Source organism: Methanobacterium sp., assembly GCF_016217785.1.
Taxonomy (GTDB): Archaea; Methanobacteriota; Methanobacteria; order Methanobacteriales; family Methanobacteriaceae; genus Methanobacterium.
Window position 1 is genome coordinate 115,343 of sequence record NZ_JACRGA010000011.1, and the last position, 57,671, is coordinate 173,013.

Below are 57,671 nucleotides of genomic sequence, written 5' to 3' on the forward strand. Positions count from 1 at the left end.
CAACAAGTCATGATAGAAGGTAATAAAGGTAAAACACTCATGATAGATTCTGGAGATGCAATTTTAGCTGTCATTACAGACACAAATATAAATCTGGGATTAATACGCCTGGAGATGAAAAGAAGCTCAGATCGCATAGTTGAACTGATCAAAGGGTGATCAAATGCCAGAATATAGCAATTACAATGAATATCTAGAAAATATGGGGTTAATCCTAAAAGAAGGTGCCAGTATCCTATGTTTAAGCCCTGGATCTGAGATTAATAGACCTGGGCCTTTTTGCGAAGAAAGGAAGACCCTGGTTTCTGCCAATTCTGTGGGTGCCTTGAGATCGATTATCATTACTGGAAGTAAACAGTTTGGAATGGGAACAATTGGATCCATACTCAGAATAGCCGGGGGTGAGTTTTCAACTCTAAGAGCCACCCAAATGATGGAATCAGGGGAAATTGAAAAAGGAAATGTTCAAAGCTGGCTAGACCTGGTTAAATTCGATTTTAAAAACTGGGGTTATGGTATTTTAACCACAGAGAGTATTGAAGATGAAAAAATCGTGGTTAAACTTGATGAAAGTATGAGTTCTGCCGGGATACCCAACCTGGGTAAAGCAGTATGTTACTATGAAGGTGGACGAATTACAGGAGGTCTATCTAAGGTAACCGGTGAAAAATGGCAGTTTGTAGAAACAAACTGCTGGGGAGTTGGAGATGACTTCTGCAGATTCGAAATAACCAAGATTTAAATTTAAAATTAGATTAAATTCATATTTAACTAATTTTTTTAAACTTGCAACCCCTTTTTTTAAATTGCTTATTGAGATTACTTTTCCCACTGAGATTTAATTTGGGATTACTTTCCACTGAGATTTAATTTGGGATTACTTTCGCATTGCAATTTATCCTAAGGATTACTTCCTATTGAGATTTTATTCTGGGGAAAATCATTTCCCATTGGGATTATTTTATTTATTTTTAGGTTAAAATGTGAATCTTAGAATAACTACCTGTTTTAACCTCTAAATTTCACTTAGAACCAAGTATTATAATTTATAACAATTATTGTCACTAGAAAAAATATTTATCCGAAAAGTTTTAATAAAGTAGAATTTAAAGATACTATACGTCAAAGGAAGGATATTTTGTCTTCTATAATTTATAAAGCTTATTGAACACCTTTATCAAAAAAATAAGACATATATAACCATCAAATTGGAAAAGAATCTATTATTAGCTCATCACTTAAAAATAACGGTGTTTATTTATGGAAACTGTTAACATTCTCATCGAGGCCTTGCCCTACATCAAAAAATTCCACCAGAAAAAGATCATGATTAAATACGGTGGCCACGCCATGATCGACGCTGCTGCCAAAAGTTCCACAGCCAGGGACACTGTTCTCCTGAAGTACGTGGGAATGAAACCCATCGTAGTCCATGGGGGCGGTCCTGAAATCTCCCGTTCCATGAGCAAACTAGGCAAAGAACCCAAATTCATCGGAGGCCTGCGTGTGACAGACCAGGAAACCATGGACATTGTGAAAATGGTCCTGGTGGGTAAGATCAACACCGAAATCGTTGCCAACATCGGCCTCCACGGAGGTAAAGGAGTTGGACTCTCGGGTAAGGATAACCTGCTCCTGAAAGCCCGGAAACGCTCCCCTCAAGTAGTGGTGAACCAGGAAACTGGTGAAGAACAGATGGTAGACCTGGGACTTGTGGGGGAAATTGAATCCATCAACCCTGAAATCCTGGATGTCTTAACTGAAAACAACTACATACCAGTTATAAGCCCCATAGGAGTGGATGACCGGGCTGAAACCCTGAATTTAAACGCCGATACTGTCGCGGGTGAAGTTGGTGGTGAAGTAGGAGCAGAAAAACTCATCATACTCACCGATGTGCCTGGCATACTGCGCGACCCAACTAACAAGGAAAGTCTCATTAAAAAGGCCACCATAGCTGAAGTCATGGAACTTATTGAAGACGGAACTGTCCGTGATGGTATGCTGCCCAAGGTCCTTACCTGTATAAGCGCCCTGGAAAATGGGGTTAAATCAGCCCACATAATCGATGGTAGGGTTAAACACAGCATACTCCTGGAGATATTCACCAAAAAAGGTATTGGGACCATGATCACCAAATGAATTCCATTTAAAATTTCAATTTTTCTTTCTTAATATTTTTTTAATATTCTAAGGCTCATATAATTACTAAAATTAAAGGGCTTCATATAATTACTAAAAGCCCAAAAAAAATCCAGAATTAGATTTATCCAGAATTAGATTTATAGGAAGATATTATAATAAAAACGGGGAATTGCATGATTAAAATAGCCATAGTAACAGACGGCCCTTACGGTGAACGGGCCTATGCAACCATAAAGGAAGAATTTGACTGTGAATACATTGTAATGGAAGCCCCGATTTCCTCTTTTATGGACGAGATCGATCTTCCCCCTGAAACCATGGCCCGTCTGGAAAAGGCAGATATTGTTCTTACCTATGTATTACACCCGGATCTCGCCCTTGACCTGGTGGATGCCCTTCATGATAAGGTAGAGTGGATTATAGTTGGTGCCTGGAGAGGTGAAGGATTCAAAAACCAGCTGGAAAGTTATGGTAATGTTACCTGCCCTGAGAACATGTGCGACCTCACTGAAAATGGTAATCCCATCTTTGATGAATTCGTATCCAAGTTTGGCAGACCTGTGGTCAGGATTAACTGCCAGGGTGATAAGGTGGTTGATGTAGAGGTTCTTCGCTGCTCTCCCTGTGGCAGCACCAGGTTTGTGGCTGAGGAAATGGTGGGTGAAGACACCAAAAACTTGCCTATTAAAGCAGGTCTTAGGATACAGCATTACCCCTGCCGTGCGCCTAAAATGAGACTTTTTACCGATGATGAGTGTAAGAAGGAAATGGCTGCCAACTTCCACAAAGAAGCCTTTCAGGACGCATTAGCCTTTCAGGACGCATTGGACGAAAAGAAAAAAAAGAAATGATTATTCTGATCTGATCCCCTTCAATTCTATGCTAACTACTGCCACAAACTTCTAACCTTGCTGAATCTATTCCTGCATATCCGATTGTGAAATATTATTGATGAACACTGTCTTGATGAACACTGGTCTGGTATTATCACCAGTCCCCTGTTGGGGAAATTCAAGAATAGGAAAATATCCCGGTTTGTAAGCAGCAGAATGGAATAGTATTGCCCGGTGGTTGGCATCTTTTTTTTAAGCCAGTCCTTAACTGGAACCTTTTTTTCATTTTAAATTTTCATTTAAATTTTCTAATTCCAAAATGCTTATACTAATCCAAACCCCGCCTAAAAAAGGACGGGTATACTCCAAAATAAGGAATCATAGCAAGGGTGTATATATTTAATAGGCGAGTTCACCCAAGAAAAGTATGTGAGAACTATGTTAGAAGTAGCAATTATCGGAGCCAGTGGTTACACTGGAGGGGAACTTTTGCGGTTCCTTGATGTTCATGGTGAGGTGGAAGTGGTGGCTGCCACTTCCCGACAGTACGCAGACACACCCATACGAAAGGTGCATCCTCACCTTCATGATCTGGATCTGAAATTTACAGATAAATCCCCTTCGGATCTGGACGTGGATATGGTATTCACCGCCACCCCCCACGGTGCTTCCATGAGCATAGTCCCCCAACTGGTGGAAAAAGGAGTCAAAGTAGTTGACTTAAGTGGAGACTACCGTTTCGATGATATTGGTATTTATGAGAAATGGTACGGTCTCAAGCATGAGCAACCTCTTGATGCAGTTTACGGATTACCTGAAATGTACCGGGAGGAGATCAAAAAAGCTAATCTGGTTGCTAACCCTGGATGTTACCCCACCGGCGCCATCCTGGCAGGTATCCCCCTGGTAAAGGAAGGCCTGGCTGACATCCTGATTGCCGACTCTAAAAGTGGTGTGAGTGGTGCTGGGATTAAACCCACCCCTGCAACTCATTATCCTAATATCAGTGATAATATAGTGCCCTATGCAGTCACCACCCACCGTCACATGCCTGAGATCCAGGAGAAACTTGGTAAATTTGGTGATGTTCGTGTTTCATTCACCCCTCACCTGGTGCCAGTTATCAGAGGCATTATAACCACCTTACACTCATTCCCTAACAGGGAAGTTAGTTCAGAGGAGATTATGGAATTGTATAAAAAACAGTACCATGATGAAACCTTTGTGCGTGTCCTGGATGCTGGTGAAATCCCACGGTTAAGTTCAGTGCGAGGATCCAACTTCTGCCACGTAGGTTGTTTTGAAATTGATGAAAACGGTAGATTAGTTGTTGTTACTGCCATTGACAATCTGGTTAAAGGTGCTTCCGGTGCAGCTGTGGCCAACATGAATCTCATGTGTGGATTCCCAGAAACCATGTCACTGGAAGGTTGCGGTTTACATCCCTAAATAGTACAATTCCCTGAAAAAAAATAAATCTTAAGAATATATTTTTGTGAGGGAGAAATCACCCCTAAAACTTTATAAACTTTGATCCATATATTTTATGAGAAGAAGAGAAAAAAGTGAGAAATTCCATTAAAACTTAGTAAATCCGTTTATTCTCCAGACAAACAGAGATTATCATTATGATGAAGATACAGTCATTGACAATTGAGTTTTGAAAACTTACTAAGTCTGGGAAGACCTTCACTTTATTTAAATAAAACTCTTAATTATTTGAGTTTTGAGGTAAATTTATGAAAACCATGATCCTGTTTTACTCACGGACCAGGAAAACTTCTCTGGTAGCCAAGACACTGGCCCAGGAAGTTAACGCAGATTATTTGGAAATAACCGACCTGAATAATAGAGCAGGGGCCATGAATTATATTAAAGCTTCAGTGGATGCTTTCCGTGAGAATAAAACTTTAATAAAACCCGAATCAGTGGATCTCACTGATTATGATCTGATTTATCTGGGAAGTCCCACCTGGGCGGGTAAACCAGCACCAGCAATGATAACCCTCATTGATCAGTGCAACTTCCAGGGTAAAGACGTTATTCTCTTTGCCACCATGGGAGGGTCCGGAGGCCAGAAGGTAATTGAACGAATGCAAGAGAAAATAGAGCCCCGTGGAGGGCGTATGATCAAATCATTCCAGATTAAAACCGGTAACAAAAAAACAGAAGAACTCATCGAAGATGTTAAAACCATTGTCAAGGAGGAAGACCTCCCCATATACGGAATATGATCATAATTGAAATGACAATATTATTAAATGAATGTTTAACAATAGATGATGTGTAACAATCAGTTATACGACTGATCATACGGAGAATTTCATTGAGAAATATTCCTTATGTGAATTCCTTAAGTGAAATTTAATAAATTCCAAGGGTGAAGATAAAATCCCCTAAGGTTTTAAAATCTCCCTAAGATGACTTAAAATCTACTAAAGTGAAGTTAAATCAAGTGAAGTTAAATCTCTTAAGTACTTAAAATCTCCTAAGTATAACTTGATATATACGTAAAACGTGACGATAAAGACTGGTGATTAAATTGATAACATTTGAAAGGTTACTGGAATCATACAAACCACTCATCGCCATTCCAGTGGTGATCACCATCATTGCCCTGATACTAATAGCCACAATGGGCCTTAATCAGGGTATCGAGCTTAAAGGTGGGACGGTGGCAGTTGTACAACTGGAAAAACCAATTAGTCAGAACGAACTTCAATCACTTATTAGTACGGGTCTGCCCAATCAAACTGTGGATGTTAAATCTGTGAATAATAACCAGGCCACAATAGATATTGTAGGTGACACAGATGTGGTTAAATTATCATCTATACTAGAAGGAACTGGAACTATAACCAGTTATAAATCAGTGGGGGCTGTTTTAAGCTCAGAATCATTGACCCAAATTTATTATGCTCTGGCCTTTGCCTTCATCTTCATGAGCATAACGGTGTTCATCATCTTCCGTAATTTCGTACCCAGTATGGCAGTTATTCTCGCTGCCCTTTCGGATATAATCATTGCGGTGGGTGGGATGAGCCTCTTTGGCATACCACTTTCGATTGCTTCTGTGGGAGCACTGTTAATGCTTATAGGTTACAGTGTAGACACAGACATACTGTTAACCACCCGAATCCTTAAAAGAAAAGAAGGCACCGTAACTGAAAGAGCAATTGAAGCAATGAAAACCGGGTTAACCATGGCCGCCGCAGCCATCGGTTCCATGGCAGCATTATATCTGGTGGTTGTCTTTTTAATACCAGCTGCCCAGACACTGGCGGATATTGCAGCAGTGCTTATCATTGGACTGATAGCTGATGTTCTGGCCACGTGGCTCATGAACCTTGGAATACTGAGATGGTACACGGAGGCACGTAAATGAAGCTCAATGAATTCTTCAAAGACAAAAGAGTAATACTCTTGATCGTGCTGGTTATTGCAAGCATAGGCGCCATCTCCATCTTAGGAATACAACAGGGTTTAGACCTAAAAGGTGGGTCCACCATACAGTTACAACTGGAAAAACCAGTGGACACCGCAACCATGAACACTGTCACAGCGGTTCTGGATAAGCGGTTGAACATTTTCGGTGTTAAGGATGTTAAGGTGTACCCCAGTGGTAACCAGAATGTTATTATTGAGATCGCCGGAGTCCAACCAGAGGACGTGGCCAAGATCGTTGGAAGTAACGGTAAATTCGAGGCCAAGATCAACAACCAGACTGCCCTGGTAGGATCCGACATCACCCAGGTGAAAACTTACCAGGTTACAGGAACCGAATGGCAGGTTCCCTTCACTGTATCCCTGGAGGGTGCCAACCGATTTGCCCAGATTGCTAAAGGTCAGGCCGGAGTTCCGGTGGAAATGTACCTGGATGACCAGTTGATTACTTCTCCAGAGGTTGCCGATGAACTGGCCACTGGTCAGGCATCTACAGATGTGATGATCAGTGGAACGGAAGCCACCAAGGAAGAAGCACAAACACAGGCGAAAAGCATTCACACCCTCTTACAATCAGGTGCGTTACCAGTTAAGGTTAAAATCGTAGGAGTCAGCAGTGTTTCAGCAGAATTAGGTGATCAGTTCATAAATGGTGCTCTTATAGCTGGTGTTTTAGCCCTTCTGGTTATTTCGGCCATTATAATCATAAGGTACCGTAACCCCTTACTGGTTATCCCCATCATGTTAACCAGTATCGCTGAACTTATCCTGATACTGGGAACTGCGGCGGTGATTCACTGGAACATTGATCTGGCAGCTATAGCGGGTATATTGGCTGCCATTGGTACCGGGGTGGATGACCAGATCATCATCACCGACGAGGTGCTCAAGGGATTCAAGGACAAGAAAAAGAGGTCTGGTGTGCGTAAACAGATAAAAAGCGCATTCTTCATTATATTCGCTGCAGCCGGAACCCTTATCGCTGCCATGTTACCCCTGGCATATATCGGGTTCAGCAGGGGAGCCACAGGAATAGGTGTGCTTTCTGGATTTGCCTTCACCACAGTTCTGGGAGTTCTCATTGGAATATTCATAACCAGACCAGTGTACGCCAAATTTATTGAGCTAATGCTGGATACAAGAAAATAGGAACCCAACGTACTCCTATTTTTTCCCTATTTTTTTTGAATACCCCTATTTTTTAAAAATCACGTATTTTCCTATCTATTTTTTTAAACCTCTTTTTAATTCCAGGATTCTTCAAAATTTCAATAATTAACCATAATCCACACAATTACCTAAATTCTGATCCACCCCAGTTTCGTTAGATGTTTACAAGATGAATTTTTTTTATAATAGAAATTTATCAAAATGAATTTCATCTAAAGAATTTTAAATTACCTACTATGGAACTCTAATTATTTAGGACGGGATAGGGGTAAGGGATAATCTTATAAAATATTATCAGAATATATTTCTCCTAGAACTAAGAAAGGGTTAAACATGAAAACTCCCCGGGAATTAAAGGTAAAACCCATTAAAAATGGCACAGTTATCGACCATATCAGCGCTAACAAAGCCCTGAGAGTCCTTAAAATACTGGGGCTGCCCAGTCCGAAAATATCAGTGACTCTGGCCATGAATGTGCAGTCCAGTCAAATGGGAAGCAAGGACATTGTTAAGATCGAGGGAAGGGAACTGGCATCAAGGGAAGTGGATGAAATCGCACTCATAGCTCCCCATGCCACCATTAACATTATCCGAAATTATGAAATTGTTGGAAAGGGCAAAGTGAAACTATTAGGTGAGATTAAGAGCATTTTATCCTGTTCCAATCCCAACTGCATCACCAACACTGATGAACCCGTTACCACCCGTTTTGCTGTGCTGCAGAATGAACCCATGGTACTCCGCTGCCACTACTGTGAACGGATCATGGATCAGGCCGAAGTGGAAACCCAGTTCAGAGTATTCTAAATTTTCCAGATTTTTTTATTTATTTAAATCAAATTTATCATTCATAATCATCCCAATAAAAGGACGACTCCCGAATAAAGGATTATCCCAAATAAAAGGATTTATTTCAATTATATTTTCAAATCCATAACCAAAATACCCAATACCAAAAAAATCTTTAGTGTTGATGAATTTTAAAAAGGAAAAGGGGGAATTAAATGGTTTTAAAACGTGGAATTGTGGAAATAAACACCTTAGAGCGGGTAGAAATACAGGATATTACCCGGGAAGTTGAATCTGTCCTTAGAAATAGTGGTATTAGTGAGGGGCTTTTGAATGTTTACAGCCGCCATTCAACATCAGGAGTGGTTATAAATGAGAATGAATCGGGTTTAATCAGAGACTTTCAGTTAGCTCTTGGGAAACTGATCCCAGAGGGTGCGGGTTATCAGCACGACCGTATAGATAACAACGCCGATAGCCACATCCGCGGATTCATACTAGGCGGCAGCCAGACTATTCCTGTGGAAAATAGTAGGATGATGCTGGGAACCTGGCAGAGTATTTTCTTCGTGGAACTGGACGGACCACGGCAGAGGAAACTTACCGTGACTGTGATTGGGGAATAATAAATATCCTGGCCTGCTTGTTAAAAATTAAAAAATTTTAAGAAAAGAATTTTATAAAATAAGAATAAAAAATTATTGAAGAAATTAATGAAAAAAGAATTTAAATCTTATTAAAGATTTAAAGATTTATTCGGAATAAGAAGAGTTTATTTTAAAGATTTAAACTCCACTTCCACTGCCACCACAGGATACTCCAGTTCAAAGTTCCTGATGACTTGGGGGTTCATTTCACCGAAGAATCCCTCAACACATACCTCACCTGTTTCTTTTTTCACTCCTTTTAGTAGTGCGCATCTTCCCTTGATAAAGCTGGGATGGTCCAGGTCTTCAATCTCCATTTCCAGTCCAAGATTACTTATCAGAGCATCACTGGTTGATTTGATCTCGGTGAAGTTAGCCTGGGAATGGGTGGTCATGGCTGCCAGTTTTTTAACACCCACAGTTCGGGTTTCTCTTTCCCTGTCCAGGAAGACTGTTTCCCCTACTTCAAAGATCCTCTGGGGAAGTTCTTCATGCTTGTTATCCTCCAGGAATTCCAATAGACCATTAAGAAGACTCTGACGGATCATGGTCCTGTCCTGGCTTATGGGCTGGGCTACTTCCACCCGTTCGGTCTCAGGGAGTTTCATCTTCTGGTAATGATTCTCCTCGTTGGTTAACATGAGACTCATAACCTCCGCAAATCCCAGGCCGTTCATGATTTCCCGTGCATTCTGGTCAAAGTCCATATAAGGGTCTTCCCGGGCCACTGTGGCCACCTGTGGTAGTTCCGGTTCTATCTTGCGGAAGCAGTAACCAATGGCCACATTCTCTATTATATCCACTTCGTGGAGGATGTCCGCCCGGTAAGGTGGAATCAGCACTTTTACTGTATCCTCATCAACAACTGTGGCATCGAAGCGTACCTTTTTCAGGGATTCTGCCACTACTTCTGCTGTGAGCGGTATTCCAATTAACTTAACTGCATTTTTCACACTGACTGTTCTTTCTTTGGGTGTTAAATCGGGTCTGATGAGTGTTTCATCCTGGTAAATGTTCTCCATGGTCTGGATGGTTGCTCCTGATTCTGCGAAGCTGGTGGTGATAATGTTCAAGGTTCGCTCAACTGCCTGCTGGTCAGTGCCTGTGACATCCACAAAGAGGTTTTTAGTGTCAGTGGTGAGTTTTGTGAGCTCACCATTGATAATAGGTGGCATGGAAAGGATATTATCCTCGGAGTCCATTATCAGAGGGTAACGGTCGTACTTATCTATCAAGTGGGCGTAGGATTGTCCTTTCTTGTGTTCAGTTAGTATTTCCCGGAGGGTCATTTCTTCATCCATGTCCAGGGGTACGAAGGATGTTTCATCGGGAAGAGCAGCCAGGTACCTGAAGGGCCCCTTCAACACGTCCAGGTTGTGGATCCCAATGGCCACTTTTTTACGGTCACGTCCTATCACCCAGTGCAGGTCTTCCTGGAAGTCCATGATCTGGGGGAGTTTCTCATCAGTAAATTCGACATTACGAACCAGGCAACAGGCAGTGTAGGGCCTGATACCCTTAAGCCCAGGGTCTATGGTGATGCTGGTGCCGGCTGGTTCCAGGTGGTACTCTGGTATTCCCTCATCTATTTCCAGGAAACCCTTGAGTGCCCGGGCCACTCCCTCCACACTCAGGTAGTCTGGTCGGTTGGGGAAAAACTCCACCTTAACCTCTTCATCATCATAGTCCTCAATATCACTCCCAATCATAGGGAGAAGATCGATGAGTTCATCTTTGTCAATTTCTCGTTTTAACAATTCTTCCAGGTCAGTGTAGGTGAATTTTATAACAGGCATGACTATTTCCTCATATTTTTTTTATATTGACTTGTTTAATTCTAATTAAATGTGAATATAATCCCAGTAAAATGGTTAATAGTATGGAACTATTATGTATGGAATTATAATTTTGGATTTGTGAATCTTTATATGCCTAAAAGCATGAGGAAGAACAGTGATTCAACTGTAAAGTGCAGGGCACGGTGCTGTAACCAGGTCATCTCCAATCCTGCGACCTCATGGTAGAGGTCCACAACCAAGTGTATGGTTGCTGCTAAAAATCCTATTTCCAGGGATAAAAACAGCAGGGACAGGAGGATGAAGTGGAAAACTGCTTCCAGGAACTCGTGAACCATCCACATTCTAATGGTAGAGCCGACTATTTTCTGAATTATTCCGGCCAGTAAGACGTAAAAATCAAAGAACACCTTCCAGAATATCTGGTTATGTGCCTCATCACTTATGGCCAGGATAACCGCAATGTAAAACCACAGCATTTCCATAATACATTCACCGTTATTTTCCAACAGAGTTTTAGATTTATTATTTTTTTTATATCAACGTAATTTTATAACATGTAGCTATAATATAGCTATAAATTAAATTATATCCATTGGTTAATAAACTATAGAAATAACTTAACTCAAAAGCATATATATTAATTTGTATTAGCTATTAATATTGGCTGATTTTAGAGTTTACTACTGATTTACCATTATAGGAGACCTAAGATGAAGGAAGTTGAGGTTCCCAAGGACTACAATCACGAAAATGAAATAGACTGGCAAGCAACCTGGCAGAGAATGAAACTTTACCAGTTCAACCCGGATGAAGAGCGTCCTCGTTACATAATAGACACACCACCACCATACCCCACTGGATCCATCCATATTGGACACGTTCTAAACTGGTTATACATGGATTTATTAGCACGTTGGAAGCGTATGCAGGGATATTCGGTGTTGTTCCCCCAGGGATGGGACTGTCACGGTCTTCCCACCGAGGTTAAGGTGGAGGAAACCCAGGGGATTAAAAAGAACGATGTGCCCCGGGAGGAGTTCCGGAGGATGTGCATTGAACTCACCGGTGAAAACATCCAGGGTATGAAAACCCAGATGCAACGCATGGGCTACTCCCAGGACTGGAACCGGGAATACGTGACCATGACCCCGGAGTACAAGGAAAAGACCCAGCGTAGTTTCCTCCAGATGTACCATGATGGTCTTATCTACCGGGCGGTGCACCCGGTGAACTGGTGCCCCCGTTGTGAGACAGCCATTGCTTTCGCTGAAGTTGAGTACCAGGAAAATGAAACCTTCCTCAACTACCTTGAATTTCCATCTAGCACGGATGAACCTGGTGTGCCCATTGCCACCACCCGGCCAGAATTACTGGCCGCATGTGTAGCAGTAGTAGTACATCCGGAAGATGAACGCTACCAGCACCTCACCAGTAAGAAAGTACAGGTACCCCTGTTTGATCGGGAAGTGGAGATCATCACTGACCATGAAGTGGATCCTGAATTTGGTACCGGAGCAGTTATGATCTGTACCTTCGGGGATAAGACCGACGTGATGTGGGTTAACCGTTACAAACTGGACATCATTGAAGCCATAGATGAACAGGGAATAATGCAGGATGTCTGTGGTAAATACGCTGGGCTCTCACTGGCAGAATGTAAAGAAGCCATAGTGGAAGATCTGGATAAGGAAGGATTCCTCACCCGTAAAGAGAAAGTTAACCAGAATGTGGGCCAGTGCTGGAGATGCAAAACACCCATTGAAATCCTGGTAAAAAAACAGTGGTTCGTGGCAGTTAAAGAATTAAATGCTCATGTCGAGGAAGCTGCCGAGAACATGAACTGGATACCAGAACACATGAAAACCCGTCTTTTAAACTGGACCGGTAACATGGACTGGGACTGGTGCATAAGCAGGCAGAGGATATTCGCCACACCCATACCAGTATGGTACTGCAACAGTTGTGGGGAGGTATTGTTACCTTCTGAGGATGAGCTACCCATTGACCCCACCCAGACACAACCATCACAACCCTGCAAGTGCGGAGGCACTGATTTTGCAGGGGAAATTGACGTCTTAGACACCTGGATGGACAGTTCCATCACACCACTGGTGATTGCTGGCTGGCCATCACCGGAGTACCGGGACCTTTTCCCATCCAGCATCCGCCAGCAGGGACACGACATCATACGTACCTGGGCCTTTTACACCATCCTTCGTAGCCTTGCCATCACTGGAGACGCGCCTTTTAAGAACGTGGTGGTGAATGGAATGGTCTTTGGTGAGGATGGTCATAAGATGAGTAAATCCAGGGGAAACGTCATCGCCCCTGAGGAAGTGGTGGCAGAGTACGGTGCCGATGCCCTGCGTCTCTGGGCCGCCAACAGCGTACCTGGATCCGATGTGCCCTTCGCCTGGAAGGATGTTCAGCACGGTTACAAATTCCTGAGGAAGTTCTGGAATGCCTTCCGCTTCGTGAACATGCACCTCGCAGGTTACCAGGAAGAAAGTGCAGACAATGCGAAAAGTGCAGACAATATTAAATCCACCCTGAAACCACTGGACCAGTGGATACTGTCTGGTTTGAACCAGCTGGTGGGAGAGGTTACCCAGGCCATGGAGGAGTACAACTTCGCCCATGCCCGTAACCGTATCCAGGCCTACGTTTGGCATGATTTCTGTGATGATTACATTGAAGCAGTTAAATACCGACTGTACACTGAGGATGAGGGAGAATCAAAACAGGCCGCACTTTACACCCTGAACACGGTTATTAAAACCTCTTTAAAACTTCTGGCCCCCTTCACACCCCACTTCACCGAGGAGATCCATTACTACCTGGAAGGATATGGTAGTGAAGAAAATGATTTGAAAGAAAATGATTTAAAATATGGAACTCAAGGATTCAGGAGTATCCATCAGGAAACCTGGCCAGAAGTAGCAGAAGATCTTCTGGATCCAGTAGCTGATGAAATAGGCAGCATAGGAGTGGAAGTGATTAGCCAGTTAAGGCGCTTTAAAGCCAGCAGGAAGATGCCCCTGAACACACCCCTCAAAGCGGCCACCATTTATTCCAGTTCACCTGAAATTTACAATCAGCTGGTAACCCTCCAGGAAGATATTAAGGGCACCATGCGTATTGAAAAGTTGATGATAACCGAAGGGAAACCTGATGTGCGGGAGATAGTGGTGGAAGTCACTCCCCGTATGGATAAAATCGGTCCGGAGTTCAAGGGACAGGCCCCGGTAATAGTCAAGTACCTGCAGTCCAGTGACCCCCAGGAAATAACCAGTACCCTTGAAGAGGGGGGTTACCTTGATATTGAAGGATCCCGGATCACCAGTGATCATATCACTACCACCAAAGAGTTAGTGGGTCGCACCGGGGAGAAGGTGGAGTTAATTCTCATGGAAGAACTGGATCTGGTTACCGAACTGGTGATCTAACCCAAAACTAGTGATATAACCCCAGAACTAGTGATATAACACCAGATAAGAAGAACCGAAATATAAGGGAATTGGTGATAAAGGTGGAATTAAAGGTAGAAAAGGCCAGCAAAATAAAAGGAGTGGTGAAAGCCCCTCCATCTAAAAGTTACACCCATCGTGCTCTCTTAGTGGCTTGTCTGGCTGATGGTGAGTCTTACTTAAGGGATCCCCTCTACTCAGCCGATACCATGGCAACCTTAGAGGCCTGCCAGTCACTTGGATGTGATATTGAAATTCAGGATGATCTGTGCACAGTTCAGGGCACAGCCGGGGATATTAAAACACCAGGAGATGTTTTAGACCTTAAAAACAGTGGCACCACCCTACGTTTTCTCACCACCATGGCCAGCCTGGCCCCCGAGTGCACTGTACTCACTGGTGATGATTCCCTGCGGGGAAGACCCATGCAGGACTTATTAAACGCCCTCCATAAACTGGGAGTAAAGGCCTACTCCACCCGAAACAACGGCCTCCCACCCATGGTTATAAAAAATGGATTTCACGGGGGTGAAACTGAGATTAAGGGTGATGTCAGTTCACAGTACATCTCATCCATCCTGCTTTCAGCTCCCTATGCCCAGAATCCAGTGGATCTAAGGGTGGTGGGAGATTTCAAGAGCAGACCCTACGTGGAGATGACCCTGGATATCGCAGAAAAATTCGGAGTGCACTGCCAGCAGGGACCCGGAAACCAATTCCATCTTGATAAACAAACCTACCAGGCCAGGGATTACACCATCGAAGGAGACTACTCCTCTGCATCATATCTTTTAAGTGCTGCTGCTATTTTAGACGGGGAAGTAACTGTCCAGAATCTTTTCTCAGAGTCAAAGCAGGGTGATAAGATAATACTGGATATCCTCAGAGAGATGGGTGCTAACATCAGTGTAAAGGAAGACCAGGTTACAGTGAAAGGAACCATAGCATCCAATAAAGAAAATAATGAATCCAAAAATAATGAATCCAACAACAGATCTACCAAATCCCAGAACCTCACCAGTGATCTTCATGCCATAGATGTGAACCTTGAGAACTCACCAGACCTCCTGCCCACGGTGGCTGCCCTGGCAGCGGTGGCCCGGGGAACATCCCACATAAAAGGGGTCGAACACGCCCGGTTCAAGGAAACCGACCGGGTGCATACCATGGCCCTTGAATTAAGTAAACTGGGAGTAAATGTAACCGAGGAGCAGGATGGGCTCATCATCCAGGGAGGAGCACATGGTGGTGTGGTGGAAAGTCACGATGACCATCGCCTGGTTATGGCCCTCACCCTGGTGGGACTCCTTACTGGAGGTGTGTGGATTAAAGGTGCGGCTGCACACCGGGTATCTTTCCCTAACTTCCCCCAGGTAATGGAAGGTTTGGGATGCCCCATCAAAATCATTTAGACCAGTTACTTTTTTTCATATTTTAAAATTAGAAATAACCAGTGGATAAGGGAATAGTTTATTAAAAGATACTTATCAAATAACATAATCAAGTGATAGTTGTACGGGATAGGTACTATGCACTGATCTATGTAAAAGATTTGAATATTGGTGTAGCACTGGAATATTTACAAGGGGTTAAAATGAAACACAACAAGGAAACCAAAATCGTGGTTATGGGCGCCTATAACTCGGGAAAAACCACGACCTTAGAACAGATCTGTCACAACAGGGCCAAAGTTGAATATAATGGAACCACCACCGCACTGGATTATGGTAACACCATGATCAGTGGCGAGAAAGTGCACTTTTTCGGAACCCCTGGTCAGGACCGCTTCCGCTTCATGCGCAGGATCCTCTCTGAGGGTCTGGATGGAGCCATACTGGTGGTGGATAACAGTAACGGGATCACACCCACAGACCAGGAGATCCTGGGACGTCTGGATGAATTCCAGATCCCCTATGTGATTTTCGCCAATAAACAGGACTTAAACTCCTCTGATCTGGATATAGATTCGGATGCCCCTGTAATTGGCACCATTGCCCAGGAAGGAGAGGGAATAATGGAAGGAGTGGAAATCCTTCTGGAAATTGTTAAATCACACCAATAATCGTGTTTATACACCTTACATTTTTATTTAATTGTTATTTTTATGATAAATCTTTTTATCTGAGGATCTTCATTAAAATTAAAAAAATGTTGAATTTAAAAAAAATGTTGACAACTAATAAAGATTAACCGAAAATACTTATCTAAAAGATTTTAACAGGAGACACCAATCTAAAAGATTAACAGGGGATACTAATCTAAAAAGATTAACCGGAAATACTAATCTAAAAGATTTTAACAGGGGATACTAATCTAAAAAGATTGGCAGGAGATTAAATATGGATATGAGCCAACGGGTGGATCTGATTATGGAACGTCTGCAGCAGCAGTACGATCTACGTGTATTTGAGGATGGTGACCCCTACCGGGTTCTGATTAGAACCATACTCTCCCAGAGAACACGGGATGATAACACTGACCGGGCTTCGGCACAACTTTTCTCAGAATATCATACCATGACTGAGATTGCTGAGGCAGATCCTGCTCTTCTGGAGCCCCTTATCCGTCCGGCTGGTTTTTACCATGTGAAGGCCAAACGTATTGTAGAAGTTTCCCGTAAACTACTGGATGAATTCAAAGGCCAGGTACCGGATGATATGAAGGGCCTCCTGGAATTACCAGGTGTGGGACGCAAGACAGCCAACTGCGTACTGGTTTACGGTTTCCAAATACCAGCTATCCCGGTGGATGTGCACGTGCACCGTATAAGCAACAGACTGGGCCTGGTTGACACCAAACACCCTGAAGAAACTGAATTGGAACTGGAAAAGTTGGTTCCCAGGGAGTACTGGATTGAACTCAATGATTTGATGGTGCAGTTCGGACAGACCATCTGCCGCCCCCAGTCTCCCCGACATGAGGAATGCCCCCTCCAGGAACTTTGTGATTATTACCAGAACCTTGAAGAAAAATAGCAAGTGAAGGAAGGATCACAGCACTTAAAACAGGATTTTAATGCTAAATGACTATTTTAAATTTATTATAAAATCTTAAAATAAAATATAACCCCTATCTAAACTTATTTTTTTAATTGATTTTAAAGGTTGATTATACTAAACAACTAAAAAATATTATTATATTTGGGTTTAATGGGAAAATTTCCCGTTTTAAGGACTATTGTTCTATTATATTACTATTTTCATCAGCTAGGAGTTTAATCGTTGGTATAAACAAAATATTATTTACTTAGTTCATAGGATAAGTAAGTACATAATTTATTACATAATAAAAATAGTTGTATGTTGTATGAATATTGATATTAAGGAAGTGAATCTATGAAAACCAAATATTTAGTGGGACTTTTAGTTTTGATTGTGGCCATTGGTGGTGCCACAGCATGTAGTTTTTTATTGCCCCAAGGAACGGATACATCAGCAGCTCAGAGTAACCCTACTCCAGCTGTAACTGCCCCTGCTGGAAACGATTCTTCAAATTCACAGGAGCAGACTCAGGAAGAAAGCACAGCTAAAAAGACTGTGCAAGCCCAGAAAGTTACCTGTACCAAGTGTGGAGGTAGTGGAGTCATCAAGTGCAGCAGTTGCAGTGGAACTGGTCTTCAAAAAGGATCATGTGCCAGCTGTGGTGGAGATGGTAAAGTATATGTTGATGGTAATGGAGCTACCCATCCCAACGTGGTGCAGCTAGTTGCTGTTCTGGCCTGCCATGAAGAGACCTGTTCTGCCTGTGGAGGAAACGGTGGCAGTAAAACCTCCTGCACCAAATGCGGAGGAGATGGAAAAATAACCTGCCCTTCCTGTGGAGGAGATGGATACACCTAAAAACAGGTAGGCATACCTAAAAAACCTCTCTTTCTCTTTTTTTGAATCATTTTCTCTTTTTTTGAATAAATCTCAGTAGATTTTAATAACCATTATTTTAGAAATCAAAAAAGAACCCACATCCAAAGAAACCCACATCAAAAAAAGAACCCACATCTAAAAGAATTTATATCTAAAAAATTTCATTCTGTAGGTACACTCCTAATACTAATTTTTGCTATCCAAACCAGTATCACGCAGCATAATAGTTATTAAGTGCTTACTCATAAAATTAGTCTTGAATATTAATATTATATAAGTAGTAAACTGTAAATTAAAACACATCTTGTTAATATCGATAATAAAAATTTATGGGGGCGCATAATATTAGTGTTAATTATCTTGATACCTATTTGGAAACAAAAGACCTCATGAGATACACTTCCAGTTCTTCAGTTAGAGTAACAATTTTACTCTGTCTCAGTGAAGGTCTGCAAACTATGAGCGAACTGAAAAAAGAGACCGGGATTAGCAGTTCAACCATATCCCATAACCTCAGTGACCTTGAAAAAAGGAAGATAACCACCAAGGACGGGGAAAAATATCACCTATCACCCCTTGGAAGAATCATAACCCTCAACCTCATTGAAAATATTAAAAACAACTCTGTGGTTAGTAAATTTAAGAAACTGTGGATGGACCATGATTTAAGCAGCATACCCCCCACCATGATAAAGAGGATTGGGGATTTGCACAACTCTGTACTGATTGAAGCAGAGTCCGGGGAGATTTTCAAACCTCATGAAACCTATCAGAAGATAATATCCGGATCAAAATATATTAAAGGTGTTTCACCAATTTTCCGTTTCAATTACATTGATCTTTACAAAAAATTAGTGGTTGAACATGAGATAGAGGTGGAACTCATACTGACCCAGAATATAGTAAACCAGACTATGGGTGGTATTGATGGTCAGAACTTAGAGTATCTTCAGGATTTTATGTCCCGAGATAAAGTTAAATTATGGGTTATTCCTGATGTGAAAATTGCGTTCACTGTTACTAATAGATATTTATCATTGGGCTTATTCCATGAAAATGGAAATTATGATAGTACCAAGGATCTTGTAAGTGATGATCATGGGGCAGTTGTTTGGGGTAACCAGCTATTTGAATATTATAGAGACCAGGCTCAGAAACTCGAACTTTAAATTCATTATACGTTTTTTGGTTATATTAACATCAAGTTCCGTGTTCATAGCCCTCACCGGCTGTTTAAAAACCTTTTTTTCCTTTTCTTTATACGGAACTCCCATTTCTTATCCATTGATACTGGCTACTTTTCTGGTGATCTACTCGGTTTACGGTTTAAACAAGATAACCGATACTGAAGAAGACCAGTTAAATGCACCGGAAAGATCAGATCTCATCTCCAAGCATGAAAAGCTATTCAAATACACTGCAGTTTCAGCCTACATCCTGGCAGTGATAATCGGACTTTTATATGGATGGCAGGTACTTTTAGTTCTCCTTTTCCCATTACTAGCCGGGGTAGTGTACAGTATACAGATCAATCCCAGAATTCCCAGGTTAAAGGATATATTTGCGGTGAAGAGCCTGATAGTTGCACTGAGCTGGACTGTGGGCAGCACCTTCCTCCCCATAGTTGATTATAATGTTAATCTGATGATTATGCTGCTGATATTTTATTTATTCTTCATTAAAAGTTTCATTAACACGGTGCTCTTTGATCTGATGGATGTGGAGGGGGATGAGAAAACTGGAACCAGGACTATACCGGTGGTTATCGGTGCATCCAGCACCATCAAACTCCTTCTGATTCTCAATTCTACCCTGCTAATCCTGATTCATGTCTGTCTGGTCTACGGATTGTTTAAGATGTTCCTCATTCCATTGATATTCTGCATAATCTATGGCTACGTTTATATACTGTATTTCTCACGTAACAAAAACCGTTTTAAAATGGATATCATGGTGGATGGTGAATGGATACTCATCGTATTCATCAGTTTACTGCGGATGAGAATGTAATAGATAGATTATGTAGGTAAAATAAGGGTGAATGTCAAAGAAGGGATGAATATCAAAAAAGTATGCGAAATAAGGGAATATTCAAAAAAAGAATAATTGGAATATGAAAAAAGAAGTATTATAATTGCAAAAGATGATCGGATTTGCAAAAAGAATTTAGAATTGCAAAAAGAACTATTGGATTTGCAAAAAGAAGTATTGGTAAAATAAAATAGAGGGAGGGAATAAAAAAGAATCCCAAAAATCCTGCAGGAGTTAAACTGTCCTGGAGGAGTTAAGCTGCTTTTAACCCTGCAACCTTTGCTGCAAAGCTCTGCAGCACCTTTTTGGATAGTCCTTCCACGAATTTCAGACTACCCGCGCATTCATGGCCACCACCATCAATACCTGCTTCAGGAATTTCCACCAAAAGCTCCTGGATTATGGTGTTAAGGTTGAATCCGAATATCTCGTTAACTGCATCGGTGGCCCTGATAACACCAAAGTCTGGTCCGTAGGCCAGGGTGATGATTGGTGTTTCCTCCCCGAATTTCTGGACCATACTGTCATGGACAAAGCCACAGGTTTTACCCGGAGCTGGGAAGGTGAATTTATGGGCGAATTTCTCCACATCCAGGACACTGAAGATGATCCCATTGGGGAAGGTCTGGGTTTTCAGGTTAGGCAGGGCTGCTGCCAGCTGCCATTCCACACGTCTTTGTGACTCGGTGTAAAGGGCGTCCACCAGTTTGGTGTGTTTTTCCCTGTTACCCAGTCCCAGTATGGTGTCCATTATTCCACGGCCGTTCATGAAGCGCAGGAAAAATGCTTCAAAGTCTATGGCAGTGGCGATCTTTTCCAGGTCTTCCAAATCATATCCTTTCTCTTTTGCAAGATCAATGTACCACTGTGCTTCTGGTGACCTTGCATGGTCACCCACTGCTGCAATACCAGGCAGGTGTAAGAGTCTGTCTTTTACTTCGGGGTTGATCATCTGGGCCAGTTCCACTGCCAGGGCACCGGCAGTGACCTGACTGTCACCCCCCTCCAGGTAGGGGTTCACGTGCACATCCACATAGTCATCCACTGCCACTCTGCCATCGGTGACTACTCCAGGGTAGTGGTGGTCCACCACCACCACTTCTATGTCGTAGATTTTAACCTTTAAAAGGGCCAGGATATCTTCCTCGGTGGAACCGTTATCCAGGAGGACCAGTAATGGTAGTTTCTGTCCGTGGCGTTCCAGGTCTTCCAGGGCAAAGCTCAGGTCCTTCACCACATCTTCTATTTCATAGAAGGGTGCTTTACTGGGGGACCTGCGGAAGTAGTGCCATTCCGCATCGTTGGATGGGTTGATCTCCTGGAGTAAGGGTATGACTGCTTTTTCCACTGCCACACCGGCACAGATCCCATCGGCATCTGCATGGTGGCGTACCAGGATGCTGCGTCCGTCCATAACTGCTCTTCGTATGGCTTTAGCCGCAGCAGCTAATCTTGGTCTTAATTTCTGAATTATAGGTGCTTCCTGGATTAAATCAGTGTTTTCTGGTTCGGCACGTTTGTCCAGGGCTTCATCTATGCGTTGTCTTGCTTCGGTGGCTTCTGTGCCGTGGAGGCGTTCAATGCTTTCGGATTCTATCTGGATCTTACCTCCATGGAGGGAGACTTCTCCCAGGACTTCTACCATGTTATCGATGTTGATGTTAGGGTAGACCCTTACTCCTGGTTCGTCAAAGGCTGCTGCCCAGGTGATTCCGGTTTCATCGGAGATGGTGAAGATGGTGGGGCCGCTAGTCTGCTGTATCTGCACCACTTCTCCCACCAGGCTCACGTTTCTTCCCTTAATTTTAGGGGTGAGATCTTCGATTCTGGTGCGGGGCATTTCTTTTTTAACCTTCACCAGTTCGTAGGTTCCCTTGATAGCGGCAGGTGCCAGGTCCACTTCTCCCCGGCGTGGTTTGATCTCGGTGATCTGGACGAATAACTCATCACCCACACTGTATGGTGGGTTTCTGAGGCGGAGGAGTCCGTATAGTTTTTTGGATAGACTTACAAATACACCATAGTCTTCTACCCTGGTGATTTTTCCCTTGTAGTGTTCTCCCACTTCCAGGTCACTCATTTCCGAGGCAGGGTGTAAGATGTAGACTCGTGGCTTATCCTGGCTGTCCTTGCAGTCATCGCAGTAGTCTCCCTTTTCTATAGGTTTACCGCACTTGGTGCACAGGTTAATTTCTCCCTTCCCCGAACATTCCGGGCATTCCTCGGTGACTTCCACTTCTCCTTTACCACTGCATACACTGCAGGGTACTTCCTGTTCCTCGTCCAGTTGGAAGCGTTCTCTTGCCCCTCCGGACAGGCCTTTCAGGTGGCCTTTTATATCTACTTCACCGGAAACTCCGGTACCATGACAGGTTTCGCATACTTTGTAGCTAACTACCTTGCGTCCTTTCCCTTTACACTGTGAACAAATAACCATTTTCTTACCTTTACAATATTTTGATTTTGATAATTTTTACTGAATAATTAAGCAGTATTGAAGGTTTGGTTATTAGGGTTGTTAAACTTAATTCTTATTAAACATTTAAATAATAATAATAATAATAATAATAATAATAATAATAATAATAATAATAAATCTTGTATTTAGGATTCTCATCACCAATACTTTGGATGCTGCACATACAAGCGCCCCCGCTTTTTTAGTTACAGCTGGTGTCATGAGGATCTTACTTTTTTTCTAGGGAATTCATGATTACAGAATGCTCCCACAAAATCGTCAGATATGCATTAACTTAATTAACATTGGTCAATTGTAGATCCATATTGCGATTTTTGACATAGTTTTTAATTCATTTTTAATAATGTTATAAATAGCAAAATTAGAAAATTTATCTGATGAACAATGCTTCTCACATAAATAGTAAATATTACATATTTATATACTTATAATATCCATAATTTGCCAAAGATAAATAAATAAAAGGTTTAACAGTTCCCTCCGAGGATTTCTCCAGTTTGAGCATCTACTTCTGTGTTACCAACTTTTTTACCATTCGGAGCAAAAAGAGGCACATTCCAAACTGGTCGTCCATTGATTGTTATGAGAACAGGATCTCCTAACGTACTACTATCAACCAAAGTTTTTTGTACTATACTTTTTGCTTGTTGTGCAGATATACCCTGTGATTCACTATTAGACTTGGATTCACTAGGAGTATTTGAAGAATCAGATGCCTTATTACTATTTGAACTTGATGTAACTGTTGGCGTACTTGTGGTATTTACAGAATTATTTGTTGAATTTGAAGCATTAGACGCGTTTTGCTGTAAAGAAGTATTATTTTGAGTGCTAGTGTTATTTCCTAGTTGTGTGTAACCATAAACTGAGACAATTGCCCCTATCATTATTAAAATAGCTATAATTAAAATATATTTTTTCTCCAATATTTTCACCCACTCTATTTCAATACAGTATTAACTCTTATTAAAATTTATCAAAGTAATATAAAAACTTAATTTAAATATCATCTTTATAATAAACCAAACTATTTAGTAGCCTTTTTATGAGCCAATCCACACAGCATCCCTGGCATCTTCTAATGCCATCGGTTATTTGGATTTTGCCTTCTTTTCCACATTCGTCACATTTACCTTCAGTGTATTCATGATGATATACTTCAAACACTTTTATTCCCCTACTTGTGCTTTTGTCCTGAAATATTCTCTATTAATATTCTAAATTAAAGAAGTGCGGTTGACTGGATTTGAACCAGCTTCTCATCACTGGTTTGTGATGTGTTTTGGCCTCTATTAAAACTACAACCGCTTAGGATAAGGTTTTTCCAGTGGGAGTATTTTTTTACGCATCTTTTTCGATAATGGATAAAGATACTTGAATTTTCCTTCAGTGATATGAACCTTGCATTTGGGTCCATGTTTTTTTGTATCCATTTTAATGATTGCTCTCCCCCCATTGCAGCAATTGATCGGGGGTGTACTTTTTTATTTTTATTATAGATGCACCGGTTGTGTTCTGGTTTTTTAATCCTACGTAAATCCAGTTACCTGCTTGATAAATTCCACCTAAATGCTTCTGGTCTTTATCAGCATAACTAACAGCTAATTTAAGGGCACATAGATCCTTTGTCCTAGGGCCTTCTGTAAGGATCCATAAAACCTGCTGCTGGAGATCCCCTGTGATCTTAAGATCATCCATCTGGGTTATTGCAGTCCTGATTTTCTGGTTTTCTCTCCATTCTTTTTTCAGATCCACATTTTCAGGATTAATCTCACCCGGTTGTTTGGTTTTATACTTCCAGAGTAGGAAGTTTACACTTCTTGATTCCCTTTTAACTTGATCTATGGCCATCATCTACATGCATCCCTCCTTAAGGCATTAAAGGTTTGGTCATCCCTAATTATTATAGTGGAGGAAGGTATTTAAATATAAGAAATAGTTAATATTCAATATAAGATATGAGGAATTCACATGGAAGAAAAAATGCCAGGCTTAACTTTACTATCGTTTTTATTAATTTTAGGCATTATTATTTATCTTTATTTATCTGAACCCTCCCCCGAGTTAATTCCAATAATATTTTTATTTGCATTCGGTAGTCTCGGTGGAATTTTAGATTATAAAAAATATCGCAACAATAAACTATTACTAATTTTAGGATTATCATCATTAATATTAATGTGGATAATAGTTTATCCATACGTTAATCAATTTAACAACCTATTAATATCGCTTTTATTAAGCACAATTGCTATAATCGGATTTATGTACGCTTTTCTAAAAAGTTGGTGAATATCTTCAGGAAAAAAGAGACCAAATAACATGACATATTTGGAAGGTATTTAAATATACGAAAAATTTAACAATATTGGGAAGAATGGAGCAGGGGGAGTTTGAAACTGTTTTTTTCTAAACATATCCTCCACATTTATGTATCGGATTTGGTCGTCCCCCACATAAAAACCTGGCAAAGATATAACAAGAAAATTGCCCCCACAATAAACCCCGTCTGCCTATTCTTACCTTCAATTTATGGGAAGAGGGGATGAATTGACAGAAGCACCAGAAGAAATAATTGAATTAGTGGATAAATTTGGGCTCATTCAACATCAAATTACTTAAATAAATATTTATTAGGACTAATAAATTCTAAAACTTTGAGTTGGTGGTATGGGAGGACTTTGACATCCCCCACTAATTATATAAGAGAATTTGAATCAATCCCTATCCATAAAATCAATTTTGATGATAAAAATGACCTTTTAATCTATGGCCAGATAGTATCATTAGTAGAACAAATTTTCAACTCAATAAAGAGATTGAAACCATCAGAACACCTCAAGACAAGGAATTAATCCAGAGACAGATAGACGCGACAGATAAACAAATAGATGCTTTGGTTTATGAATTGTATGGTCTAACACAGGCAGAAATCAAATAATTGAGGAGATTTAATGGATAATAAACTAATCCAAAGGAAAATTTTAAAATTGTTGTATAATCTCCTTCAGATAATAATGGAAAAAAAGCATTATCAATTTATTATTGAAGATCCTAAATGGAATATATAATTGGAACTAATATTAGTAAGTGAGAGGGTGGAAAGCATGTTTAATAAAAGTTCCAATGTGTTGGTTACAATACTCCTTTTTTGTTTTTTGGTGATTATTTCTGGATGTATTTCTTTGCCAAATCCTAATGAAAAATTGTTAGTAGAATTCACAATTCCTAAAGATCCGAGTGTGAATACATCTACTCAAAGAACGATATCATTATACAATGTAACAATACCTGAAGGAACGAAATCTATTATTATTGAATCAGAAGATACTTCCCCCACAGCCTATGCAACTGAAGATGATTTAAACAAAAGAAGTATTTTATTTGTTAATGCTTACTCGGTGGCACCAGAGGATGAAAATTTAACTAAATATATGGTAAATTATGTTGACAAGATTTATGTACCTTTTAATAATCGAAAAGAGTTGAAACAATCAAAAATCAGAGGACTGATTATTGGGGCCGAAAATATTCAAGGAAAAGTTAAAGTCTATATAACTACCTAAGGAGACCACCAACATTGAAAGTGCTGAATTTGCTAATATTTTTAAAGGGGATGAAACAGCAACCTTCGAAAGTATCATTATGGCTAAAGTCCAAATGTTCTTTTTCACCATAATTATATCAGTGTCCTATGGTGTGATGCTTTATGTCCTGATTGCCAACAACGATCCTAGTCAAATTGACAGTTTTCCAGTATTAGATGATAGTATAATAGCTATTCTGGCCATCAGCCACGCAGGTTACTTAACAAACAAAGCAATAGACCAAACAGCAGTAGATAAAACCGCATAATTCCTTTTTTTCTTAAAAATTTATTGGTTTTTTGGTAGTGGTTGCAGGTTTTCTGAATCAACATCTTAGTCACATTATGTCAGGTTTGATTTGTGAACCAATTGCTATAATAAATATTAGAAGTTTTTTATTTATTTATTAATAAATTTTACTAAATCATTATTAGTAGTATTATTTTAATAATAATCAAATGTATTTAATTATTTGATGGTAGTACTAACTAAAAACTATCTGATTAAATTTTAAATAAAATATTTTTTAAGGGGGTTGAAAAAATGACTGATACGGTACCTAGTGCTGGTGAAGAGTTGTCTTCGATAGATTTTTCTAAAATGATTGGTGGTCCATTAATTGCTGTGGTGAATGCTCAAACTCAAGCATCACTTGCAACAGTGAACTTCGTAAAGCAAGTAGGGTTTAAACCTAAAACAGATTCAAAGTCAGGTACACCTCAAGAACAGTTTACGGGTGAACCTACTACTGTGACTTTTAAATATGAAAAAGATGGGAAAGAAACCGATTTAAAAGTTCCATTACTAACTATACTTCCAGTTCCGTATATTCGTGTAGAAGAAACTGACATCAATTTTTTAGCTAAAATAAATTCAGTTGAACATCATGAAGTTGATAATGATGTTAAAGTAGATGCCGAGGTGGATGCTAAAGTTGGTTGTTCATGGGCTAGTGCCAGTTTAAAAGTTTCCACGGCTTACCAGCACAAAGACGAATCTGGAAGTAATGTTTCTCGGGATTATTCATTGGAAGTTAAAGTAAAAGCTGTTCAAGATGAAATCCCAGCTGGTATGAGTAAAGTCCTTAGTATTTTAGAAAATCAAATCAAAGAAACCCCCGCAACAAAACCTACGATAGAATCTTCTAAAAAAGAAGTAAAAGGTGAATTAATAGGGCCTAAAGGGGATACAATTGCCAATATAGATTAATCGGCTAATAATGCCAATTCAATCTGTAAGTAACGGTTTCAGGTTTCAAATGGTAGACTTCAGATTATTTACAGATATCCATAAAAATATGGGGATTTCGTATAAATAATTTGACTCGAATAAGGTAATAAGGAATAATATATGACGAATTTGAGCCATTTAATGGGTAGTTTAATAACCCAAATAGAAAAAGGGAGAGTACAGGGAGACCTAGGAGTATTAGAAATTGCTAAGCTTTACAAAAATGACAGCATATTAGCAGGATTTCCAGTACCTCGAATGGTTCTAGATTCAGTTGAGGTTGACCTTAAAATAGCAATTGATTCAGTACCTATTTCATCAACATGTTTAACAGCAGAATCTCAATCGCAGCTAATGAAACAACTGAAAACAATGATACATACTTTAAATATCGAAAAAACATTTGAACAACTAATACAAATAAATTCGAACTTCCAAAAAGTTTGGCAAAAAGAGGAAACTAAAATTCTAGAAGAATTATCGAATTTATTTACAAATGAAACTGAAATCAAACCAGAGTTACATGTCAACCTAGCAACTTCAACTATAATGAATCATATCCTAAGCACAATCATGTCTTCAATATCCGACCTTGATACCAAAAATCTCCAAAAATTTTTTGATAAAGATTTATATCAATTAGAAAATCGCGTGAAAACTCAAATTGAAAAAATCATTAATAACTTAATTCACAATCCGATAGATGATACATATGATATTGAAGTACTCGTAACTTCATCAGAATTAGAAGATATCAGCCCAGATAAAATTACCACTATTAAATTAAAATTAAAAGAATCTGATCGTAGCTGGATAAAAACAAAAGAAAAAGAAAAATTAATTCCATACTAAATTGAAGACAATTGGTTGAAAATTATTAGAGTAACTTCTAATAGAACAAATTCAACTTTTTTCCATGAATTTCTCCAGCTGCTCTTCAGGTAGAATTTTATCCTCACCTTCAACATGAGGATCATCTTCCAGGTAAGCTGATTTCAGGACTGGTTTTATTACTGGTATTGCCCCCCTCGGCTGTCATGGCCTTGCTGATTGGTTGGTCTGATGTATCCAATCATGTTGAAAAGGTCCTGTTCGAAATCAAATCCTTTTTTATTACAGCATTTTTGTAGAGTGGCCAGGTCATATTTTTCCAGGTCTACCCGGACACCTTTCTCAGATACCTGGTATGGTATGCTACGATCTCCACTGAGGATCTCATCAATACGATCCATTATTTTACCTTCAAGGATTCTCTTCTGAAGGGCCATTTTCTGAAGTTCTTTATCATCTGCTACGAGGTTTATTTCTATGGTAGTGATTTTATCAACCTTCAAGGTCTCGGTCTGCGCCCGGGTCCATGTAGATTATCTTGGTAAAATGTATTTAAAAAAAGTAATGGCAAAAGAGAGCAAAAGATAAGTTATTTCGTGCTATTCCACTGTGAACATGTCTTCTTCATACGTATTAACCTCAAAAAATAGATTTTATGGATATAACTCGATTTTCTTGAATGTAATCTGATTTATTTGGATGTAACTTGGTTTTCTTGAATGTGATTTGATTTATTTGGATGTAATGTGGTTTTCTTGAATAATATGGGGCTATTTATTTTGAATAAATGATTCCAAATTATTGATTTTTATGATTTGATTTTATTTTTTGATTTTATGATTTGAATTTGGTGGGGTTCTGTTGTACTATTTCATCCCTCTGTTTCTGGTATTCCAGGGATGTGTCCATGTAATTGTTGGCCAGATCCACATGGGTGTTGCCGGTTTTGGTGTCATTCCGGGTGAAGAGAGGTATTGCTACCTTCAGTTCGTTGGTGGCGTTGATCTTGGCATCCAGTTCCTGGAGGGTGATCTGCAAGTAGGTGATGTAAACCTGGTCCTGGAGGTTCTTGGCATATATCAATGCCTCCTGGGAGGTGGTTCTCGCCAGGTTGAACTCAGTGGATGCGTTATCTGCCTGTGACTGTGCAGCTGTGTACTGATACTTGTTGGTGCTGGTTGCTGCCTGGTTAAAGTAGCTATCTCCGGATTTAATGTGATCATTAATGGTATCAGTTAACTGGTCTATCTGAGTCACCTGGGTGCCTAAACATCCTGATAAATAAACAGTCAGGATTACCAGGACGAAGATAATGATTGTCTTACGCATAACACACCTGCATACTTTTAAACTTACTTTCACACCATGAAATTTAAATATAAATCTAATATGTATAGAATTACTTGAAATATTTGCCTATTAAAAGTTTGAATATCAAGAGTAATTAGTAATTGGATATAGTTTGAATAGTACTGAATTCCTATTAATAGTTTTGATAATTGAAAAGTCTGAAACAAATTTGAATAGTCCCTGAAATAGGTTTGATATTAAATAGTCCGGAAATAGTTTGAATTTATTGGTTTGATTGGGCACTATATGAATCCAGTAAAAAAAATGGAAAAATATGATGTATAATTATGATTTCCATAGTCCGTGGATGTTGCAGTAGGTCCTGGCCTTGAGTTCACTTTCCTGGTCTGGTTCTACCGGGAATTCTGCCTCGGGCTCATCACCAGGCTTTAAAAACTGGATGAACACATGGTTATCTGTGGCAAGCTCCACCCATTCTATGTGGTGATTTTCTTCCATGGGATGGGGTACTTCTCCCACCTTAACCTTAACTCCCTCTGCAGTTTTCTCAATCACTGGTCTGTGTTTAATGGAACCATCATCATCCTGTTTCTCCTTCAAAAGTTCCATGGCTACTTCACAACAAACCAGTTTGCCCGGACCCACACAGAGAACATTAATTATATTCCCACAAATATCACATCGATATATCTGTCCTTTTTCAGTCATTTACACCCTCAATTTTTTTTTGTTTAATAGATTTTAATACCGATTTTCAAATACAGATAAAAAAATTCAAAAAAACTAAACTATTGGCTTAAATATTCCCCTAAATATTCCTATTTTAAATAATGGGTTTTGAATCAATCTGCATTCAAAATAATGACCCCAAATAATCCACATTTTAAATAATTTTGAATAATTCAAATGACTTTTACTGTACCACAGCTTAAATGATTAAGGTTATCCCCATTTAATTTAGGTAATCTCCATTTAAGCAAGGTTTTTTAATTGTTTTCCCAAAAAAAAGGTAGGGATAAATTCCCGGGTAGGGGAATTTGGTTTAGATTATTATTAGTACTGTTCGCAGCGGATGAAGAAGTACTTGGTGGGGTGGTCACATGCAGGGCACTTTTCTGGTGGCTCTTTTCCAGTGACAGAGTAACCACATTTGAGACAGGTCCATGAGACAGCTTCATCTTTCTTGAAGAGGGTGCCGGCTTCCACTTGTTCCAGGAGTTGGGTGTACCTTTCCTCATGGTGAACTTCTGCCTTTCCAATGGCCAGTAATCTCCGGGCCACAGCATCTAAGCCTTCCTGTTTAGCTACTTTAGCAAATTCTGGGTACATTTCACTGTTTTCGTAGTGTTCCCCTGCTATGGCGGCTTTGATGTTTTCCACGGTGTTACCCAATGTTAATGGGGCTTCTGCTTCCACGTGTATCTCATCATCAACCAGATTCGGATTTTTCTTAATCTCCTGGATCATCTTGAACAACCATTTAGCATGCTGTCGTTCGTTCTCAGCAGTTTCCAGGAATATCTCGGAAATTTGAGGGTAACCATCCTTTGTAGCCTGTTTCGCATAGAAACTGTAACGGTTTCTAGCCTGACTTTCACCAATAAATGCCTTTGTAAGGTTTTCTAAGGTTTTTTCCATTATCAACACCATATTAATATTGAACATCAAAGTTTATAAATTTTTATCATTAAGCCAGGCATTTATATTAAAAAAAATCCACCAGAACCCGGAAAGTGACTAAAACAGAGTATGAATAAATTCGAGATGCAAATTATCATTTTATAAAACATTATGACCAGTCTGAACAGTTAAATAGTTCCCCAAAGATTTAAATGATTACTTAAACCTTAAAATTATTCCTTAAACCTTAAAATGAATCCCCAAACCTAAAAATGATTACCTAAACCCTAAAATGATTACCTAACCCCTGAAATAAATCCCTAAACTTTAGATGGTTCTCCAGACCTTAGGTGAAATATATAAATCTGTCCCTAATTTTAACCCTATTAATCCCATTAATATTTATTATCCAGGGATAACATAACAAATAATGTAACATGCTGTTAAAGGACCTCCATATCCAGATGATTCTAATCGGGTTAGGGGTGGAGCTAAGGGGAACACGGTACTTACATAGTATTTTGTTCAATGATGATGATTCAGGCAAAATGATAGTATTAGATTGGGATATTATCGAAAATTCACTGGATAGTTGGAGGATATTTTTCCCATGGAAAAACAGTCAAGAGACGATTTTGAGTCCTTAAAATCAGGCCAGGTGCCCCTGGAAGATGATGAAAAGCAACTTTCCATGTATTTAGCCCGTTTATCTAATTTTAAAATGTATTCCAAGGCTTGTGCTTTATTAGTAATGGTTTTAGGAGTTACTGTTGTTCTGGGATGGTTTTTAAACATACCCCTACTTCGGGGAGAGTTCCTGGGCTTCCCTGGAACCAAAATTAACAGTGGATTAACCTTCATCCTGGCTGGTGCCTGTCTTTATCTTTTAAATCAAAACTTAGGCGTGAAAGTACTCACGATTTCCAGAATCCTGGCGATTCTGGTTACTATTTTGGGTACACTAACCTTACTCGAATATATAACTGGTATAAACCTGGGTATGAACCAGCTATTTTCAAGCATGATCCCTGGAAATGTTAATATTTTAGGTAAGAGCCGATTGACTGGTACTTTTAATTTTGTTTTACTGGGTGTTGCTCTTTTAATGGCCAGTTATAAATATAAAGTCCGTTATATACAGTTTATAGCCTTTTTATGTGGTTTTATATCCTTGATGGGTTTATCCGCCTATATTTACGGTGCCAGCACTAATTACATACTGGATCTAATGGTGCAGATGGCTTTTCTCTCGGCATTGATGCATATCAGTCTCTCGGTAGGCATTCTCTGCCTATACCCCGACCGGAGTTATATGGGACGTATCACTGCCCAGACCAGTGGAGGTTACATGGCCCGGAGACTTCTCCCAGCAGCCCTGGTGGCAGTGTTCATCCTGGATGTTTTAATAACCATTGGGCAGCGGTTCAACATATACAGTAAGCAGTTTGGTGATGTTTTCGGTATCATCATCACCCTGGCCTTTTTAACCACGGTTATTATCTGGAATGCCAAGATCCTTAACCGGATGGACCGGCAGAGGCAGGAGTCCAACCTCAAGCGTCTCAATCTGAAAAAGTTCTACGAAACCCTGGTGGAGGGTATTAATGAGGGGATATGGGTAGCTGACCGTGATGACCGGCTTTACTTCATGAACAGAGGTATGAAGGAGATAAGCGGGGTTAAAACTCAGAATATGGAGGGTTTGCATATTCTGGATGATCTGCCTGATTCCTCAACTGGTCAGTTAAAGGAGTACTACCGTCGGGCTAAGGAAACCCTGCAACCGGTTTATTATGATTCCATCAGTGTCACCAGTCCCACTGGAATAAAATCATACCAGAGTGGCTGGATCATACCCCAGTTGAATGATGGTAAGTTCAACGGTGCTATCTGCACCGTGATTGACCAGACTCCACGTAGAAATGCTGAAAAAGCTCTAATGAAGTCTGAAACATTTTACAGGACCATATTTGAGAATACAGGTACTGCCACCATTATTGTTAGGGATGATACCATTATCACCATGGCCAATAAGCGTTGTGAATCGTTGAGTGGTTACCTGGTGGATGAAATTGAGAACAAGTTAAGCTGGATGGACTTTGTGCATCCGGATGACCGGGAGAAAATGGAAGCATACCATAACCTGCGCCGGGACCCTTGGAAAAATGTAACCCCGGAGGAACAGGGGAAAAAAGTAATCCCCGAGGAAGAGGAGAAAAATTTAACCCCGGAGGAACAGGGGAAAAAAGTAACCTTGGAGGAAGATGGGAAAAATGTAACCCTGGAGGAAGATGGGAAAAATGTAGCCTCGGAGGAAGAGGGGAAAAGTGCACCCTCTGAATATGAGTTCCGTCTTCGGAATAAAAATGGGGAAGAACGGCAGATCATGCTCTCTGCCTCGGTAATTCCTGGAACCACCGATAGTGTGGTATCTTTACTGGACATAACCCAGCGTAAGAATGCTGAAAATGAGGTTAAACAGTCTTTAGATGAGAAGGAACTCCTGCTACGGGAAATACATCACAGGGTTAAAAACAACATGCAGATCATAAGCAGTCTGTTGAACTTACAGCGCAGCTACATCCAGGATGAAGAAGCAGATAACCTCCTCCAGGAGAGCCAGGGACGGGTGAAGAGCATGGCCCTGGTCCATGAGAAACTGTACCAGACTGATGATCTGGCCCGGATAAACGTGGCCGAGTACATTCGGAGTCTTTCCATGAACCTGTTCCACAGTTACACCGTGAACCCCGGGATAAAGCTCACCCTGGATGTGGGGGATGTGTACTTTAATATTGACACTGCAGTTCCATTGGGACTTATAATCAATGAACTGGTTTCCAACAGTTTGAAGTATGCCTTCTGTGACCAGGATGATGGTGAGATACATATATCCTTAAAAGAAACTGATGAATCTGGTGTTTATCATTTGAAAGTATGGGATGATGGTGTTGGTTTTCCCAGTGACCTGGACTTTAACAACACCAACAGTCTGGGACTTAAACTGGTTAACACACTGGTAGATCAGCTGGATGGTGAGATTGATATGGTTGATGATGGTGGAACTGGTTTCCATATAATCATCCAGGAGCAGAATTATAAAGAGCGGGTCAAACCTTCCAATGGTGATGATGAGCTCTAAAAAAAGCCAATAATAACTCTTTGGATGATTTAGATTTAACAATCCCAAAATTTTAATAATATTAAGTGGAATAATATTATTTTGTAATTGCAAGTAACAATTTGTGAACAAATTTTTTATACAATTGAACACAATTTTTATACATGTTAGAAAAATTATTCACTTCACGAACCAGGGTAAAGATCCTGACCCTGTTCATGAGTCCCTTAAATTGGCCCACAGAGATCTTTTTGTGGCACAAGATAATTAATACCAAGGCTGATTGGGCTTTTAACTTCATATAATCCTATTTTACAAGCTTTACGGGCTTTAATGTTTGGAAAGCTATAATTGTTAAAAGAATTGATGATTTAACCAACAGAGTACACTTTCTTCACTGAGTAATTCACATTTAATGAATCAAATAACTCTTTTAAGTTTTTTAATCTTTCAGCAGGAGCAAGTATAACACCGGGACCTATTCTTTCCGTTTCTTTGTTCATAAGCATTTTTTTGGAAGTGTACAACCTTCGGATGAGTTTTCTTTTCTCGCTTGGTTCCAGATTCTGTGTTGAATATTTAATAAGAAGATAAGGTTCCATTGATGATGCGGGTTCCCTGTAAATCATGTATTCTGGCTTTCCCCATAGAAGCATCCCTTCATTAATCACATTCCAAAAGAAATCAGGATCCATCTCATGGATCTCCTTTTCATTAACCAGAACAAATGAAAACGAATGATCTAAATGGTGTTTTATGGAAATTTCCGTGGCTAATCTGCGTGCTAAGTCCATTTCTGGACCCAATTCAGGATTATGATGGGTTTTAAAAATGAGCAGAATATCTATATCGCTTTTTGGTGATGTTTCTCCCCTTACCACTGACCCGAATAATATGACAGCCATTAAGTTTGGGATTTCAGAGGCCCTATCAATAAAATCCATCAATGGTAATTTGAATTTTTCTTCAATCATAACTACTCCATTTTTTTACTTTTTCAATATATTGGATGCACTTTTTCACTACATCCCCATTTCCTTTGGAACCGTACCATCTTCCGGCCCTTAATGAATCCAGATTTTCAAATATTTCAGCAATTTCAATTTCTTTAAATCTTCTAAGTTGTTTAGGGAGGCCAACATGAGTGTCAATGTGTTCTTGGTACCTAACTTCCATTTCGAATGATATCATATGTTGTATCATCCCATAAGATAGCTCTACTATGGCAACTACGTGATTACCATCGGAGTCAGGTAATAGAACATCCAATGTTAACTCAATTTCTTTTGCTCGTCTTTTATGCCCACTGGAATTCATATGGATACCCCTTATTATTAATATTTATTCTATTCATAGTATTAATAGGGGTTCCCAATGTATTATATATTAATTATAATTTTTATCATATAAAAAGTGTCACCAAGGTGACAAAAATATTTAATTATCTAAAAAAATGTCACCATGGTGACATTTTACTGAGGTTGAATTCTCAGAAAGAAAATGAAAATGGGAAAAAGATAATTAAAATCATTTCTCTTTATGTTGGGGAGATGGAATTTTTCCAAAATTCTTTTCAAAACTATTAACCTGGCCAGATAACCAGTTTACTAATTGTTTAGCGGCTAATGGGGCTAATATTACTTCTGTTTGCACTTCACGTTTTAAACCAATTTTTTCTGAGGATATAATTGCATCTTGTTGTAATGGTTCTTCAGAAAAAAACATGAGTCTGAAATCTTGGGGAGTATAACCTCCAAATGCACCAGTTGCATAGATTCGTGGGGCATCAGATGGAATCACAACTGGAATTTTATTATCTTTTTCTTCTTCACTTCTATTTTCTTTGCTCATATTACCAGCTCTCAAACTTTTAAATTGTATGCATCAGCAGATGTAATCATACCGGTAACACATGATCGTAAATAATCAAAAGAAGATTCAAGTTCAACCGATATTTCTAGTTCGCTTATAATTTCTTCTTTTTCCATTTCTTCAATGGATAATTGTATTTTTCTTAAATATTCTTCATCATGTATAATTGCAAGAGTCAATGCTCTTTTATCTTCGGTATTTAAACCATATTTAGCTGTTCTTCCGGGTTCTGAGGTTACTATTCCTGTTTTTTCTAATTGATGTATATGGTCATATACTGCCCTATCAGAAGAATCAGCCATTCGAGCAATTTCTTTTACAGTTAAATATTCACCCCAGCGCTCGGTTAGCACTTCCAATATATTAACCCTTGTTGTTTCTCCAAATATTTCTTTAAGAATATAATAAGTCAAATCCAACCACCTCGCTTGAATGTTTTGAGTTATAAAACCCGTAAATTGAGTATACACTAAATTGAGTATACATTGTATACCTTAATTTTTGAACATATATAGTTTTACAATATTTGCGTTAAGTGAAAAAATTTGCAATGTAATTATGATAATTGCAATGTAATATGACAATAATAATAAAATCAAATCATACCAATTATGATTTTATAGTTCTAACTAAGTTTACAAATTTAATCTTGTTATATTCATACAACAAAATAATCCATGATAAATAAATCCATGATCAAAATAATTTGATAATTTTTTGACTAAGAATCAAACATACAGATAGAATAAAGACTTTTAGTTTTTTATGATATGAAAGGTAAGAAATCAATTAACCAGATAATAATAGACAGTTCATAATCAATATGTTAAATGGGAGAATTAGATTCAATTGAAACTGGATACACCCCAGAAAAGGATAGTAACCGGGATCATCCTGGTGGTTGCCCTGGCCGGGCTGTGCGCCTACTACGCCACAGAATACCAGAACCACCTTAAATATCCCTCTTATGAGGTTATACTCTCAGATTATCCTCAGGGAGAGGTGGTTAATGTGGGTGGGGTGGTGACCTCCACTTTTAATGGAGGATTCCTCATGGTTAAAAACCACCAGGGTCATCTGGTTACCATGAAGGTTCTTAACGATACTCCAGTCACGGTTGAGGATTCAGTGTCGGTGGTGGGAGTTCTTGCCCCGGATAACACCATTGTAAATGTGGAGCAGGTGGAGGTCACTGAGTACTGGAACTACATTTTCCTGTTGCTGCGTTCCTTCCTGGTTTTAATCTTCCTGATCTTCATATTCCACAAGTACTGGTCTTTTGACTGGAAAAGTTACGAGTTCAGGAGGCGTTAAATTTTGCCAGACTGGATGATACTCAGGTTCAGGGGGCGATTATAAAATGCCCAACTGGATGATACTCAACTTCTGGAGGCGATTATAAATGCCCAACAGGATGATACCCAACTTCAGGGGGCGATTATAAATGCCCAACTGGATGATACCCAACTTCTGGAGGCGATTATAAATGCCGGACTGGGTGGTTCATGTGGCAGTGGCCTGGATCCTGTGCCGCATACTCCGCTTCAGGTATCCTCAGTTCAACCCGGCCAACACTGTCCTGGTTATGGTGGGATCCATATTCCCTGATGCCATAAAAATGTCAATTTTAGGGGATTTAATGGGATATGATATATGGAATTATATTTACGCCTTCCACTTACCCTTAGGGTCCTTCATCCTTGCCGGAATTGCCTCTCTCTTTTTCAGGGAGAAAAAAGCCGCATTTCTCTTTTTATCCCTGGGGATAGTAACCCATTATGCCCTGGACATCCTCCTGATACAGGTGGGATACGGGATGTACCTTTTCTATCCTGCTAGCTGGATGGGATTCACCCTGAACCTGGTTCCCAGTGATGATTACTATATCACCATAGTGGCCCTGGTCATGGCCCTGGTGGTTTACCTGGTTTCAGGATGGGTGGAGAAAAAACATTCCGTTTGATACCAATTACAATTAAAAGAGGAATTGAAAATTAAAGAAGAGTGTAAATTAAAGAGGGATGATGAATATTTCACACCGGATCATGATGAAGACTCGTTTAATTGGTGGTTAGGCCTGTTATTCCAGATCCGTATTCTTCTTCAGTGAAGTTAATGGTGAAGCATGTGCCCCGGGTGGTGTTTAATTCTATTTTTCCGTCAACCTGGTTGGTGAGGGTGTTCACCAGTCGCATTCCCAGGGAGTTGGTTTTCTGGAAGTCCAGGTCCTCTGGGAATCCTATGCCAGTGTCTGCCACCTGGAAAGTGTAATGATCTTTGGTTTTATGGAATTTAACAGTTATCTCACCTGTCTCCCCATGGGGGAAGGCGTGTTTGAGGCTGTTGGAGACCAGTTCGTTTACTATAAGTCCTAGGGGTATGCTGGTGTTGATGTCCAGTAGTATGTCTCCCACGTCCAGGTTTAGCTGGATGTTGTCAGTGGTTACGTAGGTGCGGAAGAGTTCCTGGGTGAGTTTGGTGATGTAGTCTCCGAAGTTGATGCACTTCAGGTCAGTGGACTGGTATAACATGGTGTGGATGAGGGCCATGGACCGTGCCCGGCGTTGACTTTCACGGAAGACTTCCAGGGCAGCTTTGTCCTTGATATATTTTGATTGGAGGTTCAAGAGGCTGCTTATGACCATGAGGTTGTTTTTAACCCGGTGGTGGATCTCCTTTAGGAGTAGTTCCTTTTCATTTAAGGATTTTCTAAGCTGGGCCTCGGATTCTTTACGACGGGTAATGTCCCTTAAGAGGGATAGGACCATCTTATCACCGCGGAGGTTGAAGATGTGGGCGCTGACCTCCACTGGGATCTCCTGACCATCCCTGGTGAGGTTAACTGCCTCGAAGGTGGCAGTTCCATTTTCCAAGAGTTTTTCCATGTGGGATGTTTTTAGGCTGTTTTCCTGGGTGTCAATGTCTGCGGGGGTCATCTGGAGCAGTTCTTCCCGTGTGTATCCCAGGCGCTGGCAGGCCACATCGTTGACCTCAGCGAAATTTCCTGGTGTTCCATCATTTTTAATGGGGTGGAGGAAGATGGCATCGTTGGCATTGTTGAAGACTTCCCTGAATTTCTCCTCACTTTCCTGGAGTTTCAGTTCCATCTTTTTACTGGTAGTGATGTTCCGGGCTATGCTGGATGCTCCGATCACCTCCCCGGCAACATCCTTGATGGGGGAGACGCTGAGGGAGACGCTGATGACGGATCCGTCCTTTCTGCGGCGGAGGGTTTCGTAATGAGTTACCCTTTCCCCACTTTTGATCCAGGCCAAGATCAGGGATATTTCATCGGTGTTGTAGGGTGGTATGACCATAGAGACACTGTTACCCACTGCCTCACGAGCAGTGTAACCATATATGGTCTCTGCAGCTGGATTCCATGTTAGTATGGTTCCGTCCAGTCCAAGTCCCACAATGGCATCTTCAGTGTGCCTTACAATAGATTTAAGGTAATTTAGCTCTGACTGAGTATCTGTTAATTTCTTTTCTGTTTCACGCAGTTCCCTGTGAATTTCTTCCTGGTCTGAATCTTGCCCATTCATGGTAATAACTCTGGCTAATCCATTATTCCTTAGTGTTTTCTATTGTTTAGCTTTAAGTTTCATCTTTAACCTCTTTTTTGGTTTAATGGTAAGTTATTAATCAACATTTAAAAGGAGATAAATAATTATTATCCATTACCCCGGAGATCTTTTGGACTAACATGGACTTGTGAAAACAGAGATAGTTCAAAACCTAAAAACCTGAAAACAGTTTAAAACACCGTAAATACCTTAAACCCAAAAAATACCACCATAACAGTTTAAAAAGAAGAATAACTTATTAAATGGGAGAATAACTTATTAAATAGAAGAATACTAAATTGAAGAAAACTTCCTAAAAAACTTAGAAGAAAAAACTTGCCGATCTTGAAGGTTTAATATAAAAAAAGAATAAAAAAAAAGGGTTTATTTTGTATGTTATTATTTCCTTCGGGGTAGGAGCAGTCCACCGGCTACCATTAGCATGGCCATTACCAGTAAACCAATAGGTGCACCAGTTTTTTGCATGCCCACAATTCCAGCAGCAGAAACAGTGGTGGTGTTGGCTGGTGCTGGGGGTGCTGGTTCAGTGACGGTTAGAACTGCCAGAGACGTATCCATAGGGGTGGTTCCATCGTAAACTGTGGCCTCCTTAATGGAAGTACCTGCATTGCCCATATCTCCCTGCCAGCGTAGAATTACCAGTTGGAATGGGTCCAGTTCTCCCAGGGCCACGTTGTAGTTCCAGGTTCCATCAAGGTTGTCCACTTCAGTTACGAATGGTGCTGGATCCACATAGGTTGCTCCACCATCAAAGGATATCTCTTCCACAAAGTTGTCCCAGTATACATCGGAGTCCACGGTGATGTTCAATGTTGCATCTTGCACTTCATTTCCATCGTTTTGTACTTCTGCAATGTACTCCACGGTGTCCCCTACCTGGGCTTCGGTGATCTCGTTGCCCTGATCATCAGTGTGATAGGTGTCAAGACTTGCCTCGGCAGCAACTGTTCCACTAAATGCAGCGATTACAATAAATAAGAACATAACTGCGGCTATATGCTTTTTCATAAAATAAATCCCTCCCTCCTCTTTTTTACATACAACCCTATTCCATGGAGATATAACTGGATTATAGCCTGAAATATCCTCTAACCAGATTTTTATAATTAAATAGCCTAACCAGAGATTTTACAATTGAATATCCTCCGGGACAAATTGAAACATCCTCCGAAGCCAAAAGTTGACCATTCCGGGACTCTGACAATAATCTTCCGGGACTTTTACAATTCAAACCTAAGGTTATCCATGGAATAATGTCTAACTATATTTTTCTAATCACGGCACTATAAACTTTAGCAAGGAAAATGTGACCATCCTCACACATTATTTTTCCACCAAAGAAATATGAAATTAAGAAATAATATTAAGTGAAAACAAAACATCTGAATAGATGAAAAGCTAATAAAATTGATAAGGACTGATAAAAGTCCACTCCATAAAGTCTATGTTATCTCCAACTTCACCTTTGTCAATTTCAGAATAAAATCATCAGAATCCATGGCATATTCATCCTCAAAAGATCTCATCTTGGCTTCAATTTCCTTAAGATCATCTCAAGTTTATCCCTTTTGTAACTGGTTTGTTTATCAATTGGGCACATATTTTACCCTCCCTAAAAAATACAAATTTTTAGAGTAAATTTAAATCCATATTCAAACTTGCATGGAGGATATCCTAAAAAACCTTGATTGGATATCCTAAAAATTAATGATGATTTCTTATAAATCCGTTTATGATGGTCGTAATCATTAACTTGTTTTTAATATCAACTTGAAATATTATTACAAAAGATTTGATTAGAGCCTGTTAATTCTGATACTAAAGAATATTCAACTAGAAGTGAACGGACAACACTGAAGCGATGAAAAAGATCAGTCCAATTATATCTTTTCCAATTCAAGAACCCATTTATTAAATGTGCTGAGTATTCCAGAGCCACTATAAGTTCTGATTCTTTAAACAGAGCGAACGAGATTTTATGATTCTTCATTAATTATCGTTTCTATCTCTACTATAATCTCTTTAACACACTTTAGGCCATTTTCAACTTCTTGAGGGGAGATTTCTCTTTTACTGGAGCCCAGTTTCACATTACCATAAAAATCAATATTTCTCACTTCCCATAAAAAGTCCATTTTATCCTCATGCTTACTGAGCATCTCTTTAGCCCTTTCTTTTCTTAATCTATGACTGTGATAATCTTTTCCATTGATTTTATCAGTTAAAGACATAATGGCTGATTCAAAAGCAGCATAGGCTAATCCAGCCACACCGGCCAGATCCCCCTGTTCATGTAAATCTTCAGCGGATTTCAAAAGATTTTTAGCCCGTTCCATGTCTATGTTAACCATATTCGTTCACCTTGATTTGATAGCTCTTTTTCAAGTTCTTTTATTATTTCATTAATGTTTTCTAGTTTTATTTCCTTTTTTGGAATAGTTATGCCCTTTTTTGTAACTGATTGAACTTCTCCTATGGTTATTTCTGCTATATTCTTATAATATTCCTGCGCGTCACCTTCAAGGGATTGGGCTTTTTTTAAGAATTCTTTTGCTTTTTCCAGGCGGTATATGATATAGGGTTTGGGGAAAGAATTTAACCCTGCAATGATTTTGAATACATCACCCTTGAATACAATTCCATTGGTTAGTGATTCCAGGACCACGAAATCCACTGGATCCCTGATATCTTCCCATGAATATTGATGTATTTCGAATCTGTAAGGTAGGTAATCATATTTTTTGATGTTCAGGGGGTTCTCACTTATGGTAATGATATCTATGTCACTTTTTTCTGTGGCCAGACCAGTGGCCACACTTCCAAATAATATGAATAACTCAACTTCACCTTCAACTTGATTATATAAAAGATCAACCCTGTTTTTGAATTCTGGTGATATACGCTGTCTTTTCTCTTCCATGAAAAGTTTCCACATGATTTGAACCATGGACATCTCATAATCTATCCTGTAAACCTTTTTCCGCTTAGTCTTCTGTTCATTTATAATATTATGGGTGAGTAAAACTTTTAATATCCTTGAAACATTAGATTTGGAGATTTTAAGTTCGTTCGAGAGTTCTGTGAGCCCCCAGGTCAGGTACGGCTTATTTATCATTAGACGTAATATTTTTACAGTATTCCTGGCAGCCAGGTCCTCCAGATTGAATTGTTCTAAATTTAGTACCATAAGTTCTAATATTAGAACTTATATTGGATATATGTTTGGGTATGAGTTTAATATATAGTATTAAATTATAAATAAGTATTATTTTTTGGTGTGTCAAATGACTGCCCTGAAAATAATCCCCTGAAAAAATATAAAACTTCCTGTAACCCGGAGCAAAAATTAAATAAAGATTTATAACCAGAAGTGTAAATGTATAAAACTTACTTAGCTAAATGTAATTAAAAACTTACATATCCGGATAATAGGATTATTTGATGGAATAAAGATTAGAGAGGTTCAAAATCATGAAAGGAATTATCCTCGCCGGAGGATCCGGCACCCGGCTTTACCCCATAACCAAGGCAGTTTCCAAACAGTTACTGCCAATTTACGATAAACCCATGATCTACTACCCCCTGTCAGTGCTTATGCTGGCCGGTATAAGGGATATACTCATTATATCCACACCACGGGATCTGCCACAGTATCAGGATCTTCTGGGTGATGGCAGTCAACTGGGAGTCAGCTTCTCTTATGCTGTACAGGAAGAACCAAGGGGCCTGGCTGAAGCCTTCATAGTGGGGGAAGAGTTCATTGCCAATGACAACATGGCCCTGGTATTGGGGGATAACATCTTCCACGGTCACCGGTTCAGTGAAATACTCCAAAGGGCAGCATCCCTGGAGGAAGGGGCTACTATCTTCGGCTACTATGTCCGGGATCCCAAAGCCTTTGGTGTGGTGGAATTCGACAACAAAGGAAACGTCCTATCCCTAGAAGAAAAACCAGATCATCCCAAATCAAACTATGCCATACCAGGACTCTACTTCTACGACAACAGCGTGGTGGACATAGCCAAGAATGTGAAACCATCCGACCGGGGAGAACTGGAAATAACCTCAGTGAACGAGGAATATCTTAGAAGGAAACAGTTGAAGGTTGAGTTATTAGGGCGAGGTATGGCCTGGCTGGACACCGGAACACATGTGGGACTTTTAGAGGCCAGTAACTATATAGAAGCACTCCAGAAAAGGCAGGGATTCTTCGTGGCCTGCCTGGAAGAGATCGCCTACAACAATGGATGGATAGATGAGGAGACTGTTTTAAAGCTGGCTGAAACTCTTAAGAAGACTGAATATGGGGAGTATCTGGTTGAAATCATTAATGGTGAGTTTAAATAATTCCGGATTAGGATATTGTTACAGGATTATTTCATCTATCCTTTTTACACTCTTTGTTTAAGTGTATTCATTTACACCAGTTACTTTAAGTACACTCTTTGTTTAAGTGTATTCATTTACACTAGTTACTTTAAATTCACTTAATATTAAGGTGTAATCTATTCTACCAGTTACTCTAATAAGCTACAAAAGTTCATCTGTTTACCCTGTTACTTACATTCAGCTCTATGTCCGGGACCCTAAGGCCCCTTTGGTGTTTTAGAATTTGACAACAAAGGAAATGTCCTATCCCTGAAAAAAACCAGATCATCCCAAATGCCATACCAGAACTCTACTTCTACGACAACAGTGCAGTGGATATAGCCCAAAAATGTAAAACCACCCAACGATGAGAGATGGAAATAACTAAAATCTACAAAATTATATTCTGAAAAAAGCCAAATAGATGTTACAATGAAGATTTTACTTCCGAGAAATTTGAATTTGAACTATTTAGAATTTGGTGTAGGTAATCCAGTTGTGTTGATACATGGCATGGGTAGTGACCACACTGTATGGGAAGGTTTAATACCTTTATTGAAGGAAGACTATCGAGTCATAGCAGTGGATTTATGTGGTCATGGTCTTTCCAGTAAAAATCCAGGACCTTACAGTATAAAATTATTTGCCGAGGATATTTATCTATTCTTAGAATCCCTTAACATAGATCAAGCCCATTTTATGGGCCATTCTATGGGTGGTGTTATCTTACAGGAACTTGCAGTTAAACATCCGGAGAGGTTCAAATCCTTAACTTTAATATCCAGTTTCGCGTGCATTGACACCCCACTGGAGGAAGTTTTAATAAATCTTAAAGATATCCTCATTGAAGAAGGTTATAAAGCCTTTTTTGATGAGTGTCTTAAAGTAGCCAACTCTCCGGAATTTATCAGAAAGAACCGGGAATTATTTTCAAAGATTAGGGATGAAAACTCTAAAATTTGTTCAGTATCTTCAATTGTTGACACCATCAATGCCTGTTTAGATATTAAGCTCTGTTGTGATGTTAACCTTGCAGATTCCATTAAGGAAGATACAATTAAGGAAGATACAATTAAGGACATAAGAATACCCACCCTGGTTATTGCTGGAGAGAAGGATGTTTTCACTCCCACTCACCATGGGATGAAAATCCATGAAAGTATTCCCAACTCCAGAATGGAAATTATTGAAGGTGGATGCCATAATTTACTGGTGGAAAAGCCAGTTGAGATTTGTTCAGTTATAAAACGGTTCTTAGATGATTTATAAGCTTTTCAGAAGTTTAATAACTTAAATTACAGTAATTTAACCAGGTTTGAAATTTTCTCCAGTTTTTTATTCAGTGTAATTAGTGGTACATCTTCCCGGAGTGATGCACTCACAAAAAGTGCATCGTAGAAACTAATTTTGTTTTTTAAAGCCATCTGAAAGGATTCTTCCACCAGTTCCAGGGTGGGGATGACCTCACAGCTAGTTTCTATGAATTCCATGCTCATCTTGAGTGCTCTGGTGGTTATTTCCCGGTCTTCATTAAACAGGGTAACTCTTTTCCGGGCCACGTTAGCTACTTCTGCCCGCGCCAGGTCAACAGTAACCAGTTCACGGTTTTTAACTACTCTGGCAGCTTTTTCCGAGGATGGTTCCTGGAAAAATATGGCAGCTATGACTGAGGAGTCTAAAACATATTTAATGGGCATTCCTATCCTCTCTGATGAGTTCTGCTGATTCAACATCCTTCATCTTTTTCCTGATACTTTCAGCATCCTTTAGGAGCCTTTTTTTACTTTCTTCCTGGACTAATCTGATGGTTAACTGCCGTATTTCTTCCTGCCAGTTCACATCATCCATTTCATCCATCATCTTCCGGAACTGTGCCGGTAAACGAATACTGTATACGGATTTTGTAGACATAATTGTATATATGGTCATGAGTCATACTAATATTTTATTATTAATTAATCAGAATTAAGTGTTATTTATGTTTTGATATAAATTATTCTTGGATCATTTCTTGGATCATTTTGGATCTTCATGATCCAAAAGATGGAATGAGAGATTTTATACACCATCCCTCAAGGAATCAAAGTCACCACGACCACACACCAAACCCACAACCATTTGAGTTCAACCTGGATAAATTCCGACTATAGGATACTACTACTATGATAACCAGGAAATCCAGAAAATAGGCGCGAATCCATTTGATTAATGAATATAACACCTAATTTCCATTTTTACTTATGATACAATCAGATCTAGTTTATACAACCATGCTTAGTTAAGATATTAATTATGTCCTTAACTTCATTAGAATTGAGAATTTTCCTTTGATGGGATATGTAATGAACGAGATCTTCAGGGTAAACAATTTCATAAGTCTTTATATCATTTTTAAAGATTAAGTTATGGTTTATTGGAGATATTACTGGAAAAATCGCCTTCTTATATAATTTTTTTCCCAGTTTAGGTTTTAGAAAATCATTCAATTTTGATGATTGTAATTTCACCTGTTTTGCAGGGTTTAACCCGGATACTCTTCCAGATGTATGGTACCAGCAGTCCTCATCAGGGATATAGGTTGGTTTATAATTTTTAGTTTCAATAACGAAGATTCCAGTGGGCCCCACTACCACATGGTCAATATCACCACCCAAATTTGGTATTTTAACATCCCGAATAGCAGTGTATTTTTTAGGTAATTTCTTAAGTTTTTTAGCCACGATCTTCTCACCCTTCGCACCCTTACTCCATATTCTGCGTTTAGACCATCCATATTTAGATATAATTAGTCCTATGACGACCAGTAAGGCAAGTAGGGATAATTGGAATAATCCTAATATCTCAATGAAGAGAATAAATCCTGAGATCCAGATTAATAGGATAACCCCTGAGATCCCAATTAATAGAATAATCACTCCCAATAAGGTTATTTTAGTGTAATAGGATACCCTGGATTTAACATGTGATTTCTGTTTAGAAATGTTCACCACTCCGTAGTTTCTATTAAGATTTATTATAAACCTATTTTTTTAACTATTAAGTTTTATATAAAGGTTTTTAAGAGTTAAATTAAGGGGAGTATTGTAATTCCTTAAAAAAGAGTTAATTTTTTATTTATTTTAGATTTAAATATAAATTATTTAAAAAAAAGAAAAAAAAGAAAAGGGGTTTATTTTATTCGACGTGGTAGGATGATACCTCCCAGTACCATTAATCCGGCGAGGATTAGTGGTAAGATTGGTTGTCCTGTTTCCTGCATACCGATGGTTTTAGTGGTGGCAGCGCTCGCTACTGTTGGGTTGATGGTCATTCCCAGGGTTAGAAGTTCACTGTCCAGACTGGCGGTTAGCCAGGCAAAACCTGCACCTTCATCTGCCCGTAGGATGGCCAGGGCTATGCCATTAACCAGTGGCACAGACACGGATTTACTGCCCACGTTTCCCAGATTAGTGGTGAAAGTCACCATGGTATTATCTGGGATATGGCCATTGATTGGGTCGTGGAAGTTACCCTGGTTGTCGTAACGCAGATCTGCAGTTAAAGTGGAAGTGCTGCCTGCAGTGGTGCTGGCCGGGCTGGCGGTGAATCTCATGACCATCCAGGGGTCATATGATACCTGTTCACCAACAATTCTTCCCCTCAGGTAGGGGTCACTGTTGGATCCCCACCAGTTATACTGGGCGTTGTACTGACTGCCTTCACCAGCGGCAAATAGTCCGAGTTGGCTCTCTTCTATGGAGTTATAGAGGTCTTCCGGTGAGTTTTCAACGATACGGTTGAAGTTCACCTGGAAGGTTCCACCATCATTGTAGATTCCTCCACCCTGCCCATCCCCAGCACCTATAATGGCCTGGTTTCCTTTGATTGTGCTACCGGTGACTGTTAACTGGTTCTGGTTGTAGATCGCTCCACCTTTCCAGTTGGAATATCGGTTCCTTCTTCATCGGCCTGGGCTATGTTGTTTTCCAGGAGGGAATTGGTAATGGTTACTATTCCCCCGTAGTTTCCAATAGCTCCAGCTGAACCTCCAATGGTTTCTACTTGTGCCAGGTTGTTGGTGAAGGTACTGCCAGTTATGGAGAGATTGGTTACAGTATCTCCAATGGCCACGTTACCAATGGCACCAGCGAGTCCACCTATATTTGTTGAAAGGGCCTGGTTCTCGTGGAAGTCACAGTTTACTATGGTCATTGTTGTTTCGGGGTGTATGGCCTCTTCAAAGAGTCCGAAACCACCCAGTCCCAGGTTCAGTATTGCTCCTGCTGCTCCTCCCATTTCTTCGGCCTGGGCAACATTTCCAGAGAAGATGCTACCAGTTAGGGTAACATTTCCTCCCAGATTAGCAATTGCACCAGCCACTCCACCAATATCTTCAGTGACCTGAGCCAGGTTGTTGTTGAAGCTGCTGCTAGTTACAGAGAGATTGGTTACTGCATCTCCAACTGCCAGGTTAGCAATGGCACCGGCTATTCCACCCATAGTGGTGGCCAGGGCCTGGTTGGAGTCGAAGTCGCAGTTATCGATTACCAGGTTGGTTTCTGCGTTTTCAATGCTGTCCATTAACCCCACATCACCAAATGGAATAATATCCTCAGAGGATAGTTCTTCGAATAATGTGAAGTCTATTCCCAGGTTTAATATTGCTCCGGCTACTCCTCCAATTTCTGCAGCATGGGCTATATTTCCGGAGAAGTTGGTGTCAGTTAAGGTGACATTTCCCATGATATTGGCGATGGCACCAGCCACACCTCCAATATTTTCAGTGACCAATGCCTGGTTGTTGGTGAAGGTGCTGCCAGTTATGGATAGGTTGCTGTAAATGTTTCCAATGGCTCCGGCTATTCCACCCATTGTGGTGGCCTGGGCCTGGTTGGAGTAGAAGTCGCAGTTTACTATGTCCATATAGGTGTCGGTGGGTGTTACATCATCAATGACTTCGATGCCTCCACTTATAATTTCAGTATAGGCAAGACCTATACCGAGGTTTAGTATGGCACCTGCTGCTCCTCCAATTTCTTCACCCTGGGCCATGTTTCCGGAGAAGGTGTTATCAGTTAAGGTGACATTTCCTCCGATGTTGGCGATGGCACCAGCAACTCCTCCCATTTCCTCGGCCTGGGCCAGGTTACCGGTGAAGATGGTGTCGGTTATGGTTAGGATTCCAGCAATATTGGTTATTGCTCCTCCGATTCCACCTTCCAGGTCACAGTATGCTGTGTTCTCGGTGAATGAGCTGGATGTGATGTTGAAGGTTCCTTCCTGGTTGAGGATGGCTCCCCCAATACCCCCGTCTTCGGCGGCCAGGGCCTGGTTACCTTCAAATTGGCAGTCCTCGATGTTTACTATTCCACCAGGGTGACTGTATATGGCTCCTCCCAGGGCGTTGTCTCCCAGGGATTGGGCCAGGTTATCAAAAAAGTCAGTGTTTACCAGGGTGATTACCCCGTTGTTGTGGTTGTATATGGCTCCTCCGTTTCCTCCCTGGTCATCTGCCTGGGCACTGTTTCTGTTAAATACAGTGCCAGTGATGTCCAAACTATTTAGGTTGTAGATTGCACCTCCCGCAGCACTGTCTGTGGCGGAGATAACTTTGTTGTCGTTGAACTGGCTGTTGGTAATGGTGGTTATGCCCCGATCATACAGGGCTCCACCCCAGCCTCCACTGTCAAGGGTTTCCACGCTGTTATTAGTAAGCAGGGAATTCTGGATATTCAGTCGTCCCTCCTGATTGTAGATACCTCCACCCCATCCCCCGGTAAGGGCCTGGACTGTGTTATCTTTTATGGTACAGTCGTTGATGGTGGTGGTTCCAGATGATTTATAAATACCGGCACCGGCATCACTGGTCAGTCCATTCTGGATGGTGAAGTGTGCTATCAGGAAATTCACTGCATCGATGTTTATAACCCGGTCACTACCAGTTCCATCGATGATAGTGGTGTCCCGGTTTTCACCTATGAGGTTCAGGCTCCGTGTGATCTGCAGGTTTTCATTGTAGGTTCCACTGGCCACATTCACGGTACCATCCGAGTCTACTTCATCAGATGCGTTTTGAATGGTGGCCTTGGGACCGATTGTTCCACCCTGGTAGGTGGCACTGGTCCCATCCCAGTCATCGTTACCAGTGTCATTGTTAACGTACAGGGTACTGGCTGCAGATGAAGTATCCATGGTGCTCATGGAAACTACAAAAAGAAGGATAAAGAGAGAAAGAATGAGGATAAATTGATTGTTACTAGTTCTTGATTTGGTTTTCATTATTTTCACCTCCCTTTACAATGGTTTATTTAATATAGCTAGGGAATATCCCAAATACTAATACAATAAACCCATATATGGAATACTCCCCATGCAAATACAGTTGTTATTTTTGTTAGTAAGTGATAAATATTTTTTTCTGAATCCAAACTAATATACGATAATAGTTGGCCTTGTATATTTAGCAAAGGATAAATGGGGTTTTTGAACTAAAAAAAATTTATAAAAATAGATTATAGTAGGGGGAGGATTCATTGCTGGTGATAACATGGAATTAGGGATGAAAACGATCGTGTATGTTCAATATCTTCAATTGTTGACACAATTTATGCCTGTATAGATCTGAACATCATAGATTCTATCAAAGATATAAGAACACCCACCCTGGTTATTGCTGGAGAGAAAGATGTTTTCACTCCCACTCACCATGGGATGAAAATCAATGAAATTATTCCAAACTCAGAGATGAGAATTATTGATGATGGGTGTCATAATTTACTGGTAGAAAAGCCAGTTGAGACTTATTCGGTTATAAAATGGTTTTTAGATGTATTCATAAGATAGTTTACTATTTGATTAAAACACCATAATTTAAAAATAACTTCTTAAACAAATTGAAATATGTTTACTGATAAATACATAATGGTAATGTTCTCCTAGAAGAGAAACATGAGTACCTCAAATAATATGTTATACAATGGACTCTACTTCTACGACAACAGCGTGGTGGACATAACCAAGAATGTAAAACCCATCAGACCGGGAGAACTGGAATAACCTCAGTGAACGAGGAATACCTTAAGGAACAGTTGAAGTTGAGTTATTAGGGCATGTATTGCCTGGCTGGACACCAGGACACATATAGGACTCCGAAGCCAATAACTAAGCACTCCAGAAAAGGCAGGGATTCTTCGGGCCTGTCTGGAAGAGATTGGCTACCACAAGGGATGGATAGATGGAGAGACTATTTGAATACTGGCTGAGAACTCTAAGAAGACTGAATATGGGGAGTATTTGGTTGAATTGATTACTGGTGAGTTATAAAAATTAAAATTCAATGAACATAAGGTCGGGAAAAAGGAAGAAATGAATTTAAAATCGGAGAAGCTGTGAATATATTTTTCGAGAAAACCTAAAAAGGAGGAAAGAGTTAATTTAGTTTCTGGTTAATTTCTTAACGATAAACAAAATACTGTCATTTTATTATGATATGTAAAGTTACCACTGTAAATTATATTTTTAAAGACAGAACTCATTTTTTGCATTAAAGGAGGATCTTTAAAAGGACATTTAATAGATAATAAATTATCTACATCCATAATTTCTAATTCATAGATTGGATCGAAACCATTATCAAGTTTAAAATACTTTAATAAATATTTAATAAGCTTTTTAGATCTTTTTATTGACATGTCAGCCAATCCATAGAGCGAAACATCAAAAGTGAGTATTAACGTCCCATCTTTATCCAAAACCCTGTTTAATTCGTTTATAGCTTTTTTATAGTCTTTAAAATGTTCCAATACAGAAATTGAATAAATTAAATCAAACGAATTATCTTCAAATTGAAGATTGGTAATGTCAGAGTACTTGAAAGATACTGAATCATTTTTTATTTTATCAAAAATATTCTTTAAATTTTTATCATTGTCGGCGCATGTTATTGTTGCTCTATTATATTTTGAGGAAATGAAGAAAGGAAAAAATGTAAATCCAGATCCAGCATCCAAAATGTTTAAGTCATGTTTTTTTGAAACCGATTTTTTGATTTCTTGATAAACATATGGATATTCCCATTCACGGCTCCACCAATGAAATGGATCAGCAACCCATTTTTTGGAATAGTATTCCATATGATTTTTATTTTGATTAATAAAAACATTTGAAAATTTTTCTAACTCTATAAACAAATTACTTCTTAATAATTCTTTATGTAAATCCAATTTAGGATATCCTTGCTGAAGTTCTTTCATAATATCACGTATCAAATTAAAAATTTAATATCAAAATATATTTTATGCATAAGCAGTTTTTTAACATTTTTGATAAATGTTGAATTTTTTATACTTTTTGAGAAATTAAATTGAAAACTTTATAATTTATTGATAAATTTTATAATATGCTTCAATCGTTTTTTTGGCTATTTTATCCCAAGTAAAATTATTTTCAATAATTTTTGTTAACCCATGAGATTTTGGAGTTGCATATGACGAAACTAAAGCTTCACGTATACTATCTTTACTTCTAGGATCAATATACCATGCTTTATCTCCAAAATATTCCTTAGTTCCACCTACCTCAGTTATAACCAAATTTGAACCTGCTAATCCTGCCTCTAAAGCTACAAGTCCAGGAGTTTCTAAATAGCTGGGCAATGTTACTACTTTGGCTGCTTTATATGCTGACCGTAAAAGTTCAGATTGATGAAGGAGAGATGGGATAAAAATTACATTTTCATTTCCCTTCATTTGACATAAATCACCATATTCCTCAGCCTCTGTTTTTTTACCTATGATTACTAACTTTGTTTCTAGTTCACTTTCAACAAAAGCTTCAATTAATTTAATTACATTCTTTCGGGGCTCTAATCGCCCTACGAATAATATAAAATCATCAATACCATATTTTTCCATGAATACGTCTGTATTTCCGTATTTAAATCTGGATTCCACCCCATTTGGTATTATATTGCATTTTTCTTCAGATATTTGAGAAAATGTTTTCATTAAACATTTAAGTTCATCGTTAGTATTAGGTAATAACAAATCAGATATTTTGAAAAGATCTTCAAGATGTCGATTAGGATTTATATAGTTCAAATAAGAAATTTCTGAAAACTCTTTATTTAGACGTTTGTAAAACTTCCATAATAAAGCATAGAGCGAATTATGGGTTTCCTTGACAAAAATGGGGGAATCAAAAAAAATTGGGGATACAACAACCTTCAAACCATGAGATTTAGCATAATTCGCAATAGAAAGACTTTCTGATGGGAATGTTCTCGGACTAAAAATATGTACTATATCATATTCTTCTATCTTATCTCCCCACATATTAAATAATTTCACCATTACATCATCAGTTAAACTATTAATATGTTTCATGGTTTCTATCATCTGAGTTTCTACTCCACCATAAAGATTAAAACCTAATTGTTGATTTATGTAAAGAACTTTCATATTTACCCTTTATTTGATGATTTTTGACTCTTTACTAACAAAGTATAACCTTTATCTGATATACCCAAATATTTATCACTGATAAAACAAAAAGGATAAGCAACCAAAGTGATTAAATACCGCATATCACGAATAGGGGAACGACTTAACCCACTTTTAATAATTAGATAGTTGTAGACGAACGTGGATAGTGCGGATCTAATTAAATAATCACTTTTAATTAGTTCAAAATTATTAGAGATAAGTTTTTCTTTTAAAGACTCTAAGGAATAATAATTGACTACATAGAACTTTTTACGATGTATTTCTTTAAGTTCATTACTTATAGGATATGTAAAACTATCAACAGATAAAATAACATACCCATTTAGCTTTAAAACCCTATTCATCTCTTTCAAAGCCGTAACATCATCATCAAAGTGTTCCAAGGAACAACTAGAAACAATTTTATCAAAAAAATCGCTGGGATAAGGTAGTGATTCAGCATCCCCCACTTGAAAATCACAACTCATTTGCTCTTTAGCTGCAAATTTTTTAGCCAAATTTATGGAATTATTCGATCGATCAATCCCATAGATTTTACACCCATAACTAGCTAATTTAACACTTAATTCACCCGTTCCACAAGCTAAATCCAATATTACTTCATCTGTCTTTGGATCAATATATTCAAGTAATTTTGGCCACTCCATCATCCTTGAAAAGTCAATTGTCAGCATAGTCTTGAATATAAACTTTTTTAATATACTTTTCATATGCAAATTTATATGTTTTAACCTAATAAATATGTTGTAGAGTAAAAGAAATTTTTAAAAAACTTAAATTGGATACTATATTAAAAAAGCTTTTATAATAACAGGAAAAGATAGGGAAAAAATGCGCGTATTAATTATTAGTGGAGGATTACCCATTGACTATACTATTCAACTGGGTAATTCATTAAACAATAAAGGAGAAAAACTTATAATTTTAGTTGACAAGGAGGATTTGGATGAATTTGGAGAATATATTGAAAATGATGTATTAATACTAACAAAAAGGAAATTAAAAAGCTTTAAATTATTACTCTCAAATATTAATATATTGATAAATTTAATAAAAAAAATACGTCAAATGGAACCAGATATAATCCATATTCAAGGAGGAGACCCATTATCTATTATAATTCTCCCATTCCTTAAAAAACATACATTAATATCGACATTTCATGATGTAAGGGTCCATCCTGGTGTTAATCCACTATTAACTAGATTTGTACAATTTTATTTAAAAAAAAAATCTAGTGCTATTATTGTACATGGCAAAAAGCTGAAAGAAATTTTTTTAAGATCTAATGATTTTCCAGCAGATGCAGTCTATCCAATAAAAATGGGTGAAATAAATGTTAAGCCCTTTTTAAAATATTACGACGAGGATATTAAAGAAGATGACTCAATTTTATTTTTTGGATGGATTGGACTTCATAAAGGACTAATCTATCTTATAAAAGCTGCACCATTAATCAAAAGAGAATTTCCTAACTTTAAAATTGTTATAGCTGGCCAAACGGGCGAAGGAAAAACAAATAGAGAATATTTTGAACTTTGTAAAAGACAGATTAGTGATGACAATTACTTTGTTTTATACCCTTATCGTATTTCGTGGAAATTCGGAGCTGAATTATTACAGAAATGTAGTTTGGTGGTTTTACCATACATTGAAACTTCACAAAGTGCTGTAATTTCAACTGCTTATGGTTTCAAAAAACCTGTGGTTATTACTAGAGTTGGTGCAATGCCGGAAATTGTTGACAACTGTGAAACCGGTTTAATAGTTCCACCTAAAGACTCTAAATCCTTAGCTAAAGCTATAATAAAATTATTGAATGATAAAAAATTAAGAAAAAAAATGGGTGAAAATGCCCAGAATAAACTTAAAACTGATCTTTCGTGGGATAACATAGCAAAAAAAACAATTGAAGTCTACCAAAGATCTATGTCTAAGAAATAATCCATCAAAAGGCCAAGAAATATAAATGACAACCCATTCCCCTAAATATAACAAATTTGCCAAAAACACATCTGGCATGTTCTTGATTAATATAATTATAAATTTAAGTACAATATTATTACTCGCAATACTAACAAAAAACATGCCCCTAAATGAGTATGGTCTTTGGGTTCAAATTACAACTACTACAGGATTAACAACCATATTTGCTTTATTAGGTTTGAATATCTCCATGTTAAGATATGTTTCTGGAGAAAAAAATAAAGATAAAATAAAAGAATGTTTTTATTCGATTTTCTTTATCGTGATAATGTCAGGTTTATTAGTGTCAAGTCTAATTTTTTTAATGTCAGACCAGATCGCCAACTTACTATTTGATGATAATTCTAATTTAGTTAAAATTTTATCAGCATACATCCTTTTCATTACTCTAAATACACTTATTTTAAATTTTTTTATTGGTTTACAGAAAATAAAAACTTATGGTCTATTATCATTTACAAAAGTTTCAATAAACATCATCATTGTATCTTTTTTTGTTGTTTTTTTACACTATGGAATTTACGGTGCGTTAATCGGAAGTATCTTGTCAGAACTTATATTGTTAATCATAAGCCTTTCACAAATAATATACAATATTGGAATAATATTCCCCCGATTAAACAATATTAAAGAATATTTATCATTAGGCCTACCAATTATACCTTCAACTATCTCTGATTGGGTAATTAATTCAAGTGACCGTTATTTGATTGGAATAATAATCGGAATTACCTTTGTCGGTTTGTACTCGCCTGCTTATACCCTAGGAAACCTCCTTTCAATGATATATGCCCCCATATCATCTATAATATTAACTTCGATATCTAAAGGTCATGGAGAAGAAGAACACTCATACGTTGAAGGATTGATTAAGAATTCAATCAAATATTATTTATTTATTGGAATACCTGTTTTTTTCGGCCTTTCAACACTATCTAAACCATTATTAACAATATTAACAACAACTGAAATCGCAAATTACTCTTTTTTTATAACCCCATTTACTGCTTTAACTTTTTTAGTGGTCGGCCTATATAACATAATAGTGAACATAATAGTCTTGAAAAAAAAGACGAAAATTGTTGGCATCACTTGGACTGGTGCTGCAGTCATAAATTTGATACTAAATCTAATCTTGATACCTATAATAGGAATATTAGGTGCAGCAATAGCAACATTGATTTCATACGTTTTAGCATTTTTTGTAGTTGCTTACAAATCTAACGAATATGTAAATATAAAAATTAGTTATATATTCATTTTTAAGACCATTATCTCATCAATTCCTATTTTAATTTTATATTGTATTTTGAACCCTATACAATTATTTGACATAATATTTTTCATTATGACTTCTTTTTTAGTTTATTTAATTATAATGTTAATCCTAAAAGGAATTGGTAAGAAAGAAGTTTTATTTATAAAAAATTTACTAAAATCATTTAATTTTGATATTTAATTATATTTATCAATTTTGGTATTGACCCTTTAGAATACTAGAAGTTTTATATATTATTTTATCATTATGCTAGAGAAGTGTAGTTCATGAGTGTGGCCCTAAACCTGGTTTTGTGGATTGGCTTGTCCTAATAAAACTGTGCAGATTACGGGAAAAATGAAAAGACAGATTTTAGTAATGGCTTACAAGACCCAAAATAGTATTGTTCATAAAATATTGCAGAACATGCTCTAAAAGTTTCACTTCACGTTCTACCAGAATATTACACGATTTAAGAACTGATGAAGAGACAATTTTTGGCTGTGAAAGTTTTTGAATGCATGAGCTATATGAATTAATAAGAGTCTATGGAAATCACCAATCACATTTGGAGCCTAAAAGAAATATTAACATCCCCTACCACGAAAACATGCACATGAAGGCCAATATTCAATTTTAGAATTTTAAAAAAAAATAATAGACTTACTTAATATTAACTATTAAAAAATATCTGAGAACCACCATTATCATAAATTTTATTTAATTCAAACATTTTTCTTTCACGGAATTGAAC

At 38.7% G+C, this 57,671-nt stretch carries 58 protein-coding genes (2 of these 58 running past the window's edge); 30 read left to right on the plus strand and 28 right to left on the minus strand.

Annotated features, from left to right (window positions below; all coding sequences use genetic code 11):
- The 10 genes from HY987_RS05570 to HY987_RS05615 form a co-directional block, all read left to right on the plus strand.
- Positions 1–159: the end of a roadblock/LC7 domain-containing protein gene (locus HY987_RS05570; protein WP_292756457.1), read on the plus strand. 192 nt of this gene lie to the left of the window's left edge; the window shows 159 of its 351 coding nt (coding positions 193–351); its start codon lies beyond the left edge, outside the window; the stop codon is at positions 157–159.
- A 4-nt stretch (positions 160–163) separates the two neighbouring features.
- Positions 164–742 (plus strand): 4-vinyl reductase, encoded by a 579-nt coding sequence (locus HY987_RS05575; protein ID WP_292756459.1) that lies wholly within the window; start codon positions 164–166, stop codon positions 740–742.
- 518 nt (positions 743–1,260) lie between these two features.
- A complete protein-coding gene (gene argB / locus HY987_RS05580; RefSeq protein WP_292756461.1) occupies positions 1,261–2,142 on the plus strand; it encodes an acetylglutamate kinase in 882 nt (293 codons plus the stop codon).
- A 176-nt stretch (positions 2,143–2,318) separates the two neighbouring features.
- The gene (locus tag HY987_RS05585; protein WP_292756463.1) at positions 2,319–2,996 is read left to right on the plus strand and encodes a DUF166 family protein; all 678 of its coding nucleotides are present in this window, start codon (positions 2,319–2,321) and stop codon (positions 2,994–2,996) included.
- A 420-nt stretch (positions 2,997–3,416) separates the two neighbouring features.
- Positions 3,417–4,427, plus strand: a complete 1,011-nt coding sequence (gene argC, locus HY987_RS05590; RefSeq protein ID WP_292756465.1) for an N-acetyl-gamma-glutamyl-phosphate reductase — start codon at positions 3,417–3,419, stop codon at positions 4,425–4,427.
- 290 nt (positions 4,428–4,717) lie between these two features.
- A complete protein-coding gene (locus tag HY987_RS05595; RefSeq protein WP_292756467.1) occupies positions 4,718–5,212 on the plus strand; it encodes an NAD(P)H-dependent oxidoreductase in 495 nt (164 codons plus the stop codon).
- Positions 5,213–5,520: 308 nt separating this feature from the next.
- The gene (locus HY987_RS05600; RefSeq protein ID WP_292756469.1) at positions 5,521–6,363 is read left to right on the plus strand and encodes a protein translocase subunit SecF; all 843 of its coding nucleotides are present in this window, start codon (positions 5,521–5,523) and stop codon (positions 6,361–6,363) included.
- Positions 6,360–7,571, plus strand: coding sequence for a preprotein translocase subunit SecD (locus HY987_RS05605; RefSeq protein ID WP_292756471.1), 1,212 nt, complete (start codon positions 6,360–6,362; stop codon positions 7,569–7,571). Before HY987_RS05600 ends, HY987_RS05605 begins: the two co-directional genes overlap by 4 nt.
- Positions 7,572–7,925: 354 nt before the next feature.
- Positions 7,926–8,399, plus strand: coding sequence for an aspartate carbamoyltransferase regulatory subunit (gene pyrI / locus HY987_RS05610; RefSeq protein WP_292756473.1), 474 nt, complete (start codon positions 7,926–7,928; stop codon positions 8,397–8,399).
- 197 nt (positions 8,400–8,596) lie between these two features.
- Positions 8,597–9,007, plus strand: coding sequence for a secondary thiamine-phosphate synthase enzyme YjbQ (locus tag HY987_RS05615; protein WP_292756475.1), 411 nt, complete (start codon positions 8,597–8,599; stop codon positions 9,005–9,007).
- A gap of 146 nt (positions 9,008–9,153) precedes the next feature.
- On the opposite strand, the gene pheT is transcribed toward HY987_RS05615, so the two are convergent.
- The gene (gene pheT / locus HY987_RS05620; protein ID WP_292756477.1) at positions 9,154–10,824 is read right to left on the minus strand and encodes a phenylalanine--tRNA ligase subunit beta; all 1,671 of its coding nucleotides are present in this window, start codon (positions 10,822–10,824) and stop codon (positions 9,154–9,156) included.
- A 128-nt stretch (positions 10,825–10,952) separates the two neighbouring features.
- A complete protein-coding gene (locus tag HY987_RS05625) occupies positions 10,953–11,309 on the minus strand; it encodes a hypothetical protein (RefSeq protein ID WP_292756479.1) in 357 nt (118 codons plus the stop codon).
- Between the two features lie 228 nt (positions 11,310–11,537).
- Here HY987_RS05625 and HY987_RS05630 point away from each other — a divergent pair, with 228 nt between their 5' ends.
- From HY987_RS05630 to HY987_RS05660, 7 genes are all read left to right on the plus strand, one after another.
- Positions 11,538–14,273, plus strand: coding sequence for a valine--tRNA ligase (locus HY987_RS05630; protein ID WP_292756481.1), 2,736 nt, complete (start codon positions 11,538–11,540; stop codon positions 14,271–14,273).
- Positions 14,274–14,356: 83 nt separating this feature from the next.
- Positions 14,357–15,706 carry a 3-phosphoshikimate 1-carboxyvinyltransferase gene (gene aroA, locus HY987_RS05635; RefSeq protein WP_292756483.1) on the plus strand — a complete coding sequence of 450 codons (1,350 nt, stop codon included), beginning with the start codon at positions 14,357–14,359 and terminating at the stop codon, positions 15,704–15,706.
- 182 nt (positions 15,707–15,888) lie between these two features.
- Positions 15,889–16,356, plus strand: a complete 468-nt coding sequence (locus HY987_RS05640) for a GTP-binding protein (protein WP_292756485.1) — start codon at positions 15,889–15,891, stop codon at positions 16,354–16,356.
- A gap of 277 nt (positions 16,357–16,633) precedes the next feature.
- Positions 16,634–17,269, plus strand: coding sequence for an endonuclease III (nth, locus tag HY987_RS05645; RefSeq protein ID WP_292756487.1), 636 nt, complete (start codon positions 16,634–16,636; stop codon positions 17,267–17,269).
- Between the two features lie 360 nt (positions 17,270–17,629).
- Complete coding sequence (locus HY987_RS05650; protein WP_292756488.1) at positions 17,630–18,133, plus strand: hypothetical protein; 504 nt, start codon at positions 17,630–17,632, stop codon at positions 18,131–18,133.
- 410 nt (positions 18,134–18,543) lie between these two features.
- Positions 18,544–19,323 carry a winged helix-turn-helix domain-containing protein gene (locus HY987_RS05655; protein WP_292756591.1) on the plus strand — a complete coding sequence of 260 codons (780 nt, stop codon included), beginning with the start codon at positions 18,544–18,546 and terminating at the stop codon, positions 19,321–19,323.
- Entirely contained in the window at positions 19,253–20,164 is a 912-nt protein-coding gene (locus tag HY987_RS05660; RefSeq protein ID WP_292756490.1) for a UbiA family prenyltransferase, read from the plus strand. Before HY987_RS05655 ends, HY987_RS05660 begins: the two co-directional genes overlap by 71 nt.
- A 274-nt stretch (positions 20,165–20,438) precedes the next feature.
- Here HY987_RS05660 and HY987_RS05665 read toward each other — a convergent pair whose 3' ends face one another.
- The 5 genes from HY987_RS05665 to HY987_RS05685 all read right to left on the minus strand — a co-directional run bounded on the left by HY987_RS05665 (position 20,439) and on the right by HY987_RS05685 (position 24,518).
- Positions 20,439–22,622, minus strand: a complete 2,184-nt coding sequence (locus HY987_RS05665; protein WP_292756492.1) for a DHH family phosphoesterase — start codon at positions 22,620–22,622, stop codon at positions 20,439–20,441.
- Between the two features lie 509 nt (positions 22,623–23,131).
- On the minus strand, positions 23,132–23,590 hold the full coding sequence (locus HY987_RS05670; RefSeq protein WP_292756493.1) for a PepSY domain-containing protein: 459 nt from the start codon (positions 23,588–23,590) through the stop codon (positions 23,132–23,134).
- 73 nt (positions 23,591–23,663) lie between these two features.
- A complete protein-coding gene (locus tag HY987_RS05675; protein ID WP_292756494.1) occupies positions 23,664–23,831 on the minus strand; it encodes a hypothetical protein in 168 nt (55 codons plus the stop codon).
- 131 nt (positions 23,832–23,962) lie between these two features.
- Positions 23,963–24,097 (minus strand): hypothetical protein, encoded by a 135-nt coding sequence (locus HY987_RS05680; protein ID WP_292756496.1) that lies wholly within the window; start codon positions 24,095–24,097, stop codon positions 23,963–23,965.
- Between the two features lies 1 nt (position 24,098).
- Complete coding sequence (locus HY987_RS05685; RefSeq protein ID WP_292756498.1) at positions 24,099–24,518, minus strand: hypothetical protein; 420 nt, start codon at positions 24,516–24,518, stop codon at positions 24,099–24,101.
- A gap of 117 nt (positions 24,519–24,635) precedes the next feature.
- On the opposite strand from HY987_RS05685, the gene HY987_RS05690 reads away from it, so the two are divergent.
- From HY987_RS05690 to HY987_RS05710, 5 genes are all read left to right on the plus strand, one after another.
- Positions 24,636–24,956: a hypothetical protein gene (locus HY987_RS05690; RefSeq protein ID WP_292756500.1), complete on the plus strand. Its 321-nt coding sequence runs from the start codon at positions 24,636–24,638 to the stop codon at positions 24,954–24,956.
- Positions 24,957–25,771: 815 nt separating this feature from the next.
- Positions 25,772–26,230, plus strand: a complete 459-nt coding sequence (locus tag HY987_RS05695) for a hypothetical protein (RefSeq protein WP_292756502.1) — start codon at positions 25,772–25,774, stop codon at positions 26,228–26,230.
- A gap of 79 nt (positions 26,231–26,309) precedes the next feature.
- A complete protein-coding gene (locus tag HY987_RS05700; RefSeq protein WP_292756504.1) occupies positions 26,310–26,519 on the plus strand; it encodes a hypothetical protein in 210 nt (69 codons plus the stop codon).
- Positions 26,520–26,794: 275 nt separating this feature from the next.
- Entirely contained in the window at positions 26,795–27,460 is a 666-nt protein-coding gene (locus tag HY987_RS05705) for a DUF2589 domain-containing protein (protein WP_292756506.1), read from the plus strand.
- Between the two features lie 141 nt (positions 27,461–27,601).
- The gene (locus HY987_RS05710; RefSeq protein WP_292756508.1) at positions 27,602–28,333 is read left to right on the plus strand and encodes a hypothetical protein; all 732 of its coding nucleotides are present in this window, start codon (positions 27,602–27,604) and stop codon (positions 28,331–28,333) included.
- A 158-nt stretch (positions 28,334–28,491) separates the two neighbouring features.
- Here the strand turns inward: HY987_RS05710 and HY987_RS05715 are convergent, their stop codons facing one another.
- The 4 genes from HY987_RS05715 to rbr all read right to left on the minus strand — a co-directional run bounded on the left by HY987_RS05715 (position 28,492) and on the right by rbr (position 31,261).
- Entirely contained in the window at positions 28,492–28,815 is a 324-nt protein-coding gene (locus HY987_RS05715; RefSeq protein WP_292756510.1) for a hypothetical protein, read from the minus strand.
- Positions 28,816–29,146: 331 nt separating this feature from the next.
- Complete coding sequence (locus HY987_RS05720; protein WP_292756512.1) at positions 29,147–29,641, minus strand: hypothetical protein; 495 nt, start codon at positions 29,639–29,641, stop codon at positions 29,147–29,149.
- 306 nt (positions 29,642–29,947) lie between these two features.
- Positions 29,948–30,331, minus strand: a complete 384-nt coding sequence (locus HY987_RS05725; protein WP_292756514.1) for a desulfoferrodoxin — start codon at positions 30,329–30,331, stop codon at positions 29,948–29,950.
- A gap of 345 nt (positions 30,332–30,676) precedes the next feature.
- Positions 30,677–31,261 carry a rubrerythrin gene (gene rbr / locus HY987_RS05730; RefSeq protein WP_367146883.1) on the minus strand — a complete coding sequence of 195 codons (585 nt, stop codon included), beginning with the start codon at positions 31,259–31,261 and terminating at the stop codon, positions 30,677–30,679.
- Between the two features lie 592 nt (positions 31,262–31,853).
- Between rbr and HY987_RS05735 the strand changes: the two genes are divergently transcribed.
- Positions 31,854–34,385 carry a PAS domain S-box protein gene (locus HY987_RS05735; protein ID WP_292756518.1) on the plus strand — a complete coding sequence of 844 codons (2,532 nt, stop codon included), beginning with the start codon at positions 31,854–31,856 and terminating at the stop codon, positions 34,383–34,385.
- A gap of 350 nt (positions 34,386–34,735) precedes the next feature.
- Here the strand turns inward: HY987_RS05735 and HY987_RS05740 are convergent, their stop codons facing one another.
- From HY987_RS05740 to HY987_RS05755, 4 genes are all read right to left on the minus strand, one after another.
- Positions 34,736–35,338 (minus strand): nucleotidyltransferase domain-containing protein, encoded by a 603-nt coding sequence (locus HY987_RS05740; protein WP_292756520.1) that lies wholly within the window; start codon positions 35,336–35,338, stop codon positions 34,736–34,738.
- Positions 35,331–35,681: a hypothetical protein gene (locus HY987_RS05745; protein WP_292756522.1), complete on the minus strand. Its 351-nt coding sequence runs from the start codon at positions 35,679–35,681 to the stop codon at positions 35,331–35,333. The genes HY987_RS05740 and HY987_RS05745 overlap by 8 nt, the downstream gene beginning before the upstream one ends.
- A 210-nt stretch (positions 35,682–35,891) precedes the next feature.
- Entirely contained in the window at positions 35,892–36,215 is a 324-nt protein-coding gene (locus HY987_RS05750; RefSeq protein WP_292756524.1) for a DUF3467 domain-containing protein, read from the minus strand.
- A gap of 11 nt (positions 36,216–36,226) precedes the next feature.
- On the minus strand, positions 36,227–36,649 hold the full coding sequence (locus HY987_RS05755; RefSeq protein ID WP_292756526.1) for an Rrf2 family transcriptional regulator: 423 nt from the start codon (positions 36,647–36,649) through the stop codon (positions 36,227–36,229).
- 436 nt (positions 36,650–37,085) lie between these two features.
- Between HY987_RS05755 and HY987_RS05760 the strand changes: the two genes are divergently transcribed.
- Positions 37,086–37,550, plus strand: a complete 465-nt coding sequence (locus HY987_RS05760; RefSeq protein WP_292756527.1) for a hypothetical protein — start codon at positions 37,086–37,088, stop codon at positions 37,548–37,550.
- 172 nt (positions 37,551–37,722) lie between these two features.
- Positions 37,723–38,199, plus strand: a complete 477-nt coding sequence (locus HY987_RS05765) for a metal-dependent hydrolase (RefSeq protein ID WP_292756530.1) — start codon at positions 37,723–37,725, stop codon at positions 38,197–38,199.
- Between the two features lie 97 nt (positions 38,200–38,296).
- Here HY987_RS05765 and HY987_RS05770 read toward each other — a convergent pair whose 3' ends face one another.
- The 4 genes from HY987_RS05770 to HY987_RS05785 form a co-directional block, all read right to left on the minus strand.
- Positions 38,297–39,781, minus strand: coding sequence for a sensor histidine kinase (locus HY987_RS05770; protein ID WP_292756532.1), 1,485 nt, complete (start codon positions 39,779–39,781; stop codon positions 38,297–38,299).
- A gap of 420 nt (positions 39,782–40,201) precedes the next feature.
- Entirely contained in the window at positions 40,202–40,831 is a 630-nt protein-coding gene (locus HY987_RS05775) for a hypothetical protein (protein ID WP_292756534.1), read from the minus strand.
- A 968-nt stretch (positions 40,832–41,799) separates the two neighbouring features.
- On the minus strand, positions 41,800–42,174 hold the full coding sequence (locus tag HY987_RS05780) for a HEPN domain-containing protein (protein ID WP_292756536.1): 375 nt from the start codon (positions 42,172–42,174) through the stop codon (positions 41,800–41,802).
- Positions 42,162–43,010: a nucleotidyltransferase domain-containing protein gene (locus HY987_RS05785; RefSeq protein WP_292756538.1), complete on the minus strand. Its 849-nt coding sequence runs from the start codon at positions 43,008–43,010 to the stop codon at positions 42,162–42,164. The genes HY987_RS05780 and HY987_RS05785 overlap by 13 nt, the downstream gene beginning before the upstream one ends.
- Positions 43,011–43,294: 284 nt before the next feature.
- Between HY987_RS05785 and rfbA the strand changes: the two genes are divergently transcribed.
- Both rfbA and HY987_RS05795 read left to right on the plus strand, forming a co-directional pair.
- Positions 43,295–44,170, plus strand: coding sequence for a glucose-1-phosphate thymidylyltransferase RfbA (gene rfbA / locus HY987_RS05790; RefSeq protein WP_292756539.1), 876 nt, complete (start codon positions 43,295–43,297; stop codon positions 44,168–44,170).
- Between the two features lie 453 nt (positions 44,171–44,623).
- Positions 44,624–45,460: an alpha/beta hydrolase gene (locus tag HY987_RS05795; RefSeq protein WP_292756541.1), complete on the plus strand. Its 837-nt coding sequence runs from the start codon at positions 44,624–44,626 to the stop codon at positions 45,458–45,460.
- 26 nt (positions 45,461–45,486) lie between these two features.
- Here HY987_RS05795 and HY987_RS05800 read toward each other — a convergent pair whose 3' ends face one another.
- The 5 genes from HY987_RS05800 to HY987_RS05820 all read right to left on the minus strand — a co-directional run bounded on the left by HY987_RS05800 (position 45,487) and on the right by HY987_RS05820 (position 50,449).
- Positions 45,487–45,888 (minus strand): type II toxin-antitoxin system VapC family toxin, encoded by a 402-nt coding sequence (locus HY987_RS05800; RefSeq protein ID WP_292756543.1) that lies wholly within the window; start codon positions 45,886–45,888, stop codon positions 45,487–45,489.
- Entirely contained in the window at positions 45,878–46,120 is a 243-nt protein-coding gene (locus tag HY987_RS05805) for a hypothetical protein (RefSeq protein ID WP_292756545.1), read from the minus strand. The genes HY987_RS05800 and HY987_RS05805 overlap by 11 nt, the downstream gene beginning before the upstream one ends.
- A 326-nt stretch (positions 46,121–46,446) precedes the next feature.
- A complete protein-coding gene (locus tag HY987_RS05810) occupies positions 46,447–47,178 on the minus strand; it encodes a nuclease-related domain-containing protein (RefSeq protein WP_292756547.1) in 732 nt (243 codons plus the stop codon).
- A gap of 182 nt (positions 47,179–47,360) precedes the next feature.
- Positions 47,361–47,978, minus strand: a complete 618-nt coding sequence (locus tag HY987_RS05815; RefSeq protein ID WP_292756549.1) for a hypothetical protein — start codon at positions 47,976–47,978, stop codon at positions 47,361–47,363.
- 95 nt (positions 47,979–48,073) lie between these two features.
- Complete coding sequence (locus HY987_RS05820) at positions 48,074–50,449, minus strand: hypothetical protein (RefSeq protein ID WP_292756551.1); 2,376 nt, start codon at positions 50,447–50,449, stop codon at positions 48,074–48,076.
- A gap of 390 nt (positions 50,450–50,839) precedes the next feature.
- On the opposite strand from HY987_RS05820, the gene HY987_RS12745 reads away from it, so the two are divergent.
- The gene (locus HY987_RS12745; protein ID WP_367146884.1) at positions 50,840–51,013 is read left to right on the plus strand and encodes an alpha/beta fold hydrolase; all 174 of its coding nucleotides are present in this window, start codon (positions 50,840–50,842) and stop codon (positions 51,011–51,013) included.
- 602 nt (positions 51,014–51,615) lie between these two features.
- Here HY987_RS12745 and HY987_RS05825 read toward each other — a convergent pair.
- The 3 genes from HY987_RS05825 to HY987_RS05835 form a co-directional block, all read right to left on the minus strand.
- Complete coding sequence (locus HY987_RS05825) at positions 51,616–52,422, minus strand: class I SAM-dependent methyltransferase (protein ID WP_292756553.1); 807 nt, start codon at positions 52,420–52,422, stop codon at positions 51,616–51,618.
- Positions 52,423–52,548: 126 nt separating this feature from the next.
- Positions 52,549–53,628: a glycosyltransferase family 4 protein gene (locus HY987_RS05830; protein ID WP_292756555.1), complete on the minus strand. Its 1,080-nt coding sequence runs from the start codon at positions 53,626–53,628 to the stop codon at positions 52,549–52,551.
- 2 nt (positions 53,629–53,630) lie between these two features.
- Entirely contained in the window at positions 53,631–54,320 is a 690-nt protein-coding gene (locus HY987_RS05835) for a class I SAM-dependent methyltransferase (protein ID WP_292756557.1), read from the minus strand.
- A gap of 184 nt (positions 54,321–54,504) precedes the next feature.
- Between HY987_RS05835 and HY987_RS05840 the strand changes: the two genes are divergently transcribed.
- Positions 54,505–55,617, plus strand: a complete 1,113-nt coding sequence (locus tag HY987_RS05840; protein WP_292756559.1) for a glycosyltransferase family 4 protein — start codon at positions 54,505–54,507, stop codon at positions 55,615–55,617.
- 25 nt (positions 55,618–55,642) lie between these two features.
- Positions 55,643–57,118, plus strand: a complete 1,476-nt coding sequence (locus HY987_RS05845; protein WP_292756561.1) for an oligosaccharide flippase family protein — start codon at positions 55,643–55,645, stop codon at positions 57,116–57,118.
- A 472-nt stretch (positions 57,119–57,590) separates the two neighbouring features.
- Here the strand turns inward: HY987_RS05845 and HY987_RS05850 are convergent, their stop codons facing one another.
- A protein-coding gene (locus tag HY987_RS05850) for a DUF2206 domain-containing protein (protein WP_292756563.1) crosses the window boundary here: on the minus strand, positions 57,591–57,671 show its final stretch. It continues 2,073 nt past the right edge of the window; only the last 81 of its 2,154 coding nucleotides appear in the window; the start codon falls outside the window, past its right edge; it ends in the stop codon at positions 57,591–57,593.

Coding starts and splice junctions, on each gene's coding strand:
- HY987_RS05575 (WP_292756459.1), top strand. CDS start 164: ATGCCAGAATATAGCAATTACAATGAATATCTAGAAAATATGGGGTTA.
- argB (WP_292756461.1), top strand. CDS start 1,261: ATGGAAACTGTTAACATTCTCATCGAGGCCTTGCCCTACATCAAAAAA.
- HY987_RS05585 (WP_292756463.1), top strand. CDS start 2,319: ATGATTAAAATAGCCATAGTAACAGACGGCCCTTACGGTGAACGGGCC.
- argC (WP_292756465.1), top strand. CDS start 3,417: ATGTTAGAAGTAGCAATTATCGGAGCCAGTGGTTACACTGGAGGGGAA.
- HY987_RS05595 (WP_292756467.1), top strand. CDS start 4,718: ATGAAAACCATGATCCTGTTTTACTCACGGACCAGGAAAACTTCTCTG.
- HY987_RS05605 (WP_292756471.1), top strand. CDS start 6,360: ATGAAGCTCAATGAATTCTTCAAAGACAAAAGAGTAATACTCTTGATC.
- pyrI (WP_292756473.1), top strand. CDS start 7,926: ATGAAAACTCCCCGGGAATTAAAGGTAAAACCCATTAAAAATGGCACA.
- HY987_RS05615 (WP_292756475.1), top strand. CDS start 8,597: ATGGTTTTAAAACGTGGAATTGTGGAAATAAACACCTTAGAGCGGGTA.
- pheT (WP_292756477.1), bottom strand. CDS start 10,824: ATGCCTGTTATAAAATTCACCTACACTGACCTGGAAGAATTGTTAAAA.
- HY987_RS05625 (WP_292756479.1), bottom strand. CDS start 11,309: ATGGAAATGCTGTGGTTTTACATTGCGGTTATCCTGGCCATAAGTGAT.
- HY987_RS05630 (WP_292756481.1), top strand. CDS start 11,538: ATGAAGGAAGTTGAGGTTCCCAAGGACTACAATCACGAAAATGAAATA.
- HY987_RS05640 (WP_292756485.1), top strand. CDS start 15,889: ATGAAACACAACAAGGAAACCAAAATCGTGGTTATGGGCGCCTATAAC.
- nth (WP_292756487.1), top strand. CDS start 16,634: ATGGATATGAGCCAACGGGTGGATCTGATTATGGAACGTCTGCAGCAG.
- HY987_RS05650 (WP_292756488.1), top strand. CDS start 17,630: ATGAAAACCAAATATTTAGTGGGACTTTTAGTTTTGATTGTGGCCATT.
- HY987_RS05655 (WP_292756591.1), top strand. CDS start 18,544: ATGAGATACACTTCCAGTTCTTCAGTTAGAGTAACAATTTTACTCTGT.
- HY987_RS05660 (WP_292756490.1), top strand. CDS start 19,253: ATGGGGCAGTTGTTTGGGGTAACCAGCTATTTGAATATTATAGAGACC.
- HY987_RS05665 (WP_292756492.1), bottom strand. CDS start 22,622: ATGGTTATTTGTTCACAGTGTAAAGGGAAAGGACGCAAGGTAGTTAGC.
- HY987_RS05680 (WP_292756496.1), bottom strand. CDS start 24,097: ATGGATACAAAAAAACATGGACCCAAATGCAAGGTTCATATCACTGAA.
- HY987_RS05685 (WP_292756498.1), bottom strand. CDS start 24,518: ATGATGGCCATAGATCAAGTTAAAAGGGAATCAAGAAGTGTAAACTTC.
- HY987_RS05690 (WP_292756500.1), top strand. CDS start 24,636: ATGGAAGAAAAAATGCCAGGCTTAACTTTACTATCGTTTTTATTAATT.
- HY987_RS05695 (WP_292756502.1), top strand. CDS start 25,772: ATGTTTAATAAAAGTTCCAATGTGTTGGTTACAATACTCCTTTTTTGT.
- HY987_RS05700 (WP_292756504.1), top strand. CDS start 26,310: ATGGCTAAAGTCCAAATGTTCTTTTTCACCATAATTATATCAGTGTCC.
- HY987_RS05705 (WP_292756506.1), top strand. CDS start 26,795: ATGACTGATACGGTACCTAGTGCTGGTGAAGAGTTGTCTTCGATAGAT.
- HY987_RS05710 (WP_292756508.1), top strand. CDS start 27,602: ATGACGAATTTGAGCCATTTAATGGGTAGTTTAATAACCCAAATAGAA.
- HY987_RS05720 (WP_292756512.1), bottom strand. CDS start 29,641: ATGCGTAAGACAATCATTATCTTCGTCCTGGTAATCCTGACTGTTTAT.
- HY987_RS05725 (WP_292756514.1), bottom strand. CDS start 30,331: ATGACTGAAAAAGGACAGATATATCGATGTGATATTTGTGGGAATATA.
- rbr (WP_367146883.1), bottom strand. CDS start 31,261: ATGGAAAAAACCTTAGAAAACCTTACAAAGGCATTTATTGGTGAAAGT.
- HY987_RS05735 (WP_292756518.1), top strand. CDS start 31,854: ATGGAAAAACAGTCAAGAGACGATTTTGAGTCCTTAAAATCAGGCCAG.
- HY987_RS05740 (WP_292756520.1), bottom strand. CDS start 35,338: ATGATTGAAGAAAAATTCAAATTACCATTGATGGATTTTATTGATAGG.
- HY987_RS05745 (WP_292756522.1), bottom strand. CDS start 35,681: ATGAATTCCAGTGGGCATAAAAGACGAGCAAAAGAAATTGAGTTAACA.
- HY987_RS05750 (WP_292756524.1), bottom strand. CDS start 36,215: ATGAGCAAAGAAAATAGAAGTGAAGAAGAAAAAGATAATAAAATTCCA.
- HY987_RS05765 (WP_292756530.1), top strand. CDS start 37,723: ATGCCGGACTGGGTGGTTCATGTGGCAGTGGCCTGGATCCTGTGCCGC.
- HY987_RS05770 (WP_292756532.1), bottom strand. CDS start 39,781: ATGAATGGGCAAGATTCAGACCAGGAAGAAATTCACAGGGAACTGCGT.
- HY987_RS05775 (WP_292756534.1), bottom strand. CDS start 40,831: ATGAAAAAGCATATAGCCGCAGTTATGTTCTTATTTATTGTAATCGCT.
- HY987_RS05780 (WP_292756536.1), bottom strand. CDS start 42,174: ATGGTTAACATAGACATGGAACGGGCTAAAAATCTTTTGAAATCCGCT.
- HY987_RS05785 (WP_292756538.1), bottom strand. CDS start 43,010: ATGGTACTAAATTTAGAACAATTCAATCTGGAGGACCTGGCTGCCAGG.
- rfbA (WP_292756539.1), top strand. CDS start 43,295: ATGAAAGGAATTATCCTCGCCGGAGGATCCGGCACCCGGCTTTACCCC.
- HY987_RS05795 (WP_292756541.1), top strand. CDS start 44,624: ATGAAGATTTTACTTCCGAGAAATTTGAATTTGAACTATTTAGAATTT.
- HY987_RS05800 (WP_292756543.1), bottom strand. CDS start 45,888: ATGCCCATTAAATATGTTTTAGACTCCTCAGTCATAGCTGCCATATTT.
- HY987_RS05805 (WP_292756545.1), bottom strand. CDS start 46,120: ATGACCATATATACAATTATGTCTACAAAATCCGTATACAGTATTCGT.
- HY987_RS05820 (WP_292756551.1), bottom strand. CDS start 50,449: ATGAAAACCAAATCAAGAACTAGTAACAATCAATTTATCCTCATTCTT.
- HY987_RS05825 (WP_292756553.1), bottom strand. CDS start 52,422: ATGAAAGAACTTCAGCAAGGATATCCTAAATTGGATTTACATAAAGAA.
- HY987_RS05830 (WP_292756555.1), bottom strand. CDS start 53,628: ATGAAAGTTCTTTACATAAATCAACAATTAGGTTTTAATCTTTATGGT.
- HY987_RS05835 (WP_292756557.1), bottom strand. CDS start 54,320: ATGGAGTGGCCAAAATTACTTGAATATATTGATCCAAAGACAGATGAA.
- HY987_RS05840 (WP_292756559.1), top strand. CDS start 54,505: ATGCGCGTATTAATTATTAGTGGAGGATTACCCATTGACTATACTATT.
- HY987_RS05845 (WP_292756561.1), top strand. CDS start 55,643: ATGACAACCCATTCCCCTAAATATAACAAATTTGCCAAAAACACATCT.